This is a genomic window from Prauserella muralis, assembly GCF_003202285.1.
Lineage (GTDB): Bacteria > Actinomycetota > Actinomycetes > Mycobacteriales > Pseudonocardiaceae > Prauserella_B > Prauserella_B muralis.
The window spans coordinates 57,672-115,342 of the sequence record NZ_MASW01000014.1 but is presented as its reverse complement, the minus strand read 5'-3'; the positions used below and the strand labels follow the sequence as shown (position 1 = coordinate 115,342).

47 protein-coding genes and 8 pseudogenes (2 of these 55 cut by a window edge) are annotated in these 57,671 nt (G+C 67.8%); 41 read left to right on the top strand and 14 right to left on the bottom strand.

Annotation, left to right across the window (positions count from 1 at the left end):
* The 5 genes and pseudogenes from BAY60_RS35950 to BAY60_RS35935 all read left to right on the top strand — a co-directional run.
* Positions 1-279: pseudogene (locus tag BAY60_RS35950) on the top strand (acyclic terpene utilization AtuA family protein); its annotated part reaches 1,478 nt to the left of the window's first position; the annotation flags it as partial.
* Positions 280-337: 58 nt separating this feature from the next.
* Positions 338-817 carry an AMP-binding protein gene (locus BAY60_RS38245; protein WP_245992970.1) on the top strand — a complete coding sequence of 160 codons (480 nt, stop codon included), beginning with the start codon at positions 338-340 and terminating at the stop codon, positions 815-817.
* A gap of 101 nt (positions 818-918) precedes the next feature.
* On the top strand, positions 919-1,971 hold the full coding sequence (locus BAY60_RS38240; RefSeq protein WP_245992969.1) for a class I adenylate-forming enzyme family protein: 1,053 nt from the start codon (positions 919-921) through the stop codon (positions 1,969-1,971).
* A 41-nt stretch (positions 1,972-2,012) separates the two neighbouring features.
* Positions 2,013-2,741, top strand: a complete 729-nt coding sequence (locus BAY60_RS35940; protein ID WP_110341414.1) for a PaaI family thioesterase — start codon at positions 2,013-2,015, stop codon at positions 2,739-2,741.
* 51 nt (positions 2,742-2,792) lie between these two features.
* A complete protein-coding gene (locus BAY60_RS35935) occupies positions 2,793-3,560 on the top strand; it encodes an enoyl-CoA hydratase/isomerase family protein (protein ID WP_112285734.1) in 768 nt (255 codons plus the stop codon).
* 355 nt (positions 3,561-3,915) lie between these two features.
* On the opposite strand, the gene BAY60_RS35930 is transcribed toward BAY60_RS35935, so the two are convergent.
* The gene (locus tag BAY60_RS35930) at positions 3,916-4,563 is read right to left on the bottom strand and encodes a TetR/AcrR family transcriptional regulator (RefSeq protein ID WP_110341410.1); all 648 of its coding nucleotides are present in this window, start codon (positions 4,561-4,563) and stop codon (positions 3,916-3,918) included.
* A 121-nt stretch (positions 4,564-4,684) separates the two neighbouring features.
* Here BAY60_RS35930 and BAY60_RS35925 point away from each other — a divergent pair, with 121 nt between their 5' ends.
* A complete protein-coding gene (locus BAY60_RS35925) occupies positions 4,685-6,280 on the top strand; it encodes an MFS transporter (RefSeq protein WP_112285733.1) in 1,596 nt (531 codons plus the stop codon).
* The gene (locus tag BAY60_RS35920; protein WP_112285732.1) at positions 6,277-7,347 is read left to right on the top strand and encodes a BtrH N-terminal domain-containing protein; all 1,071 of its coding nucleotides are present in this window, start codon (positions 6,277-6,279) and stop codon (positions 7,345-7,347) included. Before BAY60_RS35925 ends, BAY60_RS35920 begins: the two co-directional genes overlap by 4 nt.
* Positions 7,348-7,753: 406 nt before the next feature.
* On the opposite strand, the gene BAY60_RS35915 is transcribed toward BAY60_RS35920, so the two are convergent.
* The 4 genes from BAY60_RS35915 to BAY60_RS35905 form a co-directional block, all read right to left on the bottom strand.
* On the bottom strand, positions 7,754-8,080 hold the full coding sequence (locus tag BAY60_RS35915; RefSeq protein WP_211330577.1) for a winged helix-turn-helix domain-containing protein: 327 nt from the start codon (positions 8,078-8,080) through the stop codon (positions 7,754-7,756).
* 12 nt (positions 8,081-8,092) lie between these two features.
* Positions 8,093-8,245: a helix-turn-helix domain-containing protein gene (locus BAY60_RS38705; protein WP_425466514.1), complete on the bottom strand. Its 153-nt coding sequence runs from the start codon at positions 8,243-8,245 to the stop codon at positions 8,093-8,095.
* A gap of 124 nt (positions 8,246-8,369) precedes the next feature.
* A complete protein-coding gene (locus BAY60_RS35910) occupies positions 8,370-9,488 on the bottom strand; it encodes a thiolase family protein (RefSeq protein WP_245992967.1) in 1,119 nt (372 codons plus the stop codon).
* A gap of 29 nt (positions 9,489-9,517) precedes the next feature.
* Positions 9,518-10,294, bottom strand: a complete 777-nt coding sequence (locus BAY60_RS35905; protein ID WP_112285730.1) for a FadR/GntR family transcriptional regulator — start codon at positions 10,292-10,294, stop codon at positions 9,518-9,520.
* A gap of 54 nt (positions 10,295-10,348) precedes the next feature.
* On the opposite strand from BAY60_RS35905, the gene BAY60_RS35900 reads away from it, so the two are divergent.
* The 4 genes from BAY60_RS35900 to BAY60_RS35885 are packed head-to-tail and all read left to right on the top strand — an operon-like array spanning position 10,349 to position 14,766.
* Entirely contained in the window at positions 10,349-11,518 is a 1,170-nt protein-coding gene (locus BAY60_RS35900; RefSeq protein ID WP_112285729.1) for an acyl-CoA dehydrogenase family protein, read from the top strand.
* Between the two features lie 36 nt (positions 11,519-11,554).
* On the top strand, positions 11,555-13,222 hold the full coding sequence (locus BAY60_RS35895; protein WP_112285728.1) for a long-chain-fatty-acid--CoA ligase: 1,668 nt from the start codon (positions 11,555-11,557) through the stop codon (positions 13,220-13,222).
* A 13-nt stretch (positions 13,223-13,235) separates the two neighbouring features.
* A complete protein-coding gene (locus BAY60_RS35890; RefSeq protein WP_170160668.1) occupies positions 13,236-13,994 on the top strand; it encodes an enoyl-CoA hydratase-related protein in 759 nt (252 codons plus the stop codon).
* 10 nt (positions 13,995-14,004) lie between these two features.
* Positions 14,005-14,766 (top strand): SDR family NAD(P)-dependent oxidoreductase, encoded by a 762-nt coding sequence (locus tag BAY60_RS35885; RefSeq protein WP_112285726.1) that lies wholly within the window; start codon positions 14,005-14,007, stop codon positions 14,764-14,766.
* A gap of 819 nt (positions 14,767-15,585) precedes the next feature.
* Here the strand turns inward: BAY60_RS35885 and BAY60_RS35880 are convergent.
* From BAY60_RS35880 to BAY60_RS35865, 4 genes are all read right to left on the bottom strand, one after another.
* The gene (locus BAY60_RS35880) at positions 15,586-16,620 is read right to left on the bottom strand and encodes an MBL fold metallo-hydrolase (RefSeq protein WP_112285745.1); all 1,035 of its coding nucleotides are present in this window, start codon (positions 16,618-16,620) and stop codon (positions 15,586-15,588) included.
* The gene (locus BAY60_RS35875) at positions 16,620-17,447 is read right to left on the bottom strand and encodes an SDR family NAD(P)-dependent oxidoreductase (protein ID WP_211330576.1); all 828 of its coding nucleotides are present in this window, start codon (positions 17,445-17,447) and stop codon (positions 16,620-16,622) included. Before BAY60_RS35875 ends, BAY60_RS35880 begins: the two co-directional genes overlap by 1 nt.
* Complete coding sequence (locus BAY60_RS35870; RefSeq protein WP_281272783.1) at positions 17,444-18,118, bottom strand: TetR/AcrR family transcriptional regulator; 675 nt, start codon at positions 18,116-18,118, stop codon at positions 17,444-17,446. Before BAY60_RS35870 ends, BAY60_RS35875 begins: the two co-directional genes overlap by 4 nt.
* A 149-nt stretch (positions 18,119-18,267) precedes the next feature.
* Complete coding sequence (locus BAY60_RS35865) at positions 18,268-19,029, bottom strand: SDR family NAD(P)-dependent oxidoreductase (RefSeq protein ID WP_112285723.1); 762 nt, start codon at positions 19,027-19,029, stop codon at positions 18,268-18,270.
* A 143-nt stretch (positions 19,030-19,172) separates the two neighbouring features.
* Here BAY60_RS35865 and BAY60_RS35860 point away from each other — a divergent pair, with 143 nt between their 5' ends.
* The 12 genes and pseudogenes from BAY60_RS35860 to BAY60_RS35805 all read left to right on the top strand — a co-directional run.
* Positions 19,173-20,846, top strand: a complete 1,674-nt coding sequence (locus BAY60_RS35860; protein ID WP_112285722.1) for a class I adenylate-forming enzyme family protein — start codon at positions 19,173-19,175, stop codon at positions 20,844-20,846.
* Between the two features lie 93 nt (positions 20,847-20,939).
* Positions 20,940-21,722, top strand: coding sequence for an enoyl-CoA hydratase/isomerase family protein (locus tag BAY60_RS35855; RefSeq protein WP_112285721.1), 783 nt, complete (start codon positions 20,940-20,942; stop codon positions 21,720-21,722).
* Between the two features lie 58 nt (positions 21,723-21,780).
* Positions 21,781-22,944 (top strand): acyl-CoA dehydrogenase family protein, encoded by a 1,164-nt coding sequence (locus BAY60_RS35850; RefSeq protein WP_112285720.1) that lies wholly within the window; start codon positions 21,781-21,783, stop codon positions 22,942-22,944.
* A 55-nt stretch (positions 22,945-22,999) separates the two neighbouring features.
* The gene (locus tag BAY60_RS35845; protein WP_211330575.1) at positions 23,000-25,318 is read left to right on the top strand and encodes a xanthine dehydrogenase family protein molybdopterin-binding subunit; all 2,319 of its coding nucleotides are present in this window, start codon (positions 23,000-23,002) and stop codon (positions 25,316-25,318) included.
* Between the two features lie 51 nt (positions 25,319-25,369).
* Positions 25,370-25,834 (top strand): (2Fe-2S)-binding protein, encoded by a 465-nt coding sequence (locus BAY60_RS35840; protein ID WP_112285719.1) that lies wholly within the window; start codon positions 25,370-25,372, stop codon positions 25,832-25,834.
* Positions 25,835-26,049: 215 nt separating this feature from the next.
* The gene (locus BAY60_RS35835; RefSeq protein ID WP_112285718.1) at positions 26,050-27,771 is read left to right on the top strand and encodes an AMP-binding protein; all 1,722 of its coding nucleotides are present in this window, start codon (positions 26,050-26,052) and stop codon (positions 27,769-27,771) included.
* Between the two features lie 132 nt (positions 27,772-27,903).
* A complete protein-coding gene (locus tag BAY60_RS35830) occupies positions 27,904-28,824 on the top strand; it encodes a CoA transferase subunit A (protein ID WP_170160666.1) in 921 nt (306 codons plus the stop codon).
* Positions 28,817-29,644, top strand: a complete 828-nt coding sequence (locus BAY60_RS35825) for a CoA-transferase subunit beta (RefSeq protein WP_170160665.1) — start codon at positions 28,817-28,819, stop codon at positions 29,642-29,644. The genes BAY60_RS35830 and BAY60_RS35825 overlap by 8 nt, the downstream gene beginning before the upstream one ends.
* Before the next feature lie 69 nt (positions 29,645-29,713).
* Positions 29,714-30,877: an acyl-CoA dehydrogenase family protein gene (locus BAY60_RS35820; RefSeq protein WP_112285715.1), complete on the top strand. Its 1,164-nt coding sequence runs from the start codon at positions 29,714-29,716 to the stop codon at positions 30,875-30,877.
* A complete protein-coding gene (locus BAY60_RS35815; RefSeq protein WP_112285714.1) occupies positions 30,877-31,302 on the top strand; it encodes a hotdog fold domain-containing protein in 426 nt (141 codons plus the stop codon). The genes BAY60_RS35820 and BAY60_RS35815 overlap by 1 nt, the downstream gene beginning before the upstream one ends.
* Entirely contained in the window at positions 31,299-31,718 is a 420-nt protein-coding gene (locus tag BAY60_RS35810; RefSeq protein ID WP_146771142.1) for a MaoC family dehydratase, read from the top strand. The genes BAY60_RS35815 and BAY60_RS35810 overlap by 4 nt, the downstream gene beginning before the upstream one ends.
* A gap of 290 nt (positions 31,719-32,008) precedes the next feature.
* Positions 32,009-32,246, top strand: a pseudogene (locus tag BAY60_RS35805) (helix-turn-helix domain-containing protein); the annotation flags it as partial.
* Positions 32,247-32,608: 362 nt separating this feature from the next.
* On the opposite strand, the gene BAY60_RS35800 reads toward BAY60_RS35805, so the two are convergent.
* Complete coding sequence (locus BAY60_RS35800) at positions 32,609-34,375, bottom strand: acetyl/propionyl/methylcrotonyl-CoA carboxylase subunit alpha (RefSeq protein WP_112285712.1); 1,767 nt, start codon at positions 34,373-34,375, stop codon at positions 32,609-32,611.
* A 419-nt stretch (positions 34,376-34,794) separates the two neighbouring features.
* Between BAY60_RS35800 and BAY60_RS35795 the strand changes: the two genes are divergently transcribed.
* From BAY60_RS35795 to BAY60_RS35750, 10 genes and pseudogenes are all read left to right on the top strand, one after another.
* On the top strand, positions 34,795-36,351 hold the full coding sequence (locus BAY60_RS35795) for an acyl-CoA carboxylase subunit beta (RefSeq protein WP_146771141.1): 1,557 nt from the start codon (positions 34,795-34,797) through the stop codon (positions 36,349-36,351).
* Positions 36,351-37,190, top strand: a complete 840-nt coding sequence (locus tag BAY60_RS35790; protein ID WP_170160664.1) for an enoyl-CoA hydratase/isomerase family protein — start codon at positions 36,351-36,353, stop codon at positions 37,188-37,190. Before BAY60_RS35795 ends, BAY60_RS35790 begins: the two co-directional genes overlap by 1 nt.
* A 24-nt stretch (positions 37,191-37,214) precedes the next feature.
* Positions 37,215-38,018 (top strand): ester cyclase, encoded by an 804-nt coding sequence (locus BAY60_RS35785; protein ID WP_146771139.1) that lies wholly within the window; start codon positions 37,215-37,217, stop codon positions 38,016-38,018.
* Positions 38,019-38,093: 75 nt separating this feature from the next.
* Positions 38,094-38,657: pseudogene (locus BAY60_RS38700) on the top strand (LLM class flavin-dependent oxidoreductase); the annotation flags it as partial.
* Between the two features lie 271 nt (positions 38,658-38,928).
* Entirely contained in the window at positions 38,929-40,209 is a 1,281-nt protein-coding gene (locus BAY60_RS35775; RefSeq protein ID WP_170160663.1) for a cytochrome P450, read from the top strand.
* Positions 40,206-40,403, top strand: coding sequence for a ferredoxin (locus tag BAY60_RS37470; RefSeq protein WP_170160662.1), 198 nt, complete (start codon positions 40,206-40,208; stop codon positions 40,401-40,403). The genes BAY60_RS35775 and BAY60_RS37470 overlap by 4 nt, the downstream gene beginning before the upstream one ends.
* Before the next feature lie 251 nt (positions 40,404-40,654).
* Positions 40,655-41,224, top strand: a pseudogene (locus BAY60_RS38455) (rubredoxin); the annotation flags it as partial.
* Positions 41,224-41,415 (top strand): ferredoxin, encoded by a 192-nt coding sequence (locus tag BAY60_RS35760; RefSeq protein WP_112285743.1) that lies wholly within the window; start codon positions 41,224-41,226, stop codon positions 41,413-41,415. The pseudogene BAY60_RS38455 and the gene BAY60_RS35760, both read left to right, overlap by 1 nt.
* A gap of 2 nt (positions 41,416-41,417) precedes the next feature.
* Entirely contained in the window at positions 41,418-42,632 is a 1,215-nt protein-coding gene (locus tag BAY60_RS35755) for an NAD(P)/FAD-dependent oxidoreductase (protein WP_112285705.1), read from the top strand.
* 1 nt (position 42,633) lies between these two features.
* A pseudogene (locus tag BAY60_RS35750) lies at positions 42,634-42,960 on the top strand (TetR/AcrR family transcriptional regulator); the annotation flags it as partial.
* Between the two features lie 131 nt (positions 42,961-43,091).
* Here the strand turns inward: BAY60_RS35750 and BAY60_RS38695 are convergent.
* Positions 43,092-44,804: pseudogene (locus tag BAY60_RS38695) on the bottom strand (IS1634 family transposase).
* Between the two features lie 137 nt (positions 44,805-44,941).
* Between BAY60_RS38695 and BAY60_RS37455 the strand changes: the two are divergent.
* The gene (locus tag BAY60_RS37455; protein WP_170160671.1) at positions 44,942-45,277 is read left to right on the top strand and encodes a hypothetical protein; all 336 of its coding nucleotides are present in this window, start codon (positions 44,942-44,944) and stop codon (positions 45,275-45,277) included.
* A gap of 233 nt (positions 45,278-45,510) precedes the next feature.
* Here the strand turns inward: BAY60_RS37455 and BAY60_RS35735 are convergent, their stop codons facing one another.
* The 3 genes from BAY60_RS35735 to BAY60_RS35725 are packed head-to-tail and all read right to left on the bottom strand — an operon-like array spanning position 45,511 to position 47,875.
* On the bottom strand, positions 45,511-46,656 hold the full coding sequence (locus BAY60_RS35735) for an acyl-CoA dehydrogenase family protein (protein WP_112285703.1): 1,146 nt from the start codon (positions 46,654-46,656) through the stop codon (positions 45,511-45,513).
* A gap of 54 nt (positions 46,657-46,710) precedes the next feature.
* Positions 46,711-47,196 (bottom strand): PaaI family thioesterase, encoded by a 486-nt coding sequence (locus BAY60_RS35730; RefSeq protein ID WP_110341484.1) that lies wholly within the window; start codon positions 47,194-47,196, stop codon positions 46,711-46,713.
* Positions 47,189-47,875 carry a TetR/AcrR family transcriptional regulator gene (locus tag BAY60_RS35725; RefSeq protein ID WP_110341482.1) on the bottom strand — a complete coding sequence of 229 codons (687 nt, stop codon included), beginning with the start codon at positions 47,873-47,875 and terminating at the stop codon, positions 47,189-47,191. The genes BAY60_RS35730 and BAY60_RS35725 overlap by 8 nt, the downstream gene beginning before the upstream one ends.
* A gap of 146 nt (positions 47,876-48,021) precedes the next feature.
* Here BAY60_RS35725 and BAY60_RS35720 point away from each other — a divergent pair, with 146 nt between their 5' ends.
* From BAY60_RS35720 to BAY60_RS35690, 7 genes and pseudogenes are all read left to right on the top strand, one after another.
* Positions 48,022-49,089, top strand: coding sequence for an LLM class flavin-dependent oxidoreductase (locus tag BAY60_RS35720; protein WP_158559807.1), 1,068 nt, complete (start codon positions 48,022-48,024; stop codon positions 49,087-49,089).
* A gap of 12 nt (positions 49,090-49,101) precedes the next feature.
* Positions 49,102-50,548 (top strand): annotated as a pseudogene (locus tag BAY60_RS38450) (cytochrome P450); the annotation flags it as partial.
* A 126-nt stretch (positions 50,549-50,674) separates the two neighbouring features.
* Positions 50,675-51,700 (top strand): annotated as a pseudogene (locus BAY60_RS35710) (IS256 family transposase); the annotation flags it as partial.
* A gap of 177 nt (positions 51,701-51,877) precedes the next feature.
* Positions 51,878-53,149, top strand: a complete 1,272-nt coding sequence (locus BAY60_RS35705; RefSeq protein WP_245992964.1) for a PucR family transcriptional regulator — start codon at positions 51,878-51,880, stop codon at positions 53,147-53,149.
* 165 nt (positions 53,150-53,314) lie between these two features.
* Complete coding sequence (locus BAY60_RS35700; protein ID WP_112285702.1) at positions 53,315-54,781, top strand: class I adenylate-forming enzyme family protein; 1,467 nt, start codon at positions 53,315-53,317, stop codon at positions 54,779-54,781.
* Between the two features lie 17 nt (positions 54,782-54,798).
* The gene (locus BAY60_RS35695) at positions 54,799-56,589 is read left to right on the top strand and encodes a DUF3556 domain-containing protein (protein ID WP_112285701.1); all 1,791 of its coding nucleotides are present in this window, start codon (positions 54,799-54,801) and stop codon (positions 56,587-56,589) included.
* Positions 56,586-57,671: the 5' portion of a phytoene desaturase family protein gene (locus tag BAY60_RS35690; RefSeq protein ID WP_110341472.1), read on the top strand. It continues 327 nt past the right edge of the window; 1,086 of the gene's 1,413 nt are visible here — the first part of the coding sequence; it begins with the start codon at positions 56,586-56,588; its stop codon lies off the right edge, out of view. Before BAY60_RS35695 ends, BAY60_RS35690 begins: the two co-directional genes overlap by 4 nt.

The window sequence follows — 57,671 nt, the reverse complement described above, 5'->3', positions numbered from 1 at the left end:
AAGGGCGGCAACGCCAACGTCGGCGTGTGGGTCCGCACCGACACGGCCTACGCCTGGCTGCGCGACCATCTCACCGTCGACAGGCTGCGGGCCCTGATCCCCGAGGCCTCGCCGCTGACCGTCCGGCGTCACGAGCTGCCGAACCTGCGGGCGCTGAACTTCGTGCTGGTCGGCCTGCTCGGCGAGGGCGTGGCCGCCTCGGTACGGCCCGACCCGCAGGCGAAGGGGCTCGGCGAGTACCTGCGCTCCCGCCACGTGCCGATCCCCGTCACCGTGCTCGAGGAGGACGCGCCGCCGTCCTGGCAGGAGGATGACCATGATGTCTGGTCCCATCGACGTGACCAGTCTTCGCGGCCGCCACGAAACCCAACGCTGGAACCGGGTCAGCGTCGGCGATCTGTGTGAGCGGCTGGTCTGGAGCCGCCCCGACAAGGCGGCGGTGGTGGGCCGCGACGGTGCCTACGCCTATCCCGAGCACCGCAGGCTGACCTACCGCGATGTCGACGAGCTGGCCAACCGGGTGGCGAACGCGCTCGCCGCGCAGGGCCTGTCCGAGGGCGAGCGGGTGTTGCTGTTATGCGAGAACTCGGTCGAGGCGCTGGTCACCAAGCTGGGCATCGCCAAGGCGGGGCTGGTGTGCGCGCCGGTCAACCCGTCGTTCGCGCCCGATGTCGGCAGCTACCTCATCGAGCACGTCGAGGCCCGGTTCGCCTTCGTCGATGCCGAGCTCTGGCCGGTCGCCGAGGGCCCCGTCACCGCCGCCGGGCTGACCCCGATCGTGTTGCGGTCGGCGGGGACGTGCCGGAGGGCGTGCTGAGCTGGACCTCTTTCGTCGACGGCGCGCCGGCCGACGAGCCCGATGTCGCGATCCACGGTGACGACATCTGGTAGATCCTGTTCACCTCGGGCACCACGTCCATGCCCAAGGGCGTGATGCTGTCGCACCACTACAGCTACTTCGGCGCGTACAGCTTCGCGTTGCCGTTCAGCCGCGGTCTGCGATTCGAGTCCGGTCTGGTACTGGGCACGTTCCTGCCGATCGTCTACCACATCGGCGACCAGCTGATGCTCTCGACGTTCCTGACCGGTGGGACAATGGTGCTCGGCCGGCGTCCCGACGCCCAGCAGATCGCCGAAGCGATCACCCGCGAGTCCGTCACCGCGTTGTGGGCTGGCTCGCCCGCGATGGTCGACGTGCTGTCGGCCAACCCGGTCCGCTACGACCCTCGATCGCTGCGCGTGCTGGTCTACGGCTGGGCCGCGCTGCCGCCGGGCACTGTGGCCCAGCTCAAGCGGCTGTGCGGCGAGGAACTGCAGCCCATGGAGATCCTGGGGCAGACGGAGGCGATCGCGTGTCACCGCTTCTGGGTGGACCAGTGGCGGGACACCTTCCTGAGGACCGCGCCCGAACAGAACTACGTCGGGCTCTCCAGCCCGGTGCTGGCCGCGAAGATCGTCGACGAACAGGGCCACGACCTGACGGACAAACCAGGCACGCCCGGCGAGGTTGTCTACCGCTCGCCCGTAGTGACCGCCGGCTACTACCGCAACGAGGCGGCGACCAAGGAAGCGTTCCGGGACGGCTGGTTCCACTCCAGGGACAGTTGCCGCGACGACGCCGACGGCCTGCGCGTCATGCTCGACCGGTACAAGGACATCGTCAAGACCGGCGGGGAGAACGTCTCCAGCCTGCGCGTCGAGTCGGTACTGCACCAACACCCCGCGGTGGCCAAGGCCGCGGTAGTCGGCTTGCCCCACGAGCGGTGGGGTGAGGCGGTGACCGCGTTCGTGGTGCCCACCGACGGCCAGACGGTCACCGAGGAGGAGGTCACCGAGTTCTGCCGCTCCCGTCTGGCCGGGTTCGAAACACCCAAACGAATCGTGGTCACCGACGCGTTGCCCGAAACCGTCGGCGGCAAGGTGCTCAAGTACAAGATCCGGGCCGAGCACCAGACCCTGTACCACGGATGACCTACCGGCGGGTACTAGTGAGTTGACATTAACCTAGAGGTATGGCACACATCATCGCGGCGCGCCGCGGCGCGTGGCAGAAGGGCGACTCCCGCCGGCGCAACGAGGTTGGCGAGCCAACGGCGTGTGATGTTGGCGATGCCGAGCCGGCGGGTTGTAAATGGCTGATAACGTCTTGCTTGTTCGGAGTCGAAACGGGCGTGCAGGGGAACGAGCGAATGACCGGTGAAAGGGAAGATGGGCAGCGTTCGGGATCGGGCATTCCCACGGGGCCGCTGAGTGGCTTTCCCGCGGTGGGCGGCGGTTCGGCGTCACTGTGCGCTGGTTGTCGGCAGGCGGGGCGCTGCCGACTGGGAATCGAGGCGGTCGAAACGCGGGACGACGGTAGCGTGGTCGGGCGGTTTCGGCTGGGCGCCGAGCATGAGGGTGCCGGTGGCGTCGCGCATGGCGGGTCGGTCATGGCGGCCTTCGACGAGGTGTGCGGTGTGGTGCCGTGGTCCGCCTCCGTGCTCGCGGTCACGGCGGACATGCAGGTGTCGTTTCGCCGCCCGGTCCCCATCGAGCACGACCTCGACATCCGAGCGTGGTCGGAGAACCGAGACGAGCGCGGATGGTGGACCATTGCCGCGGAGCTGCTCCTGCCTGGGCCGAACATGGTCCTCGCGACCGCGCGGGGTCGTTTCGTCGAGCGCGATCCGGAACGTCACTACGCCCGCTTCCACCAGTGGCTGAGTGAGCGGACAGGTCGGACCAGCGATGCCCACGCCTGAGCGCGTCCGGACCGTGACCGTCGGTTTCCCGGACTAGGAGGGTGAACGGAGATGACAACGCGGGCGCTCGCCTATGAGCTCGTCGACGAGGTGGCCTGGGTGACGATCAACCGGCCGGAGGCGCGCAACGCGCTCAATTCGAAGGTTCGGTCCGCGCTGTTCGAGGCGTTCGACGCCTTCAACGCCGATCGCGACGCGAAGGTGCTGGTGCTCACCGGCGCCGGTGACGCTGCTTTCTGCGCCGGGGGAGACCTCAAGGAGATGGCCGACACGGAGTTGACTGTGCCGCCAGCGGACTTCGTTCCGCACCTCGGCCGCAACGTCAAGGTCGACAAGCCCACCATCGCGGCGGTCAACGGGGTGGCCTACGCCGGTGGTTTCCTGCTTGCCCAGATGTGCGACCTGGTCGTGGCCGCCGAGCACGCCCGGTTCGCGGTCACGGAGGTCAAGGTGGGCCGGGGTGCTCCGTGGGCCGCGCCGCTGCCGTGGCTCATTCCGCCGCGCGTGGCACTGCAGATCCTGCTGACCGGGGAGCCCATCGATGCCGCGCGGGCCCACCAGATCGGTCTGGTCAACGAGGTGGTCCCGGCCGGGGAGCTCCGGGAGGCGACGCAGCGCCTGGCGAAACGCATCGCGGCGAACGCGCCGCTGTCCGTGCTCGCCGCGAAGGCGATGGTGTACGCGGCCGCCGACCGCGGGTGGCACGACGCGCTGGACGAGGCTGACCGGATATGGGAGCCCGTCTACCTGAGTGAGGACGCGCAAGAGGGACCGCGCGCCTTCCGCGAGAAGCGCAAGCCGGTGTGGCGCGGCAGGTAGCCGATTGCGCCCGCGCAGACCCGGCGACTGGCACCACGGGATCCGACCCACACCGGGTAGGTCGGACAGCGTGCGTCATCAACTAGCGGGGCGGGCGGCCCCACACCGGATTGCGGCCACGGCCTGTCCTTGTCTTCCCGCTGTGGGGCCACCCGGACGGTGTGCTCAAGCGCGCGGGCCACACCAGAGCCTTGATCGAAGCGTGCCCGGCTCGCCGGCCGCGCGCTCAGGCCGGTGCGATCCACGGCACGGGGGAGGGCGTGCTGAGGCTGTGGGGGCACTCCAACCGTTGTCGGTGTCAGAGCGAGGGCGGGGGTGCGCCTCAGCTGAGCCTGTGCTCAGTGGTGGCGGGTCGTCAGCGGTCGCCCGTGTGGGTTGGCGGCGTGTGGCTGGTGAGGAAGTTGTCGACAAGGTGTGCGCAGAACTGTTCGTCGTTGGGGGTGCCGGTGACGAGGCGGTTGAAGATGAGGGGGCCGATGAGTTGGGCGAGGGCGGTGGTGGTGTCGGTGCCGGGGCGGAGTGTGTTGTGGGCGGCGTCGCTGGTGAGGACGGCGTCGAAGGGTTGGCGGTATTGCTCGATGATGCGGCGGCGCAGGGTGTGCAGGTGTGGCCGGTCGCTCTGGGTGGGGGTCGAGGGTGTTGGTGCGATGCTCATGCCGAGCCAGGACAGCACGGTCAGTTGCAGGGGGGCGTGGTCAATGAGGTGGGCTTGGTTGGTCAGCAGCGTGAGCAGCCGTTCGCGTAGGGGGCCGTGGGCGGGTGCGGGTGCGACGGGGGGCAGCAGGCGTTCGAAGGCGGCGGCGAGCAGTTCGGTGCCGGTGCCGAAGTGGCGGTAGAGGGTGGCGCGGGCGATGCCGGCGGTGCGGGTGACCGCGTCGATGGTGACCGCGTCGATGCCGCCTTCGGCCAGTAGGTGGGTGGCGGCGTCGAGCAGCCGTGCGCGGGAGCGTGCCAGCCGCGGGTCTTCGTCCGGGGTGCTGGGTGTGGGGGCGGCGGTGGACATCGATCTCCTGCGTATCCGGAGGGCGGCGCGGGCGTGAACAAGCCTAACGACAGCCGGACTTGTGAAACCGTCAGTCTAGGTCCGATACTGTCGGTTCACAAATGTTCGAGTCTTGCGGGTGATGCGTGTGGCGGAGTCGGCCGGGGAAGCGGGCGGGGCGCGCCGTGGCTGGACGCTGGCGGTGTCGTGTCTGGCCGTGGCGTTGGTGATGGCCGGGGTGGCGTCGCTGACCACGGCGTTGCCGGAGCTGGCTGCGGATATCGGGGCGAGTCAGACGCAGGCGACGTGGATTGTGGATGCCTACACGTTGGTGTTGGCGGGCGTTCTGTTGCCGGCGGGCGCGGTGGGGGACCGTCTCGGGCGGCGCGGTGTGCTATTGGCTGGACTGGTCGTGTTCGCGGTGGGTTCGGCGCTGCCGCTGGTGATGGACACGCCGACAGGGGTGATTGTGTGCCGGGCGGTCGCGGGGTTGGGGGCGGCGCTGGTGATGCCGGCGACGTTGTCCCTGCTGACCGCGGAGTTCCCTGCCCGGCAGGCCGCGCGTGCGGTGGGAGTGTGGGCGGGTTTTGCCGGGGCGGGTGCGGTGCTGGGCATTCTCGGGGCCGGCGCGTTGTTGTCGGTCTGGTCGTGGCAGGCGGTGTTCGTGGCCACCGCGGTGTTGGCGCTGCTGCTGGTGGTGGGTGGCTGGTTCGTGCCGTCGTCGCGTGAGCCCGCGGCGCCCGGGCTGGATGTGCCGGGGGCGGTGCTGTCGGCGGCGGCGGTGGGGTTGGTGGTGTTCGGGGTGATCGAGGCTCCCGATCACGGCTGGGACAGTGCGCTGGTGGTCGCCTCGCTCGGTGGTGGGGTGCTGGCGGGGGCCGGGTTCGTGCTCGTCGAACGACGACGGGCGGCACCGTTGCTGCAGGTCGGGTTGTTCGGCGACCGCGGGTTCGGTGCTGGCGCGGTGTCGCTGGTGGTGCAGTTCCTGGCCGCGTTCGGGGTGTTCTTCCTGCTGATGCAGCATCTGCAGCTGGTGTGGGGCTACTCGCCGCTGCGGGCGGGGCTGGCGTTGGCGCCGGTGGCCGTTCCGCTGGTCGTGGCCGCGGTGCTCGCACCGTGGGTGAGCGAGCGGGTGGGGTTGCGGGTGATGACCGGCGCCGGCCTGGCGTTGGTGGCTGGTGCGCTGGTCGGGATCGGCGGGCTGGGGGTGGACGAGGACTATCCGCGGCTGGTGGTGTTCCTCGGTGTGTTCGGGCTCGGTCTGGGCATCTGCGCGACACCGGCCACCGCCGCCATCGTGCGCGGGGTTCCCCGCGCCAAACAGGGCGTGGCCTCCGCGGTCAACGACGTCACCCGGGAACTCGGTGCCGCGGTGGGGATCGCGCTGGCCGGCAGCCTGCTCGCCAGCAGCTACCGCACCCATCTCGCCCCGCAGATCACCCACCTCCCCGCCGCAACTCGCGCCCAGGCCAGTGATTCGCTGGCCGCCGCGCTGCGGCTGGCCGGCGACACGCCCGCCGGACCTGATCTTGCCGCCGCGGCGCGGCGCGCCTTCGTCGACGGGTTCCACGACACCCTCAGCGCCCTTGCCGTGATCACCGCGGTCACGGCCGTCGCGCTCACGGCGTGGGCTCCCGGACGCCACCGCGTGGACGGGCCGTCGCAGCCTGCGGAAACCTGCGGCAGTGACGCTACCGACTCTGCATTTGTCGCCGAACAGGACAGGAGTACTTCGTGACCGGACGACGCGTTATCAGCGACTACCCGCACCAGCTGGCCGGGCATTGCGGGTCAGGAGCGCTGCGCGACCTGATGCAGTGGGCCCGGCTGTCCTACGACGAGACGCCACTGGATGAAGGCACCGTGTTCGGGCTCGGCGGCGAACTCGGGTTCAGCTACCTGCGCCATCCCGCCATGAGCCCGCCGATCTACCTCGTGGGTCGGGGCCCCGACCTCACCGGTGGGTTCACCCGCCGTCTCGGGATCACCGCCACCCAGCATGCCACCGATGACCCCGACGAAGGCTGGGCCTGGGTCCGCGAGGAACTCGACCACGGGTATCCGGTGCTGTGCTGGGCCGACATCGCCCATCTCCCGTATCTGCGGGTGCGGCTGAGCATGAGCCGCCACGACATCGTGATCACCGGCTACGACGACCACACCCGTACCGCTACCGTCGTCGACAACGACCGCGCCGACCCCCAACCCGTCCCCTACGACGCGCTGGCCCGCGCCCGCAGCTCCACCGGATTCCCCGTACCCACCCGGCACACCACCTACCGGCTGCGCTACCCCACCCAGCTACCGCCCCTGGCCGACACCGCCGCCGACGCCTGCCACGCTGCCGCTCGAGCTCTGCGAAATGCCCAGTCACTGCTGCCTGCCGGTCAACTCGACGGGGTGGCCGACCTCGTGCATGGCGCCGGCCTGGACGGCATCAGCGTCTTCGTCGACGACCTGCGGCGCTGGCCCGACGTGTTCACCCCCACGCAACTGGATACCGTGCTCACCGCGCTGGCCGCGTTCATCGACAAGGCCGGCACCGGCGGCAGCCTGTTCCGCCGGCTGCAAGCCGACTACCTGCACTACCTCAACCAGCGCACCGGCCTGCCCATAGCAGGACAAGCCGCCGACCTCTACGCCCAGCTCACCCAGCTCTGGCACGGCCTCGCCCGCATCGCCACCGCCGACATCTCCACCACCACCCGCGTCACCGCGCTCGCCGACACCGCGGAACATCTCCCCGAACTCGAACAACAAGGCGCCGATCTGCTCGACCTCCTTGCCCGCGAACTCAGCTCTTGACGCCCCGGAGACGCCGTGACCACTCCCACACCCCTCACCTACCGCCGCGCGGGCCTCACCCTGGCTGGTGACCACTGGACCGCACCACCAGCCACCCCATCGCCGCGGCACCGCCGTCCTGCATTCAGGTACTGGTGGGCGGCATCGAGCAGGGCGGCGTAGTCGGTCTCGGCGAAGCTGCGGCGTTCGCCTTTGCGGGGGCGGTGGATCTTGACCCGGTACAGCAGGTGTGGGCGTTGGCCGGGGCGGACGCAGAACAGACCGGCCACCGGGATCCGGCCGGATCTCTTGCCCGACACCGGGATGACCGGGGTGTGTCCGCGTAGCGCCCACGTTCGTGCCTTCGGCGGCCGTAGCGTATGACCTGCCTCGTCTTCGAAGCAGATCCACGCCCCACGCTCGGCCGCTAGCTTTTTGCCTGCCGCCACACCTCCCGCCGCCACGTAGCGATCGCCTTCTCGTCGCGTTCGACCGGTCGATGCGCGGGCATCTGCGGGCTGAATCCCATGCGGTGCAGCAACATCGAGACTCCGCGCAGGGTGTACTGGACTCGGAAGAGCCCAGCGATCAGATCCGCAACCCGCGCCAGGGTCCACCGCTGATCCTCGGTGTAGCCGTGCGCAGCGGGGCCTTCTTGCAGCACAGCGGCCAGCCGGTCCAGCTGCTCGGGCGACAGCCGGCATTCGGTCCCCGAGGCCCCCTTGGACACCAGTCCCGCTTCACCGTCGGTCAACCATCGGCGCCGCTACACGTACACAGCGTTGTGCGATACCCGTAATCGCTTGGCGATCTCCGGCACCGCCACGTCCTGGGCGAACAACTCCGCCGCCTGCAACCGAACCGCCTCACGCCGGGCCCGGCCCTCAGCCGTCAGCCCACCACCATCGGGATAACGCACCCGGACCGGATACAGCACCCGACCAGCCAATGTCAGCCCGACACGCCGTGATCAAATCCTGACAGTTCAACCTCTGTAGCGGCGCGGTTTTCCAGGGCCGTGTGTGTGAGTGAGCTGGTTTGTCTTATGGGGCGGCGAGGATGGTGACTGCGCAGGCGGCGGGTCCGTTGCCGAGTGAGCCTCCGGCGTTTTCTGCTAGCCCGACGCGGGCGCCGGGGATTTGTCGCTCCCCGGCTCGGCCGCGGAGCTGGTCGGTGAGCTCGACAAGCTGGGCGGCGCCGGTGGCGCCGACGGGGTGACCGCGGGCGAGGAGACCTCCGGAGGGGTTGACGGGGATCCTCCCGCCAAGCGCAGTGTCACCGTCGCGGACGAGTTTCGCGCCGTCGCCAGGTGCGGCGATCGCGAGTTCTTCGGCGATGACGAGTTCGGCGGGTGCGGCGGCGTCATGTACCTCGCACAGGTCGAGGTCGTCGGGGCCGAGGGCGGCCTGTTCGTAGGCTGCGCGGGCGGTGCGGGGGACCACATCGCCCGCGTCGCCTTTCTGGGCTGCACCAACGGCCGAGGCCAGCACGCGAACACCGGGGGTATCGCGTCGACGTGCGATCTCGGGTCGGGTTAGGACGATGGCTGCGGCGCCGTCGCCGATCGAGGAGCACATGGGGCGGGTGAGGGGGGTGACGATGCTCCGCGCCCCCAGCACGTCATCGACGCTTACCTCGGTTCGGTTCTGCGCGATCGGGTTGAGACTCCCGTTGTGATGATTCTTGGCCGCGACGGCGGCGAGGTCGGCCTCGGTGGCGCCGGTCCGGCTCATGTACTCGCGGGCTTCGGCGGCGTAGATTTCCATGAACACCGGCCCGGCCGGTTCAGTGCTCTCGGCAAGTTCGACGTCGACGGCGGTGGCGAGTGCCCGCCCGGCACGGGAGCGGTCGGTGCTGGTCATCTTCTCCGCGCCGACGACGAGCACGGTCTCATAGCTTGCCGAGGCGAGTGCCATCGCGGCGAGGTGGAAGGCGCTGGAGGCAGACGCGCAGGCGTTCTCGACCGAGATCATGGGGCGGCCCGCGACGCAGGAGTCGGACAGGGCGGTGTGCGCGCGGATCATCTCCTGCCCGGTGAGCAGTCCGGCCGCGGCGTTGCCGAAGATCACCAGCCCAACGTCCTCGGCGGTGATTCCGGCATCGGCTAGCGCCTGGTCGGCGGCGGCCGAGGCCAGCTCCCGCAGTCGGGTGTCGACGAACATGCCGAACCGGGTGATGCCGGTTCCGACGATCACTGCGTCCATTCCATCTCGCTCCTTTCCTCTGCGGCGTCGTCGGCATCGAGGAGCTCGTCCACGTCGGGCCAGACGACGCGGGCGGCGAGTTGGTGGGGGTGGTGTTCATCGAGGTCTGCCAAGGCGACCCCGAACAGCGCGGTAGTCGCATCCTGGGCGGCTGCGGCGTCTCGGGCCCGGATCGCCGCAGCAATCCGGGCGTGCTCGGTGAGTAGTCGGGCGTCGGTGGCGCGGGAGTGATTGGCCTCGATGGCGGTGCAAATCCGGGTCAGCGCGGACACGAGCAAGGTGAGGACCTCGTTGCCCGCCGCGTGGGCGAGGTGCTGGTGAAAACGGTCGCGTTCCCGCTGGAACGACACGGTGCCTGCGGTCCGCTCGAGTCGCTGCAGGCACGAGGTGAGGGCGGCGAGGTCCTGATCTTTGTGGTGGGCGGCGGCGAGAGCGGCCACGGGTGGTTCGATGGCGGCCCGGGCCTCGAGCACGGTGCGCAGGGTGGCGTTGCGGAACTGCAGGGCCATCGCCAACGCGCTGCCGATCACACCCGGGCGGGGCATGGCGATCCGGGCGCCGCCAGAGGGACCGGAACGGACCTCGATGGCCCCGAGGAAGGACAGCACCCGCAGCGTCTCGCGTAGCGAGGCGCGAGAGACATCGAAGTAGCTCATCAACGTGGGTTCGGCAGCCAGGCGGTCTCCCGGCAGCAACTCCCGCCGAAGCGCCTCGCGCATCATCCGCCGCGCCGTCTGTCGCGGCACCGTCGTCCGCTCGGGCACGGACACCTCCTCGGGACCTCGACAAGCTCCGGGGCAATTTGGCACACTAAATATGTGCAATCCAATCTACCAGATACGGGCCCGTTCGTCTTCTCCCCGCAACACCAGACCTTCGAGGAGACCGTGGCGAAGCTGGCGCAGCGCGAGTTCCAGGACGGCTACCTGCGGCGCGCCACCTCGGAGGAGATGTGCTGGACCGAGCTCAAAGCGCTCGGTCGGCACGGACTGCTGGGGCTCACGCTGCCTGCTCAGCTCGGCGGGCAGGACGCCGACCCGGTGACCCTGGGCATCGCCTGCGAGCAGGTGGCCAAGGCTGATTTCAACCTCTCCTATCTGGTGTTCGGTTCCGAACTGGCGGCAGCCGTGCACGCCGGCCTGGCCAGCGAGGTCGCTGACCCGATCGTGCGTGCGGTCACCGCCGGTGAGCAGGTGCTGGCCTTGGCTTTGACCGAGCCTCGCGGCGGCTCCGATGCCTCCGGCACCACCGTGCGGGCCCGCCCGGTCGAAGGCGGGTACCACCTGACCGGGGAGAAGACGTCGGTCACCCTGGGGATGCACGCCTCGCATGCGATCGTCGTCGCCACCCTCGATCCGGCGCTGCGTTCGGGTGGCACGCGTCGGCTGCTGGTAGCGCTGGACGATCCGAGCGTGGGCAGGCAGCGCTTCGCCGATCCGGGGTTTCGCCCGCTCAGCCGTGCCGCAGTGAACTTCGAGGACACCTTCGTGCCCAGCGAGTACGAGCTGACCGGCGACGGCAGCGGTCTCGGCGCACAGTTGGCGGATTTCGACCTCACCCGCGCCTTGCTCGGGTTGATGGTGATCGGGGCGGCGCGCCGGGCCATGGAGACCACCGTTGACTGGGCTCGCCAGCGGGAGGCCTTCGGCAAAGTTATTGCCGGTTACCAGGGGGTCTCCTTCCCTCTCGCCGAGCACGACACCTACCTCGAGGCCGCCCGGTGGCTATGCTACCGCGCCCTGGGCCTGCGCGCGGCGGGCCTGCCGCATAGTCGGGAGGCGGCGATGTGCAAGTGGTGGATCCCGCGGGTGGCCTGCCAGGCGATCAACGACTGCATCGTGCTGCACGGGCACGTCGGCTGGTCGACCGAGATGCCCCTACAACAGCTCCTGGCCGATGTCAGCGGACTGCAGATCGGCGACGGCACGCCGCAGATCCAGAAACTCGTCATCGCCCGCGACCTCATCGGTCGCGACTACGTCGGCTGAGAAGTTGGTTGACACACACTACGAGAGGAGCCCCTCATGAGGCGCGTCACCGGGCATCCCGCCACCTCGATGGACGATTACCAGCTGAACACTACGACCTTCATCCGGCACGCCGCCCGCACCTACCCGGAACAGGAGATCGTCTACTACACCCCCGCCGGGCTGGGTCGCTACACCTACGCCCAGGCCCACCGCCGCATGATGCGCCTGGCCAACGCACTGGAGTCCCTGGGCGTGGCCCCCGGTGACCGTGTCGGCGTGCTGGACTGGAACTCCCACCGACACTTCGAGCTCTACTTCGCCATTCCCGGCACCGGGGCGGTGCTGCTGCAGATGAACCTGCGGATCTCCACCGACGACCTGAGCTACGTCGGCCAGCACAGCGAGGTCTCCTACATCTGCGTCGACGAGTCCCTCCTGCCGATCGCCGAGGCCATCGCCGGAAACCTACCCCAGGTCAAGGGCTTCATCGTCATGTCCGACCGCCCGGTCTCCGAGATCGCCACGACCCTGTCCCCGGTGTACGGCTACGAGGAACTCCTCGCCGACGCGCCCGAGGAGTATAACTGGCCGATGGTCGACGAGACCAGCGCCTACTCCGCCTGCTACACCTCCGGCACCACCGGCCGGCCCAAGGGGGTGTACTACTCCCACCGCAACATCCACCTGCACTCGCTGACCATGGCCGCCTACCTGGGAATCAACAGCGACGACTGCGCCCTGGTGATCGTGCCGATGTTCCACGGCCAATCGTGGGGGCTGTTCTACTCGTGCGTGATGATGGGCGCCAAGCTCATCTTTCCCGGCCGCTACACCGCCGAGGAGATCACCCCACTGGTCGACCTGATGATCGCCGAGCAGGTGACCATCGCCCACGGGGCCCCGGCGATCTTTCAGCCGATGCTGCACTACATCCGCACCCTGGACGACAAGCCCGACTTCAGCCGCGCCCGGTTCCTCTCCGGGGCCACCGAACCGCCGCTGTCGATGATGCGCGGGTTCCAGGAACTCACCGGTGCGGAGATCATCCACGCCTACGGCGCCACCGAGACCACCCCGCTGGTCGCGGTCAACTACCGGCTCAAACCCTCCGTGCGCGACAGGCTGACCCCCGATGAGCAGTGGGATCTCAAACGCAAACAGGGACTGCCCGTGACCGGCGTCGACGTCCGCGTCCTCGACGAGGATGGCCAGGACGTGAACCATGACGGCACGACCGTCGGCGAGATATGCATGGCCGGACCCTGGATCGCCGGCCGCTATCACGACGCCCCGGCCAGCGAGGAGGCCTTCCGCGACGGGTACTGGCACAGCGGCGACGCCGGCACCATCGACCCCGACGGCTACCTCAAGGTCGTCGACCGGATCAAGGACGTCATCAAAAGCGGCGGCGAGTGGATCTCCTCCATCGACATGGAAAACGCGATCGCCGGGCACCCGAACGTCCTCGATGCCGCCGTCGTCGGCCTACCACACGACAAATGGCAAGAACGCCCCCTCGCGCTGGTGGTAACCAAAGAAGACGCCCAGGTCACCGAGGACGATCTCCGCGAGCTGCTGCTGGAACGTTTCGCTCGCTGGCAGCTGCCCGATGAGATCCGGTTCGTCGCCGAGATCCCGAAGACCAGCGTGGGCAAAACCAACAAGAAGACGATCGTCGCCGAGTACCACGGCCTCTACACCCAGGGCACGCTCAATGAGTGAAAAGGACGTGCCGGTGCGGACCGAACGCCACGGGCGTGTCCTGCTCATCACCCTCCACCGCCCACACGCCCGCAACGCGGTGAACCCAGCCCTGGCGGCGAGCCTCGAATCCGCCGTTGACGACCTCGAGCACGACGAGGACCTCTGGGCAGGCGTGCTCACCGGGGAGGGCCCGGTGTTCTGCGCCGGCGCCGACCTCAACACCGTCGCAGGCGGGAACTTCCCCGAACTGCTCACCCACCGAGGCGGCTTCGCCGGGTTCGTCCGCCGCGAACGCAGCAAACCCATCGTGGCCGCCCTGGACGGTGACGCGCTGGCCGGTGGCATGGAACTCGCCATCGCCTGCGACCTGATCATCGCCGCCGAAGGCGTCCGCCTGGGCATCCCCGAGACCGCCCGCTCGCTGCTGGCGATCGGTGGCGGGCTGGCCAACCTCCCGCGACTCATCGGCGAGAAAGCCGCCCTGGAACTCGCGCTCACCGCGGCCCCGTGGCCCGCCGAACGGCTTGCCACGCTGGGACTGATCTCCCGCACGGTTCCCGCCGGCACCGCACGGGACGCAGCCCTCGACCTGGCCACCGAGATCTGCGGCAACGCTCCCCTGGCCGTGCGAGGGGCCCGCCGGGCGATCCTCGCGGGCCGAGACCACACAGAGGACGAACGTTGGGCCTTGGCCGAACGCGAACTCGCCGCGCTCGAAGGCACCCAGGACTACCACGAAGGCTCCCGCTCCTTTGTGGCGAAACGCGCGCCACGCTGGACGGGCCGGTGAAGGAGAGACCATGGACCTGAAAGACCGAGTCGCCGTCGTCACCGGCGCCGCTTCCGGCCTCGGGCTCGCCACCACCCGCGCCCTGGCAGGCCGGGGTGCCCGGGTCGCCGTCCTCGACCGGGACAGCGACGCAGCCCGACGTCTCGCGGCGGAGAACAGGGACAACCTTCTGCCGGTACCCGTCGACGTGGCCGACGAGGAATCCGTCACAGCGGCCATGACGACAATCGAGGAGAACCTCGGCGCGGTGCACCTCTGCGTCAACGCCGCCGGCGTCGCCACGCCCGGCAAGGTGCTACACCACGGCCAGCCGCTGCCACTTGCCGACTTCCGCGCGGTCGTCACGACCAACCTGCTCGGCGCCTTCGACGTCATGCGGCACTGCACCGCGCTCATGGCCCGCAACGACCCCGGAGAAGACGGCGAACGCGGGATCGTCATCAACATCTCCTCCGGAGCCGCCTGGCAGGGTCAGAAAGGACAAGCCGCCTACGCCGCGAGCAAGGCCGGCCTCATCGGCCTCATGCTCCCGGCTGCCCGAGACCTGGCCGACCATGGAATCCGGGTCGTCACCATCGCTCCCGGCCTCTTCGATACCGGTATCACAGCCGGCATGCCCGATAAGGTCCGCTCGGGTTTGACCAGCATGGTCCTCAACCCGCCCAGAATGGGCCACCCCGACGAGCTCGCCGCCCTCGTCAGCCACATCGCCGAGAACCGCTACCTCAACGCAGCCACCCTGTCCATCGACGCTGGCGCGCGAATGGTCTGACCCCCTCCCACCAACGCTAACCACGAACGGCCATACCCGGCCCTGTCGTCACCATCTGCAGGTTGGTGTGCATCTCGGCGAGCTTGTGCCCGACAACCTGGTGGCGGGCCAGCCAGCCGCCTAACGTAACGTGGTGCGCTCGGCGGTGTAGTCCAGGGCCAGCGCGAGTGCCTTGATCGCGGCGGCGAGTGCGCCCAGCGCGATCGCCAGTCGTTCTCTCGTGAGAGGAGTCGTCCTCATTACCGAGAAGGCGCCCCTCAGCCCCAAGGACGTTGCTTCTGGACATCGCGCAGCCGTCGACGTACAGTTCTGCCGTATCCTGGGCCTTCTTGCCGACCTTACCCAGTGTTGGACCCCGCGGGAAGCCGGGCGTGTCCGCCTCGACCACCACCATCAGGCTCAGGCCCCTGCCGTCCCTGCTCGCCGGTGCGCGCTAGGACGATCACCAGGTCGGCCTGGGAAACTGTTAGTGATGAACGTCTTCGCCCCGTCCAGCACGATGTGGTCACCGTCGTATTGCCCAGTGGGGCGGATGAGGGCGAGGTCGGAGCCGGATGAGCGCATGATCGCCGCCTCCGCCGCCCACTGGGCGCATGACCCCCCACATCGGCTGACGGGATCAACGCCGGTTTCCCCGGTGGTCTCGCCCGGTGCGCGGCAGTGTCTGGCCAAGGCAACGCACGGCGCCGTTTCGTCGCTGTGTCATGCGCGGGCAGACCGGGGAAGGTGGAGCGAGTGCGGTCCGCAGGTGGCGTGGGACACGATCACGCGTTAATTCGGCGTTGCCGCCGAGCGTCTCGGCTATGCCGAGCGTCGCGACTAGGGTGCCCGGTAGTGCGTGATACCGTCGATGTCCTCGGTGATCAACTGTTCCTGGAGCACCAGCAGGTCGAGGTGCGCCTTGGTTTCCAGGACGGCCAGCATCTGGTTGAAGGGGTCCAGCTCGATCAGACGGCGCTCACGCCGGGTCCAGGTCAGCCCGTCGGCTACGGCGTAGGCGGTATTTCGTCCGCGGGCGACCAGTCGGCTGGCTGCGGTGAGCCGGGTGTCGTGGTGGACGAGTAGTTCGTCGACCCGGGCGTGCACGCTGGTGGTCACGGGCCCGTGCGCGGCAAGTAGCCGGGCGTCCGGCATGGCGCGTACCAGGCGCAATGATCCGAGATAGTCGCGCAGGGGGAAGGGTGCCAGGGCGGCTTCGAAGCCGATCGAGGGGGTGATGTGTGGCAGCACGTGGTCTCCGGCGAAGAGTATCCCGGCTGTCTGCTCGTGGAAGACGAGATGCCCCCGCGTGTGCCCCGGTGTGGCGACGGCGTCGAGTGTGCGCGCCCCGACGGGAACGGTGGTGCCGCCGGTCAACCAGTCGTTGGGGGCTTCCCAGATGTCGCGGGGGATGCCGTCGCGGGGGTCGATCCCGCGCAGGCGCCGCAGCAGTGCCGTGGCGCCGCACCGGGTGAGTAATTCGGCCTGGGGCGTGAGCTGGTGAGCCGGGCTGCCGGCGATCCGCAGCGAGGGCTCCTCGCCTGCGCCCAGGGTGATGGCGGTACCGAACTCGCGGCGCAGCGCCACCGCCTGGGTGTAGTGGTCGCGGTGCAGGTGGGTGACGAGGAAGCGGCGCACGTCGGCGAGGCCGCAGCCGAGCGCGTTGAGGGCCGCGGCCAGCAGGTCGCGGGAGGTGGCCAGGGCTTGGCCGGAGTCGATCAAGGCCAGCGTGGTGCCGTCGTCGACGGCATACACGTTGACTGCGGTGAGTGCGTCGCCGGGGAGGGGTAGCGGGATGCGGTGCACCCCGGGGGCGACTCGGTACACCCCGGGGGCCGCCCAATTCCCAGTCGGGTCGTCGGCCCTCACCTGCATCATCGGGTTGTCTCCTCGGTCGGCGCGGTGACAAGACCGAGCTCGGGCCCGCCGCCGTCGACGACGAGGCGTTGACCGGTGACATAACCGGCGTCGGGGGACAGGAGAAAGGTCACAACGCCCGCCACGTCGTCGGGGCGGCAGACCCGCCCGAACGGATAGTGCGCATCCAGCGCCGCCAGCGTGCGGCCGGGGACGGTGGCGCGGACCAGCCGCTCGCCCATCTCCGTGGCGACCAGCCCGGGCGCGACAATATTGACCCGGATCCCGAAGGGTCGCTCCTCGCGGGCCAGGGTGCGTGCCGCCGCCTCGATCGCGGCCTTGGCCATCGTGTAGGGCGCGCCGCCCGCCGGGGTGGCCTCGACGATGGCGCTGGAGATGATCACCACGTCGGCGCGCTGGCGCTCCCGCATGCCCGGCAACAATTGCCGGATCAGCTGCAACGGGCCGAGCGCGTGCACCTGCAGCAGCCGTCGGTACTCCTCCTCCGGGGTGTCCGCGATGCGCGTGCTCCGACTGGCCATTCCGGCGTTGCTGACCACGATATCGACCTCTCCGAGATCGCTTCGAACAGCGCCGAGCATGCCCTGGACGGCCTCGGGGTCGTCCACCGCCGCTTGGTAGGCGCGGGCGACACCGCCGCGCGCGGTGATAGTCTCAACCACCTCGGATGCGGCACGGGCATCGCGGCGGTAGTTGACGGCGATCGCGGCGCCGTCGACGGCGAGTCGGCAGGCGATCGCGCGGCCAACTCCGCGTGAGCCTCCTGTCACCACGGCGACCCTGCCGGCCAGCTGTCCCGTTCGCGGCGTCCACCCGTTCGTCACGACGCACTCCCGTCTGAGTTCGATGTGCCGGCGTCTGCGTCGCGAGGCCGCGGTCCTGTCTCTATCGCCGCTCGGCGCCTGGCGCCTACCCCCCGCGGGTGGGGGCATTGCTCCCGGGCAGTCACCGCCTCGGTGGTCGCGATCGCCCGCACGTTCATGTCGGCAAGCTGCCTGCCGATCTGCTGCGGCGAATACCGCCCCCCCGGGCGATACCAGCGGTAGACCCAGTTGGTGGAGCCCAGGATGGACAGCGCGGCCAGCCGCGCATCCAGCTCCGCCCGGACAACGCCTTCGCGTTGGCCTTCGGCGATCAGGTCTCGGAACACACTCTGGTAGGCGTGCTCGCTTCCGAGTACCTCCTGGCGGCGTTCCGCGGGCAGCGCGGCCAGCTCGTGGAGGAACACGGTGGTCGCCACCAGGGTGCGACACGTGTGCTCGACATGCCCGATAATGACGTTCTCCAGCCGCTGCAACCCATCGCCGTTGATGGCCGCGCACACCTGGATATTGGCCAGCCCGTCCCGGTGCACCGTGCTGATCACGTCGAAGAGCAGGTCCTCCTTGGACTGAATGTAGTAGTACAGGCTGCCCTTGAGCATGCCAACGCGATCGGCGATGTCCTGCAGTGAGGCGGCCTCGTAGCCCTTTTCGTAAAACACCTGGGTAGCCACCTCGACGAGCTGCGTCCAGCGCTGCTCGCGTGGCTTGCGCTCCGCCCCGCGACGCGCACGCCGTCCTGCTGGTTGCAATGATCGTCCTCTCGTGGCCGTGCTGATTTCCCCACCTAGGAACTCTACCGTTTGTTAGACCTCTTCCGCGCTCAGAGTCGGGCTGCCGCGTCCAGGCGCACCACCTCGCCGTTGAGCAGGGTGTTTTCCATGAAGCTCGCCACCAGCAGAGCGAAATCGCGCGGGGTCCCCAACCGTTTGGGAAAGACGTGCAGGTCCAGCAGTCCTGCTCGCCGTTTCTCGTCCGCGTCGGCCAACATGCCGGTGTCCATCACTCCTGGACAGACTGTCATGACCCGGATCCCCAATGGTGCGAGGTCGCGCGCCAGCGGCAGCGTCAACGCCACGATCCCGCCCTTCGACGCCGCGTAGGCGGCCTGCCCGGCCTGACCCTCGAGTGCTGCCGCGGAGGACACGTTCACGATCAACCCACGCTCACCTTCATCCGACGGCGAGTTGTGTGCCATCGCTTGCACCGCGCGGCGCAACACATCGAACGTACCCATGAGGTTGATCTCCACTGTGCGGCGGAAGACGTCCAACGGATGCAGTTCCCCCCGGCGGGACAGCACTCGGGCCGCCGGGCTGATCCCTGCGGCGTTCACACACGCATCGATTCGGCCAAACGCCGCCACCGCCTCGGCAACGGCCCGCTCGACCTCATCGGTCCGGGAGACGTCGCAGGGGAAGAACCGGGTGGCCGGCCCTAACTCGGCCACCAGTTGCTGTCCGGCCGAGCCGGGTAGGTCGAGCACCGCAACCCGAGCGCCTCGCTCCACGAGCAACCGCACAGTTCCCGCGCCGAGCCCGGAAGCCCCACCGGTCACCAGCCCCACCGCGTCCTTGATTCGCATTGCGCACCCCGTTTCGCTCGCAGCCACCGCCACACGCCAGTCGGAAGGTACCAAATGTTTGTTAGTCGCGGGCGAAGGCCAGTGTCCCGCTCGCTAGCGTGATGGACCTAGACAACCCACCGACCGGATGGTAGAAACGCGTAATGGTGGGAAGCTACGGATGGCACGAGGTCTATAGCCTGGGAGATTTGCTGGCGCGTGCGGCCGAACGGGAGCCGGACGGTCTGGCCGTGGTGTTGCCACAGGAGCGGGTCACCTACCGCGAGCTCGAAGACGGCAGCATGCGTCTCGCTCGCTCGCTTGCGTCGCTGGGAGTGGTCAAGGGGTCCCACGTGGGGATCCTGATGTCGAACTGTGTGGCCTACCTCGAGACGTTTTTCGGGGTCGCGATGCTCGGTGCCGTGGTCGTCCCGATCAACAATCGCCTTCACCCGCGCGAACTGGGCCACGTCCTGGCAGACTCCGACGTGGAGGTCCTTGTCACTGGCCGGGTCGACGACCGCGACACGGACTACGCGGCGAGGTTGCACGAGGCGTTGCCCGGCCTGGCCACCGCGACGAGACCGGCGTCGCTGGCGCTGTCGGAGTTTCCCCGGTTGCGGGCGGTGGTGACGGTCACTGGCGCCGCGGCACCCGGCCTGCTCGATGGCGCCGCGTGCGCCGCGCTCGCTGAGCGCACGCCCCCCGCGGAGATCATGACCCGCCGGATGCGGGTCGCGGTGCGTGATGTGGCGTTGATGATGTACACCTCGGGTACAACGCGTGCGCCGGTGGGCTGCCCGCTGACCCATGAGGCGGTCGTGCGCACGTCTGTGGTAGCGGGTCGGACACGGTTCCGCTTCCAACCCGCGGATCGGATGTGGGATCCCTTGCCAATGTTTCACATGAGTGCGATCCTGCCGCTGATCGGCGTGATTGACGCGGGGGCCGCGTTCCTGTCGATGACCCACTTCGAGCCTGGTCAAGCCCTCGAGATGATGGACACCGAGGGCGCTACGCTGTCGTTTGCCACCTTCCCGGCGTTCACCCAGGCGCTGCTCAACCACCCCGACTATGATCCCGATCGGTGGCAGCACATCCGGTTGATCAACAACGTCGCCCCGCCTGATGTGCTCGGGGACATGCAGGCGCGCATGCCCCATACGGTGCAGATCAGTGCCTATGGCTGTAGCGAGTGCTCGGGGGTGACCGCGTTCAACGAGCCCGGCGACACCCTGCAGCAGCGCTGCACGACCAGCGGCAGACCCTTCGACGGCATCGAGGTAGGTATCCGCGATCTGGAGAGCCGGCAACCCCTCGGCACCGGCCAGCGCGGTGAGATCGTCGTCCGTGGCTACTGCCTGTTCGAGGGCTACTACAAGAATCCGGAGAAGACTGCCGCGCAGATGGACGGCGACGGCTGGTTCTACACCGGCGATGTCGGAGAGCTCGACGACGAGGGGCGCATCAGCTATCTCGGCCGCACCAAGGACATGCTCAAGGTGGGTGGGGAAAATGTCGCGGCCATCGAAATCGAATCCTATCTGGGCAGACACCCTGCTGTGGCGGTGAGCGCTGTGGTCGGGGTGCCGGATCCGAAATATGGCGAGGTTCCCGCCGCGTTCGTCGAGCTGCGGCCGGGGCATTCGGTAACCGAAGACGAGCTCGTCGAGCACTGCCGCGGCGGATTGGCCCGTTTCAAGGTGCCACGCCAGATACGGTTCGTAACCGAATGGCCGATGTCGGCTACTAAGATCCAGAAGTTTCGGTTGCAAGAACAGCTAACCCGGGAACTGGCACAAACCGAGGATACGGCCTCGGTCGGGTCAGGGGGGTAACTGTTGGGTGTGTGGCCACGATCCGGCCCCCCGGGGACGCCGCGAACCGAGGCAACGGCTTCCGGTTCTGTGGCGACGGCAGGAGGTGTCTGCATGGCGAGGGATGGCGACGACAAGCGCACGATCCGCACCGAGCGCGATGGAGAGTTGCTGTGGCTAGTGTTAGACCGTCCTGAACGGCTCAACGCGCTGTGCGGGCCGATGCGCGAAGAGATCACCGAGGTACTCGACCAGGCGGCCCGGGGCCCGTGGCGCTGTTTGCTGATCAGGGGTGAGGGCCGCGCGTTTTGCGCCGGCGCCGACCTGGCGCAGTTCGTTGATGAGATTGACCTCGCCGATGCCGAAGCCGTGCGGACATACCTCGCGCAAGGGTGGCAGGAGGTCGCCGCCCGGCTGCGGGAACTGCCCTTACCGGTGGTGTCCGCGGTGCACGGCGCCGCCTATGGAGGGGGCGCTAACCTCGCGTTAGCAGCGGATCTGGTGGTCGCAGCCGAATCGGCCACTTTCTGCGAGCCCTACGTCACGCACGGAATCAGCCCGGACTGTGGCGCGACCTGGCTCTTGCCGCGGCTGGTCGGCTCGCAGCACACCAGGCGCCTGCTCCTGCTTGGCGAGCCGATTGCGGCGCATGAGGCGGCCCGAATCGGACTGGTGGCCGAGGTTGTCCCCGATGGCGCACTCCTCGCACGGGCGCGCCAGCTCGGTACCGCGCTCGCGGCCAAGGACCCCAAGGCCCTGCAGGCCACCCGCGAACTGCTCGAACTCAATCAGCACGCCGACTTGCGGAAAGCGCTTGCCCGCGAAGCAGAAACAGTGGCTGCACTGCTCGGCGGGCCCGCCTTCCGCCATGCCACTGCCCGGTTTCGGAAGCATTGACGAGCCGACCGACGGTGATACCGCATCGCCGAAAAACTAGCACAGAAGGGACAGCATCATGGACTTCGTTCTCGACGAGGAGAATGAGGCCTTCCGCAACGTCGTCCGGGACTGGGTGGAGAAGAACTACCCGAAGGACGCCGCCCGGGACCTCGAGATGCAGGAGTTCGACTATCCCTTCGAGCTCTGGGACAAGATGAGCGCCGCCGGGTTCCACGCGGTCGGGATCGACGAGCAGTACGGGGGCGCGGGCGGTACCGTACTGACGCAGGTCGTGCTTGCCCGCGAACTCGCCCGGTCGCTGGCGGGGTTGACGTGGACCTGGGGAATCTCGTCATTCGCCGGGGCCAAGTCGGTCGGCCTATATGGCAGCGAGGAACAGAAACAACGATTCCTCCCGGAACTCGCCAAGGGCAACCTGCGCTTTTCCATCGCGGTTACCGAGCCGTCCGGCGGCACCGATCTGTTGGGAGCGATGAAAACCACGGCCACCAGAGTCGATGGAGGATGGCGGATCAACGGCCAGAAAATATGGTCTACCGCTTCGCACGTCGCCGACTACCTCCTTCTCCTTGCACGATCGGACCCGAAGCCCGAGAAGAAGACCCAAGGTAAGACCCTGTTCCTGGTTCCCAGAACCACAGACGGCGTCGAGACGCGGCAGATTCCCAAACTAGGCATGCGAGCTGTTGGATCGTGCGAGGTCTATCTCGAAGATGTGTTCGTTCCGGACGACCTCGTGCTGGGCGAGCCGGGCGCGGCCTGGTACATGATGCTCGGAACGCTGAACAACGAACGAATCATCCTGTCCGCACTGTGCACCGGAATTATCGACGGGGTGCTGGAAGACGCCGTCGAATACATGAACACCCGGAGCGCCTTCGGCAAGAAGATCGGCGAATTCCAGGCGCTGCAACACTACGTCGCCGACATGGTCATGTGGCAAAAGCAAGCCGAACTGATGACCTACCACGCTGCCTGGCTGCAGTCGACGGGTGCACCGTGCGGCACCGAGTCGAACATGGCCAAGGTCATCACCTCCGAATACGCCAACCGCGCGGCAGACCTCGGCATCCAGATCTTGGGTGGAATGGGCTACGCCGCGGAGACCAACGCCCAGCGCTACTGGCGCGACAGCCGACTCTTCCGCATCGGCCCGATCACCAGCGAAATGGCCCGTAACGCCATCGCTGAGTCCATGGGCCTGCCCCGTTCGTTCTAAATGCAGAACATTCGTTGGCGCCAGAAAGCTGGCTCGCGTGAGGCAAGGAGGGATCGTGCTTTCCAAGGATGCAAAAGACGACGATGAAGACCACCGGGGCGTTGTCTCTGTCGCCGTGGGGCGGCGCCGGTTTCTGACCTATCTGGTGGCCGCTCCCACCTTGACGGTCGCGGCCCGGATCGGTCTAGACAGCGGTGCGGCTGCGCCCGCCCACGCGGCGATCCCCTCGCCACCGCAGCTTCTGGGGGAGACCATCGATCTCCAGGACCTGCTGGTCATCGCTGGCCTGCCCACTGCGGGCTTGTTGTTCCAGATCCAGGTCAATGAGGACAACACGGTCAGCGTGCCGTTGCCGCGCGCGGAAGTGGGCCAGGGCCTGACCACCGCAGTGCCGATGCTCATCGCCGAGGAAATGGACATCCCGCTGTCGAGTGTTCGAATGACGCTGGCTGATGCGCGTCCGGAACTGGTAATGGGCCAGATCAGCGGTGGCTCGTCGGGAATCTGCACGCTATATGATCCGGCGCGGGCGGCGGCCGCGGCGGCGCGGGCGCGGCTGGTGGCGACCGCAGCGCAGCAGTGGGGGATCCCGAGCGAGCGGCTTACCGTCACCGACGGAACCATCCACGCACCCGGTGGGCGGACGGCGACCTATGGTTCGCTGGCCGTTGCAGCGGCCAAGGCGGATTTGTCGAAACTCGTCGTGGAACCGAAACCAGAGTCCAAAGCGAAACTAGTTGGCACCCGCGCTACCCGGTTAGACGCCCGCGACATCGTCACCGGCAAGCATACCTACACCCACGACCTGAACGTCGCGGGCGCGAAACCGTGCCTGATGCGCAGGCCGCCAACCATCAAGGGCACGGTCCAGGCGGTGAATAACGCCGATACGGTCAGGCGAATGCCCGGTGTACTCGCGGTGGCAACCATTCCGACCGGGGTGGCCGTGCTGGCCGAGACGTTCGCACAGGCCCTGGACGGGGTAAACGCCCTCGATGTGGCCTGGGGGCCCGGCCCTGTCGACAACGAGAGCGACGACACCGTCCGACAGAAACTGCGCAGGGCGGTAGGACCAGTCGGGGACCCGCCCGTGACGCTCCCCTTGGGCGCTGGATCCTTGGAGGCCGAGTTCGACTTCGCTTTCCTCAGCCATGCCCCCTTGGAGACGAACGCCGCCGTCGCCGACGTGCGAAGCGACCGTGCCGAGATCTGGTCGGCGCTGCAAACCCCGATCATCACGCAAGAGACGATCGCCAAGGAGTTGCGCCTGCCCCTGCACAAGGTCACGGTGCACGTGATGCCCAGCGGAGGCTCGTTCGGCCGTCGACTGTTTTTCGACGCGGCGTTGGAAGCCGCGCAGATATCCCAGGCCATGGGCCGGCCGGTCAAGCTGATCTGGCACCGCACGGACGACATCCGGCACGGTCGGGTACATCCAGCCAAGTATCACAAGGTGCGCGTCAACTACGTCCGCGGCAACGTGCTGTCCTACCAGCACTGGAGCGCCTCGGTGCTGACCTCGCTAGAACACGGATTTGGAGAGGCGCTCACCACGGCGGTAGCCAAGATACCCGGCATCGGGAATGAAAGCCTCAACCAGGTCGCGTTCCACGCGATGGTGCATTGCCCGTACAACTTCGGGGTGGTTGGTCAGCACCTCCACGAGGTCAACATGCCGATCGACACCGGTAGTTGGCGTTCGGTGTGGTCGGTCAACACCCGAGGTGTCGAAGAGATCATCGTCGATGAACTCGCCAGGCGCTTCAAGAAGGACCCGGTCCAGTTCCGGCGGGAATTCCTCAAGGACGACCGGCAACGAGCGGTGCTGGACAAGGTGGCCTCGGAGGGCAACTGGGGCCGATCTCTGCCTGCGGGCGTCGCTCAGGGGCTTGCGTTCCACGACGAGATGAAAGGGGTGACGGCCTGCCTGGTCGAGCTGGACGCTCGCGATCAGAAGCATCCCCGGGTGACCAAAGCCGTGGTGGCGGTGGACGTGGGCCGGCCGATCAACGTGAGCGGAATCGAGGCACAGGTGCTCGGTGGGCTCACCGACGGCATCTCGGTCGCCTTGTCCGGCGGGCTACACCTGCGTAACGGCTATTTCCTGGAAGGGAGCTACCACAATTTCCACTACGCTCGCCAGAAAGATACCCCGCCACAGGTGCAGATCTTCGTGATGCCAGCCAACGGCCGCCCCGGGGGGATGGGTGAGTTCGCAGTACCTGTGTCATTCGGCGCGGTCGTCAATGCCTACCGTCGGGCGACGGGAATCCTACCGACCAGTTTTCCGATCAACTCCGATATCGACTGGGAACCGTACCCGCCCGGACCTGTCCCCAATCCCCCGATGCGCCCCCTCCCGCCGAAGCGGTAGCACTCGACACACGGCGCGCGACATTTACCAGACGGTGCAGAGGAGTACCCGATGCCCAGCTACACTTTCGACCTGAACGGCAAGCCAGTCAGCGTTGACGCACCCGCAGATCATCCGCTGCTGTGGACGTTGCGGGATCAACTCGGCGTAACTGGCCCGAAAATGGGCTGCAACCTCGATGTGTGTAAGGCGTGCACATGCCTTATCGATGGTGAAGCCTACACCACGTGCGTCACACGAATCGCGGACGTCGCTGGCAGGGAGGTGACGACCATCGAGGGACTCGCCGATGGCGACAAACTGCACCCGGTCCAGGAAGCCTGGTTGGCACACGACGTCCCCCAGTGCGGTTTCTGTCAGCCCGGCCAGATCATGCGGACGGTTGCGCTGCTGAAGAAGACCACGAACCCCACCGATGCCGAGATCGACGAGATCGAGAACGTATGCCGGTGCGGCACCTATTTCCGCATCCGCGAGGCCATCAAGTCAGCCGCCGAGCACATGCCGAGCACGTAGGCACACAAGAAACACCGGACCACATCGCGGTGGGTGAGTCGGGTGAGATAGGGACATAGATCAATCTACCAGGCGATAGGTAGACTCTGGGTGGCGGTTGTCGGCACCGTCTCCAGAGGCTCTGTGGCCTTGCAGGGCGCTCAGCGGTAGGACGAGGAAGGCGCGCCGAGTGGGTGGTGAGGCCGTGTAGACGCACGCAAGGTTGGGAGAAGGGCATGACACGCACTGTTTCCTCGAGTGGTACACGTTCCAGCTGGCGTCCGTGGATCGAGGCAACGACATTGGGAGATTTGCTGGATCGGCAGGCGGCCGAGCGGCCTGGTCAGGAGGCGGTCGTTGTCGCGGACGAGCGCGTGACCTACCGCGATCTCGCGATTCGAGCCGAGTCTTTCGCGCGCGGGCTGGTCGGGCTCGGTGTGGATGCTGGAGACCACGTCGGGCTCTTGCTGCCTCCGAGCGTGTCCTATATCGCCGCTTTGCTGGGAGCAGCGAAGATCGGGGCTGTTCCGGTTCCGGTCAGCGACCGGTTCAAGGCGGTCGAGCTCCGGCAGGTGATCTCTCATTCGGACATGAAGGTGCTGTTCACGGCCTTGCCGGGGGACAGCCCGATCGACCTGTCGGCGTTGCTGGCCGAGACCTTCCCGGATTTGTCGTCCCAGCAGGCGTCGTCGCTGGAGCTGGCTGAGGCTCCGGAGTTGCACACCGTGGTACTCGTGGGCGAGGGGGAGCGGTCCGGGTTCCTCGGATACGAGGATTTCACTGCGGCGGCACAGCGCGTCAGCGGGGAGGAGGTGAGCCGCCGTCAGGAACGGGTTCGTGTGCGCGATACCGCGATTGTGCTGTACACGTCCGGCACGGAGGCCACCCCGAAGGGGGCACTGCTGAGCCACGAGGCGTTCGTGCGCACCGGCCACGCGATGGCGCAGACCCGTTTCCACCTTGTCCCGGAGGATCGAGTGTGGGCGGCGTTCCCGCTGTTCCATATTGGCGGGATCGCCCACGCCATCATGTGTCTGACCGCGGGTTGCACGTACTGTCATACTGGGTTTTTCCAGCCCGATCGGGCACTTGATGTGCTGGAGTCGGAGCGCTGCACGGTGGCTGTGCCTGCGTTCGAGACGATCTGGCTGCCGGTCCTCGACCACCCGCGGTTCACCGAAGCCGACCTGAGTGCGCTGCGTATCATCATGAACGTGGGTGTGGCCGAACGGCTGCGCGGAATGCAGGACCGTGTGCCGCACGCCGTGCAGATCTCCTCGTTCGGGGCCACGGAGTCGTGTTCACACCTCGCGTTGAACCATCTGGACGATCCACTGGAGAAGCGGGTGACCACGGGCGGGCATCCACTTCCCGGCATGGAATGCCGCGTGGTTGACCCGGTCACCGGCCTCGATGTTCCGCCGAACACCCCCGGCGAGCTGCTGTATCGCGGTCCCGATCGCTTTGACGGTTACTACAAGGACCCAGAGCTGAGCGCCCGGGTAATCGACAAGGACGGGTTCTTCCATTCCGGCGACGTGGCTACTTTGGACGAGGACGGGCGGGTGACCTTTGTCAGCCGGCTCAAGGACATGCTCAAAGTCGGCGGCGAGAACGTGGCCGCCGCGGAGGTCGAAAGTTACCTGCTGCGTCACCCGGCGATCAACATCGTGCAGGTCGTGGCCGCGCCGGATGCTCGCTATGTCGAGGTGCCCGCAGCGTTCGTCCAGCTCAAGGAAGGCGCGTCCGCGACAGAGGAGGAGGTCATCGAGTTCTGCCGAGGTAAGATCGCTACCTTCAAAGTCCCCCGCTACGTGCGGTTCCTCGACGAGTGGCCGATGTCCGGAACGAAGATCAAGAAGTACGTGCTTCGCGAGTGGATCCGCAGTGAGTTGGAGGAAAAGGGCATTACCGAGGCGCCGCGGATGTCGTCGCACTCGAGTGTGAGGCGATCATGACCGGCCGACCGGGGCTGACCCCGGCATGGCATGACGGCAGGGCCCTTCGGCGCTGTCGGACGCGACCGGGTGGCGTCTGGCTCGGCGCCTCACGGGTGTTGGTCGCGGCGGCTGGGACACCGGGAGGTTGTGATGCTGAACGAGGCGCACCATGTGCCTAGCGTGGGCTCCGACAAGGTCTGTTCGCTCGCCGAGGCGATTGGCCTCGTCCGGGATGGCGATATGGTGGCGCTCGCTGGCATGGCCACGCAGTCCGCCCCGATGGCGGTGGTGCGTGAGTTCATCCGCCAGGGGCGTCGCCAGCTAGGGCTGGTGTGCTTGGTCGGCGGGATCGGGGTGGACTGGCTGGCGGCTGCCGGGGTCATCGACCGAGTGGTCTGCTGTGCGGTCTCGATGGAGCAGTTCGGGACCTGTCGGCAGTTCGCCAGGGCGGCCGAGTCCGGCAGGGTCCGCGTGCAGGAACTGTCCGAGTGGGCGTTGCTCGCGCGATTAGCGGCCGCAGCGCAGGCGTTACCCTACTTGCCCATTCGCGGCCTGGTGGGGACCGACCTGATTGCGGCCGACTCGGACAATCTCCGGGTACTCGATGACCCATTTGGCGGTCCCCCAGTGGTTGCGTGCCGCCGCCTGATTCCGGATGTTGCGGTGCTTCACGCCCATCGCGCCGACCGGGCGGGCAACGTGCAGTGCGAGCCTGGGGCCCGGTGGGCGGATGCGTCGGTGATGCCCAAGGCGGCCCGGCGCGTGTTGGTCACGGTGGAGGAGATCGTCGACTCGGCGGTGCTCAGGCGCCACCCCGACCGTACCGTTCTACCCGGCTTCCTCGTCGACGCGGTGGTCGAGGTGCCGCATGGGGCGCACCCGACCTCGCTGCCGGACCGCTATGACTACGACACCCGCCTGCATCGTGAGTGGGTCGCCGCCGCGCGGCACAACACATCCTCCAGTGCCTTTCTCGACCGTTATCTGCACACGCCACCGGACGAGCAGTCGTACCTCGTCGCTGCCGGCCTGGGCACTCGGAATAAGGAACAGGCCGGGCAGGATGGGTGATCATCCGTGGCAGGACAACGCGCCGGCCGAGGACTACACGGTCGACGAGCTGATGGTGACGGTGCTGGCCAGCTGGTTCGACAACTCCGACGAGGTGGTCAATGGTATGGCCTCGGCTATGCCAGTGTGCGCCTTCGCGCTTGCCCGGCTCACGCACGCTCCCCAGTTGACCTGGGTAGCTGCCGGAATTGGCTTGGACCCACGCGAGTTTCATCTTCCGCGGTCCACATTGGAAGCGCCACTGTGGCAGGATGCGGTGGCCTACCTTGACCACTATCGCGATTTTTGGCACTTGGTTCAGGGCGAGCGGCACTTTCGCAAGTTCTGCGTCGGCGCCGCACAGGTGGATCGGTACGGCAACGCCAACAACTCGATACTGGGTGATGACGTCCACGCGCCCCGGCGGCGGCTGCCCGGCACCGCAGGGCTTGGCGACATGGGCTCGCTCGGCAAGCAGCTCTACTTTTGGCAACCCCGGCACAGCCCGCGCACCCTCGTGGAGCGCGTCGACTTCATCTCCTGCGCCGGTTACCTGCGTGGGGGTGACGAGCGAGAACGGCTGGGTCTCGCCGGCGGCCCACAATGCATGGTGACCAACCTTGCAGTGCTCGATTTCGAGCCCGTTACGCGGCGGATGCGACTGCTGTCGGTCCATCCCGGTGTCGGCGTCGAGCAGGTGCAGAACGCGACCGGCTTCGAGCTGGCGCTACCGGACAACGGCGTGACCCGAACGCCGGCCCCGACGAGGGAACAGGTGCGCCTGCTGCGGGACGTGATCGACCCCGAAGGCCTGCGACGCTACGGGTTCGACCATGCTTGACCCGACTACCTACCGGTCGTACGGTAGTCAGTCGAGTGGTGGTCAAGTGTCGTGACAAGGGAGGCGAGTGTGGACTTCAGCTACAGGCAGGAGGAGGAGGACTTCCGCCGGGTCGTGCGTGAATGGGTGGACCAGGAGGTACCGAAAAGTTGGGCTCGCGAGCTCGAGCGCAACGAGCACCACTATCCGTTCGACCTGTGGGACAAGTTCACCGAGGCAGGCTTTCACGGCATTGGGATCGACGAAGCCTACGGCGGCTCCGGCGGAGACGTCGTCGTTCAGATGATTGTGGCTAGGGAGCTGGCACGGTCCTTGGCGGGACTGACCTGGATCTGGGGTATCACCTCATTCGCGGGAGGGAAGTCGATCGGGCTGTATGGCTCGGAGGAGCAGAAGCGGCGGTTTCTGCCGGAGATTGTGGCGGGTAAGGCCCGATTCTCGATCGGTTTCACCGAACCCGGTGGAGGCACGGATCTCCTCGGCGCCATGCGCACGAGCGCACGCAAGGTAGATGGGGGCTGGGTCGTTAACGGTCACAAGACCTGGTGCTCGGCCTCGCACGTCGCCGACTACATCTTGCTGCTGGCTCGGACTGACTCCGCAGTAGAGAAGCGTCACCAGGGCCTGTCGCTGTTCGTGCTGCCGGCCAAGTCGCAGGGAGTAACCATTCGGGAGATTCCCAAGCTCGGGATGCGAGCCATGGGCTCGTGCGATGTCTTCCTGGATGACGCCTTCATCCCGGACGAGCTGCTGCTCGGTGAGCCCGGCGAGGCATGGTACATGCTACTACCCACGCTGAACAACGAGCGGATCATGCTGTCCTCGTTCTGTCTGGGCATTTTGGACGGAGTGCTGGAGGACGCCCTGGAGTACATGACTCATCGCGAGGCCTTCGGCCACACAATCGGCCAGTTCCAGGCACTGCAACACTACATCGCCAATATCGCGATGAGCCGCAAGCAAGCGGAGCTATGCGTCATGGAGGCCGCCACGTTGCAGGCCCACGGCAAACCGGCAGGAATCGAGGCCACCATGGCGAAGGTCATCGCCTCAGAGGCCGCCGTCAACGCCGCCGACCTTGGCATTCAGATCCTGGGCGGAATGGGCTATGCGGCGGAGACCGACATGCAGCGGTACTGGCGCGACGCCCGGCTGTTCCGCATCGGCCCAGTGACCAATGAGATGGCCCGCAACATCATCGCCGAAAACCTCGGACTACCCCGGTCGTTCTGATGAAGCTCAAACAGTTGCCCGAAACCGCGATCCCAGGCGGACACTACCGGATCGAACCCTACGAGAACTGGCTGCTGCACGACGCGGTGGGCGCCGAGCCGCACGACGAGCCACATCCCATCTACGGCTTCATCGTTGCGCAGAGCGGCCTCGGCATCAGCGTCGCCGAGCTCCTGGAGTTGTTCGGATCGCATGCCGAAGACGGACCGATGCTCGGTGAGTGCACGATCGACTACCACCGGCCGCTGGTCACCGGAGCGGAATACTCGGTTCGTGGAGCCGTGACCAGTGCTGAGCGGAAAACCGGGCGTACGCTGGGCACCTTCGACGTCGTCACCCTGCAGCAGCACGTCTCGTCGGACGCGGGGCAGCCCGTGGTGACCACGACCAGTACCTTCCTCCTGCCGCGAAAGGAGACCCGGTGAACGACCAACTGCTGCCCGGTTGGGAACTTCAGGGAGTGGACGAGCGACGAATGAAGATGCTCGCCCTGGTGCTGCGAGACCCCAACCCGATCCACTACGACGCCGAGGCGGTTCGTGCACTGGGCCTCGGTGAGCGGCCCGTCAATCAGGGCCCCGCGAACCTCGCCTACATCCTCACCATGCTGCGGCAGGCCTTCCCCGAGCACACCCTGGACCGAATCCACGCCCGATTCCTCGGCAGCGTCTACGCCGGCGACCACGTCATCGCGGGCGGCCGGGTGCGCACCACCTCTGGAACCGCGTCAGGTGAAACCGTGACCTGCGAGGTGTGGCTGGAACGGCGAGGACACGGCCGCGTTGTCCAGGGAACCGCTACCCTGCGCTGCCCGGTTCTCTGTGCACCTGACCTGAGGTGAAGTGACCATCGATCGTCGGGCAAGGTGGGCGTGGTCGGCGTTTTCTGCCCGTTCACCCAGGATGGTCAAGATACCGCGGATCGTCCACCAACAGCCGACCGGTGACCGCCGCACGCACCGCCGCCAGTCCTGCGTTGGGCGTGTCACGCGAGGTTTGTAAGCCACGGGTGGACCAAGATCGGTTCTCGTGATGTCCGACGACGATCACCGGCGTGTCGCCAACCTGACATGGCGAGGCCCTTGGTAGCAGAGCTTCGATCAAGATCGTTCCGCAGGACCAGGGGCTTTGCGTGCTGTTCTACCGTGCCGCGCTGCCGTTGTCACATCAGACCCGCACCTTCGTGTCCGGCCTGCCTCATTCGTACCCACCGCAAGCAGCCGGGTTCGGCATGGCGCAAGCTCAACCTAGGACAGCAGGCCCTGGCGGTGCTGGTGTACCTGCGCAAAGGCGAACCCTTCGCCGAGATCGGCGCCGGATTAGACATCTCCGCCACGAACTGCTGGCGCTACGTCAACGAGACCGCGGAACCCGGGTGCTAGTTCGGTGCGAGCTCAGGTGTTTAGCGCCGTGGCGATGCGGGGCTGACGCTGCCTAGCTGTGATGTCCAGGCAGGTTGTTCAGTCGGCCTCCGGTTGCGCTGTGGGCTCGGTGGTGATTGTAGAAGTGGAGCCAGCCGGGCAGGGCTTGGTACGTCCAACCGTCTTCGACGACAAGCCGGGCCAGACGCAGACGAGCGCGCGGGGTCAGCAGGGCATTAGCGTGGGACACGAAGGCCTCCGGTTCGTGAAGCGGTTCCTCGACAGCTCCACTTCACAACCAGAGGCCTTCACCTGTCTCAACGACAGGCCGACATCAACTCAACCCGGAACAACGTCCCTGGACATCACACCTAGCCGTCCAGCGTGACCAGCACCGCCCCGGCGGATACGGATTCTCCCGAGCTGACGAGCACCTGGCGCACCGTGCCAGGATGCGATGCGGTGATCTCGATTTCCATCTTCATCGCCTCGAGTACCACAAGGACATCTCGCGCGGCGACCTGGGCGCCTTCGGTGACCAGGACCTTGGCCACCGATGCGTCCATCGGCGCCCGGGACTCTCCAGTAGATTCCGCCGATTCCGTGTACGGCGTGCCACGGGGCCCGACTGGGCTGGGTGCGGGGGGTGTAACGGGGTCGTGGTCGCCGCATCCGTACACCAGCACGTGGACCGGGCCGTGGTCGGTGTGCAGGCTGACCTCCCGGGTCGAAACCGGGTCCGGCGCTCGCACCGGTTTCGTCCGGACATCCGTGGGCAGCGGTTGTGCTGCCGGGTCCGGCTGCCAGTCGCGTTCGACCGAACCGGTGTCGTGCCGTGCGGCGAGGAAGTCCGGCCGTTCTAGGATGGTGCGCAGGTAGTCGCCGGTGTGCGGGATGCCGGACACCCGGAGCTCGTCGAGCGCGGTGGCCAGCCGGCGTCGGGCGGTGTCGCGATTCGGCCCCCACGCGAGCAGCTTGCCGAACAGCGAGTCGTACTCGGCCGGCACCCGGTCGCCAGCGTCGATCCCGAAGTCCAGCCGCAGCCACGGTCCGGTCGGCAGGTGCAGGTCGTGCACGGTTCCCGGTGCCGGGCGGAAACCAGCGTAAGGATCTTCGGCGACGAGCCGGGCCTGAATTGCGTGTCCGCGGGGCCGGACCGCATCCTGGTCGACGTCGAGCGGCTCGCCGGAGGCGACCAGGATTTGTTCCTGCACCAGGTCAATTCCCGACGTCAACTCGGTGACGCCGTGTTCGACCTGTAGGCGGGTGTTCATCTCCAGAAAGTAGAACTCCGCCGTGGCCGGGTCGACGAGGAACTCGATCGTGCCCACTCCGACATAGCGCGTCTCGCGGGCCAGGCGCACTGCGGCCTGGGTGAGACGGGAACGCAGTTCCTCCGGCAAGCCGGGAGCGGGTGCTTCCTCGACGAGTTTCTGATGCCGACGCTGCACCGAGCAGTCTCGGTCGCCGAGGTGCACCACGGTTCCGTGCGCGTCCGCGAGCAGTTGCACCTCGACGTGTCGCGGTCTCGGAAGGTAGCGCTCCAGGAAGAGCTCGGCCCGGCCGAAGGCGGCCGCAGCTTCCTTGCCCGCGTCCCGCACGGCGTCGGCCAACTCGTTCGGCTGACGCACCACCCGCATACCTCGCCCGCCGCCCCCGAAGGACGACTTGACCAGGAGTGGGTACCCGATGTCCGCTCCGGCGTCGGTAGCCTGCTCCGCGTCGTGCAGCGCCTGAGTTCCCGGCAGCACGGGCACCTCCGCCCGCTCTGCCGCGGCCCTGGCGGCCACCTTGTCACCCATCTCGGCGATGGTCTCGGGTGCGGGGCCGATGAATGCCACACCGTGATCCACGACAGCCTGCGCGAACGCGGCGTTCTCGGCCAGCAGGCCATAGCCGGGATGCACAGCCTCCGCGTGGTGCTTCCTGGCCGCTGCCAGGATGGCCCGCGCGTTCAGATAGGACTCCCGTGCCGGCGCAGGGCCGATACACACAGCCTTGTCGGCCAGCCGAACGTGTAACCCGGCGGCGTCGGCGTCGGAATACACCGCGATGCCGCGGATACCCAACGCTCGGCAAGCCCGGAGGACACGCACCGCGATCTCTCCACGATTGGCGATGAGAACCGATTTGAACACATCAACTCCTGGTTCGCGGACACTGCTGGCGCGCAGCGACTCTCTGATCGAGGATAACGCTGAAACCACTGTCTACCATTCGTCCGGTAGGTACTATACCGCCTCCGACGCTCGCGGCGCCGGCGCGGCAAGTCGGAAACCGATCGACAGTGTTGACCAGCACCGCCACTCGGCGGTGTGTGCGTGTACGGGCGCCTAGTCTCCGGCAGCGGCGAGCTGGTCGAGAGTGGCGGCCACGATCATCGCCGTCGGCCGTCGGCCGGCGCCGTGCCGGCTGGCCGCGCGCCGGCAATCCACAACGCTGCTTGTGTGCGCGGGGGCCGTCGCTGACGGTGACCTTGGCTATATCGGGACCCTACCTACCAGGCGTATGGTAGTTTGACGTGTGATACCACTTTGCTGGCCGTAGGGGAGGATCCGTGGCAGAGCGCGTGACGTCGACGATGGGCGAGAAGGTGGAGCACCTGCGTACGCGCCGGGCCCAGTCGCTGGCGATGGGTGGCGATGAGGGGCTGCGCAAGCATCGCGAGTCGGGCCGGCTGCCGGTGCGGGAGCGCATCGATCTCCTGCTTGAGCCGGAGTCCTGGTTTGAGCTGGGGGCCTTGGCCCTGCCGGAACACCGGACGGACAGGGACATCCCGGGGGACGCGGTGGTGACCGGCTACGGCCTGCTGGACGGTCGGCGGATCGCGGTCATCGGCATCGACGCCAGCGTGGTCGCTGGCACCACGGCGCCGGTGAGCATGCGCAAGCAGGGACGGTTGATCGAGCAGGCGCAGCGGTTCGGGGTGCCGTTGGTGTTGCTGTGCGACGCGGACGGCGGGCGAATGCCCGATGTGTCCGGATGGCGGTTCTCCGGCTTGCCGCTGGATTTCACCCGCTTCCTCAAGTCTCCGCCGGGCCTTCCGCCGGTGCCGCGTGCCGCGGCGGTGCTGGGCCCGTCGTACGGCGACTCGGCGTTGCACGCTTCGACCGCGCATTTCGTGGTGATGGTGCGCACCGGCTCGGTCGCGCTGTCCGGACCCTCGGTCGTGGAGTCCGCAATCGGTGAGCGGCTCACCGACGCGGAGCTGGGTGGGCCCCAGCCTGCGGCGGAAACAGGCAATGTGCACATGGTCGTGGACACCGAGCGTGAGGCGTTGGACGCGGTCGCTGCCTTCCTGTCGTATCTGCCATCCAGCGCCGAGCGGCCCGCACCGGTCGGGCCGCCACGGGAACCGGGTCGCCCGCCGGAGCAGTTGGCTGAGCTGGTGCCGCTTGGGGCAAGGGCCGGGTACGACATGCGCCAGGTGCTCGATGCCATCGCCGACGACGCCAGCATCCTGCCGTGGGGGGATGGCTGGGGCCCGAGTCTGCTGACCGCGTTGGCGCGGATCCGGGGGCGCCCGGTCGGTCTGGTGGCGAACCAGCCGGTCGTGCGGGCCGGTGCGCTCGATCCGGCCGCGCTGGCGAAGGAGCGCGCGTTCGTCGACCTGTGCGACACGTTCGGCGTGCCGTTGGTTTTCCTGCACGACGTGCCCGGTCTGATGATCGGGACCCAGGCCGAGCGTGGCGGCATCCTGCGGTGTTACGAGCAGGTCGTCTCGCGGATCGCGGAAGCGAGAGTGCCCAAGGTGGGCGTGGTGTTGCGGAAGGCCTATGGCGGTGGGCATTTCGCTATGGGAGGCCGGCCGACCCGGCCGGACTTCCTCTACGCCTGGCCGTCCGCCGAACTCGGGTTCATGGCCCCGGACACCGGGGTGCGCACCGTGCACCGGCGCCTGCTGGAACGGGCGCTCGCCGAGCAGGGCAGCGGCGCGCGTGATCAGCTGGTCGAGGAGCTCACCCGCGAGTGGCGAAGCGAGGCGGAGCCGTGGGAAGCGGCCGCGCACCTCTCGCTCGACGACATCATCGAGCCGGCTGCCACGCGCGATGTGGTCGCAACCAGCATCGAGATCGCGTGGGGCGAGCGCCCGCGCAGCGGGAGGTGGGAGTAGTGAGTGATCCGGTGGTAGACGAGGCGCCCCATGCCGGTTTGCATGCGGTCGCGCGCGGCCAGCGACGGTGGTCCAACTTGAGCCTCGCGCACCGCGACGGCGGGGTGGGGATCGTGCGGATCGATGCTCCCGGCAAGCGCAACGCCATGGGGCGGCAGTTTTGGCCCGAGCTGCGCTCCGTGCTGGATGAGCTGGAGTCCGACGGGAAGACTCGGGTCGTGGTGGTAACGGGCGCCGGGGACGAGGCCTTCTCCGCGGGCGGTGACATCGCCAGCTTCGCCGAACTGACCGATCTCGCCGCGAAGCGCGCATTCCAGCGGGACTGCATGCGTACCTTCGCCGCGGTCGAAGAGTCGCCACTACCGATCCTGGCAGCGGTCAACGGCTGGGCACTTGGCGGTGGCTGCGAGCTAGCCATGGCGTGTGACGTCGTATTCGCCTCGGAGCGAGCAGTCTTCGGGATGCCCGAGGCGGCGGTGGGTCTCGTACCCGGCTTCGGCGTGCTACGCGGGCCCTCGGTCGTCGGGCGACAGTGGACCAAGTTGATGGTGTTCGCGGCCGAACGGGTAGACGCGCAAACGGCCCTGCGGATCGGCCTGGTGCAGAAGGTTGTGCCGCATGCGGACCTGTTGCCGGCGACGCTGAGGGTCGCCCAGCAGATAGCCGAGAACGCGCCGCTGGCGGTGGCAACCGGCAAGGAGCTGGTCAACCGCGGGGTGGACCGCGGCGAGTTCGACCACTCCACCGACGCGCTCACCGTGCTGCAGTCCACGCAGGATACGGCGGAGGGCATTCGCGCGTTCCTCGACAAACGGCCGCCGCGGTTTCAGGGACGGTGACTCGTGCAGCCATTTGTGTCGCTGATGCGACGCTACGTCGTGGACTACACCAACCGGCATGACACAACGGTGTGCCGAGAAATCATGGAACCGGACTACGTGCTGCACATGGGCCGGTTCGACCTCGCGGGCCGGGATGACGCGTACATACCGGCGGTGCGGAAGCAGTTCGAACAGTTCCCGGGGCTCACCCTGACCGTGCACCAACTGGTGGCCTCCGGTGATCGCCTCGCGATGCGGTTCTCCGAGCATGGCGCGTCCGTTCGCCATTCTGGACACCGGGCGGCATGGGCCGGCATCGCGCTGTACCGGTGGAACGGCAGCAAGCTGACCGAGAACTTCGTCGAGCAGGACTACTTCGCACGTCGGCGCCAGTTGGGCGACGGGGTGTGCGACCCGCTAGAGGCTCCGGCACCCGCCCCGTGGGACACCACCGCGGAACCCGCCAACCCCGCTGCGGAACGACTGGTGCGTGACTGGCTGACCGCCGAGTGGACCGACGGCGTGGACGCCAGAGGCGTCGCCTACGACGACGAGTGGACCGGGCGTGACCCGGCCCCATTGATCGCGGCCGACACCACGGACATACACGAGCTGTTCTCCGCCGCAAACACGGTGGCCTTCCGCGGCGTCCAGCACGGCACCTACCTCGGCGGGCTCGGAGCGGACGTGTCGAACCGGCTCGACTGCCCGGCGAACGTGCATCTTGCCGGCCTGCTCACGGTGACCGAGGGACACCGGTTGTCCGGTCGGATCGTCCGCGACCGGCTCGGCCTCTATCGCGCGCTCAGGCATGCCGCCACTGGCCGGGTGGAGCCCTCGACATGATCCGTATCGGCCGGTACGACCACCTGCACAGCCACGGGTGCTGTCTAGCCGGGGGACCGAGCCCCCACGAGCACACTCGACTGCATCGTCGAGGCAGAACGTGCTGGGCTGCAAGCGGTATGGCTGAGCGAGCACCGCGGCATCGCGGGCGGTCACCCGCCGGCCCCGCAGACCTTCGTCGCCACGATCGCCGCGCGCACCACGAGGGTGTGCATCGGTACGGCGGTGGTGCTGGCACCGCTGGAGCATCCGATGCTCCTCGCCAAGCACGCTGCGGTGCTCGACATTCTCAGCGAAGTCCGGCTGGAGCTCGGTCGCGGAGCGCGCTGGCCAGAGGCGAAGTACACCGCGCTGGCCCTCGCCCTCCGCGGCCACTGCCAGGCGCTGGAACGCGTCCTGCTGGCGCCCCCCGAGACCTATTCTCGGACACCGGGTGGGCCACCCCTGCTGCGAGGCAGCAACCGCCGCCGACCTGGGGCGGAGCGCGCCGGCCGCGCGGAGTTGGAATCGGCGGTCGCGCCGGGGCCAGCCTGCTCTGGATCGACCGCGCGCTGCTCGGGCCAAACCTCGACGCCCTGCGCGAGGGCCGGCACGAGCCCACGACCGTCCGGATGGGCGGCGTGGTCACCGTCGTCCTGACCCACGATCGGGACGCCGTGTCCGCTCGCATCCGCTTCGCAGCCGCGCGCCATCACCAGAAACGATCGCGGGGCCGAACCCGCAGGACAGCGGGGGTGCTGAAACATGGGGTGCCTAGCTCCCAGCGCGCCGTCATGTTTTGTTCCGGCGATCTTGGCGGCCTCCATGCCGAAAGCGGCGACCGACACGACCAGCCGGTGACCGCGACCGTGCCACGGCCACTGCGCGCGTCTCCCGCACCGCATCAATGACGAGAGGAGTGAGGCATTTCATGGCGTCGAACGACACGACACTTGACGACCTACTCACCCCCGCGGCCAGTGAAAACCCGCACTCGGTCTTCGCCGCGCTGCGCGAGCACGATCCTGTGCATTGGAGCGAGCCACACCGCGCCTGGCTGCTCACCCGCTACGACGACGTGTCGGCCGCCTTCCAGAGCAAGGCACTGTCCTCGGACCGGATACGGCCACTGCGGGCGGCGCGCGCGGGCCGCGCCGCGCCGGCCTCAGACCGGATCTTGGCCATGATGACCGAGTTCATGGTGGTCAACGACCCGCCCATCCACACCCGGCTGCGACGGTTGGCTGCCGGAGCGTTCAAGCAGCAGCGAATCTCGGCGATGGGCGAGCGGGTCGAGCAGCTGGTCGACTCGCTGCTGGACGATTTCATCGTCGGCGGACACCGCGACCTCATCGGCCATTTCGCCTACGTGCTGCCGGCCACGGTGATCGCCGCCATGCTCGGCGCCCCAATCTCCGATCGGGAACGGTTCCGGCACTGGTCAGACGAACTCGCGCTGGTCGCCTTCGGTGCCGGCGGAGAGACCAGGGCGGAGCGGCATGAGCGGGCCCTCGCTGGGCTCCAGGATATGTTCGGCTACTTTCGTGAGTTGGTCGACTATCGCCGCCGTGAGCCGGGAGAGGACATGCTTAGCGCGATGATGGTCGGTGACGAGCGCGGCGACGCCCTGACCGAGGACGAGCTGGTCGCGATGTGCGCGTTGCTGTTGTTCGCCGGGAACGAGACCACCACGAACTCGATCGCCAACGGCGTGGTCACCCTGCTGGAACACCCCGACGAGTTCGCGAAACTGAAGGCCGACCCGAGGTTGATCGCCACCGCCGTCGAGGAGCTGCTGCGCTTCGACGGGCCGATCAAGGTGCTCAACCGATGGGTGGTAGCCGATTTCGAGCTGCGCGGACGTACCATCCGTGCCGGGGATCGGGTGCACCTGATCCTCGCCGCGGCCAATCGCGACCCGTGCCAATTCGTCGAACCCGACCGACTCGACCTCGAACGCACCCCCAACCCGCACATCGCGTTCGGCAAGGGCATCCACGCCTGCATCGGGGCGCAGTTGGCCCGGCTCGAGACACGCATCGCGCTGCAGCGCCTCGTCACCCGGCTACCCCGCCTCCGGCTGACCGGTGAGCCGCTGCGCTGGAACGAAAGCCTGGCGTCGCGGTCCCTGGCCGAACTGCCCGTCGCCCACGACGCGACACCATCGTCCGCAGCACCGGGCCCCAGCACCGGGGAGGGAAGGCAGCAGTGAAGATCAGCGTCGAGAAGGACCGCTGCGAGGGACACGGACAATGCCATATCGTCGATCCCGACCTCTTCCCCCTCGACGAGGACGGCTACAGCAACGTCGGCCAGGGGCGGAAAGTACCAGTCGGCGAGGAAAACCAAGCCAGCATCGGCGTGTCCGCATGCCCTGTTGCGGCGCTGTCGATCGACGTCGACTGAGTGCGAGAAGGGGACGCCCCGAGCAATCCGTTGGATTGCCTCGCGCCCATTCCCGCCGTTGTCGGAATCCGCAACGCCGTGGCGGCTGCCCCGCGTCGTCGCCGTCAACGCCGATCGTGTCCCGCGTGCCGATTACGGACCCTGGCACACAGCTCGGGCGGCAGCCCGGGGTGCCCGCTCGTCTCGGCCGGTTGCCCCTCGGCCGCTTCCGGCGTCGCCGAGCTCCATGCCGGTCGCTGCGCGCGGCACGTCCTCGACACCGCCAGTACCCTCGAAGCGGACCCGATCACCGCCGCGGGGCCTGGGGAGCTTACATCGGCACTCGTCACGTTTTGCTCTACCACCTGCAGCGGCACAGCGATCACCACGCCAACCCCACCCGCCGTTACCAGACGTTGCGTGATTTCGTCGAGTCACCGGTGTTGCCCACCGGCTACGCCGGGATGATCGTGCTCGCGCTCATCCCACCACTGTGGCGCCGGGTGATGGATCCGCGCGTGGTCGCGCACTTCGATGGCGACATCAGCCGGGCCAATATCCAGCCGGGCAAGCGGGCGAAGGTCCTGGCCCGGGACGGCGCCAGCAACGTGACAGGCGTCGGCAACTTGCCGGAAGTCGTTACCGCGGACACGCTGGGTGATGCGACGGACGGCGGGATGTGCCCTGGCTGCGGTTACGTCTACGGCGAGAAGCTCGGCGACCCCCGCGAGGGGTTGCCGGCGGGCACGCCGTGGTCGGCCATCCCGGACAGCTGGTGCTGCCCCGACTGTGGCGTCCGGGAGAAGATCGACCTCGTGGCCCCGGGGCGGGTGGGCGCGTGATGCGGATCGAAACCGACCGGACCACGTGCGAGGGTCTCGGCATGTGCGAGGCGATGGCACCGGACTTCTTCGAGGTGGGGGCGGACGGCACGGTTGTCGTGCTTGAGGAGCACCCCGGCGAGGAACATCGGCAGGATCTTACCGCCGCGGTCGACGCCTCCCCAGTGCTCGCGCTGAGGCTGAAGGGCTGACCATGACGCTCGTGGTGGTCGGCGGGTCACTGGCGGGGTTGCGCGCGGTGGAATCCGCGCGCCGCGCCGGCTACGACGGTCGAATCGTGCTGATCGGCGCGGAGGAACACCTGCCCTACGACCGTCCGCCGCTGTCGAAGGCGTTCCTCGACCCGGACGGCCCCGCCCGCGTCCAGCCTTTCCGTAGCGAGGCCGAGCTGCGCGAGGACCTCGGCGTGGAGCTGATGCTGGGCACGCCCGCCGACGGCCTCGACCCTCGTGATCGGGTTGTGTCGGTATCCGGCACGATGGTGTGCTACGACGCGTTGGTGATCGCGACCGGCGCCACGGCACGCCGCTTTTCCGGCACCGACGGGCTAAGAGGCGTTCACACTTTGCGTACGGCGCAGGACGCGGCCGCGGTCCGCGCCAGCTTGGATCGTGGCGCCCGCACCGTTGTGATCGGTGCGGGCTTCATCGGCTCGGAGGTTGCCTCCGCGGCGCGCAAGCGCGGTCTGCCGGTGACGGTGGTCGAAACACAGGATCTGCCGCTCCTCGGTTCGGTCGGGCGGCAGGCGGGCGCGGTGTGCGCGGACCTGCACCGCGCGGCGGGCACCGACCTGCGGTTGTCCGTGCAGGTCATCGGGCTGGAGTCGGTGGCAGGCGCGGTGTCCGGAGTGCGGCTGTCGACCGGGGAGGTCCTGCCTGCGGACCTGGTCGTGGCCGGCATCGGGGCCGCCCCGGCCACCGGCTGGCTGGAGCGCAGCGGCGTGCCGCTGCATGAGCGCGACCGCGGGGTGATCTGTGACGCCACTTTGGCGACCGGCCTGCCCGGTGTGTATGCGGCAGGCGATGTGGCGCATGTGGTGAACCCGCTGTTCGACGAGGAGTCGGCGCGCGTCGAACACTGGACGAACGCAGCCGAACAAGGCGCGGCCGCCGCCCGCCACGCCCTCGACCCAGCGGCCGCACGCCCGCTGGTACCGGTGCCGTACTTCTGGTCCGACTGGTACGGCCACCGCATCCAGTTCGTCGGCACCCCACGCGCTGAGGAGGTCGTGGTCGCCGTGCCCGCTGAGGCGGGGTTCACCGCGCTGTACCGGCGCCGTGACCGGATCGTCGGCGCGTTCACCGTGGACCGGCCACGCGAGATCATGAAGTACCGGCGACGCGTCGCGGCCCGGGGCTCGTGGGCGGAAGCGGTCGCGTTCGCGGCCACCACGACCACAGCCGCCTAACATGGCGGCCATCGGCAGAACCCTCTCCACCGAACCGACGGTCGGCGGCCAGTACCGCCAGCCGATCATCGCTGCGGCGATCGAGCTGACGGCTCGCAGAGGCTGGTCAGTGGTTACCATGGCGCGGCTGGCCGACCACGTCGGTGTCAGCCGCCAGACCGTCTACAACGAGATCGGCTCCAAGGCCGCGCTGGCCGACGCCATGGTGGACCACCACCTCGACCAGTTCCTCGCCGTTGTCCGGGACGCCTTCGACCGCCACACCACCGACCTCGTCGAAGCGATCCACGACGCAGTGCGCGACGTGCTGGACCTCGCCGCCGACAACCCCGGGTTCCGCAGTTGGTGGACAGATGAGCTGGCCGGATTCGCGGTCTGACCTGGGAGAACGCGCGGAACTGCGCTGGGGGCGCGTGTGCCTACGCCCTTCGCGCGGTGTTGTGGGGGTGTTTTGCCTGCTCAGGTGGGGTCTAGTGCGGTCACGGTGGCGGGTGTGGGGACCTGACAATCGCGCAGAATCCCCGCCTGGGTGGTGTTCAGTGGCGTCGTGTGGACGGCGGTGCCGGCGGTGCCGGTCAGGGTGACGGCGTGGACGCGGCCGAGCTCGGTGGCGATGCGGCGCCAGGTCATGCCAGCGCGGCGTTCGGCAGACCCGGACGAGGAGCAGGGCGAGCCAGCAGAGCAGCATGTGGGCGCGGATGCGGTGTTCGAGCCGATGAAAAACGGGTCTGAGCAGCAGTGATGATTTCAGTTCGCGAAATCCGCGCTCGGCTTCCAGCAGGTTCTTGTAGCCGAGCGCGGTGTCTTCGGCGCTGATGTGCGGGTCGGAGGTGACGATGAGGTACTTGCCGTCCAGCCGTTCCTCCTGCTTGATCTTGCCGCGGTTGATCGACAACCGCCCGGTGGGTGACTGCCGCAGCCACCGGCCGAGGGTGGGGTGATCGCGCAGCGCGCATTCGGCCTTGGTGTGCACGACCTCCGCCTTGGCCTTGGTGGTCTTGCTGGTCTTGCGCCTGCGGTCGCGTTCGCGGGCCTGCTTGATCCGCGCGACAGCTCCAGCTCGGCCTCCAGCCGCGCGATCGCGTCCTCCCGCTGAGTCCGGTCGCGCTCGGCTTGTTCGTGGTTGTGGCAGATGACGTAGCGCACGTCGGCCTCGTCGAGGCGGACCTCCTTGACCCGCAGGTTCTCCTTGACCTGCTGGTAGCGGCCCTGCCGCGCCAGCACCCGCTCCACCAGCGGGTTGCCGTCGCGCATGCGCATCCCGGCGATAAAGTGCCCACCGGCCCGGCGCAGGTAGGCCAGGTTGTCCGCGGAGGAGAAGCCCCGGTCGACCACGGTGATGACCTGCCCGAGGCGCCAGCCGCGCATGTCGTCGGTGACCTCGGGCAGGATGGCCTGATCGTTGGTGTAGCCGGGCCAGCACCACACTCGTACCGGGATGCCCTCCTTCGTCACCGCGAGCCCGATGACGATCTGCGGCAGGTCGTCGCGGTGGTCCTTGGAGTGGCCGTAGCGACGGAACGCGTCCTCGCCGGTCTCGGCGGTGTCGCGTTCGAAGTAGGTGGAGGTCGTGTCGAACAGCAGGATGTCCACGGACAGGTTGAGCAGGTTGGCCACGGCGAAGAACACCGCCTCCTGCACCTCCGCCTAGACGTCGGCCTCCACCAGCAGGTCCATCGCCCGGTAGGCCTGATCCTCGTCCATCGACTCCAGCCCGTCAATCGCCACATCGCACGTGGCCCACTCCGCTGCCGACAGCTTCGACATCGGCTCGATCGCGCGGTTGGCGACCAGCGCGAACAGCACCCGCTCCACGTTGGTGGTGAACCGACGCGGCCCGAGCACCTTACGCAGCGCGGTGTCGATCTCCAACGCCCGCCACAACCCGTCCAACAAGTGCACCGCCCCCACCGGGCGAGAGCCGGCGACCCTCAGCCCGTCCCCGGCCAACTGGGCAGCGCCCGCCGACGGGGCAGCGTCGGCGATGCCGAGGTAGCGGTTGATCGAGGCGACCAGCCGCATCAGCCCGTCGCGGTCGAGCTGGTCCTCCCGGCCCAGGTTCAGCAGCACCTGGGCTTGCGTGACCCCATCCACCCGACGGTTGTGCGCCAGTTGCACGTACCGCACGAGGCTGCCGTCGCGGTTCCTCCGCTGCGTCGTCCGCAGGTACATGCCCACCAGCCGACCACCAACCAGCAGTGTGATCAAGCCCGACACGGCAAGTCGTGTGCCCACGCATTCTCGCGACCCGCGACCACCCGCAACGCCGCTACTAGCACAAACGCGAATCAGACAGCCCGCATGCGCCCATCAACTGCGGAACTCGGGACAACCTCCTGCTCCGTGCGATCGCCTCCGCCACCCACGGCGCGGACACCGAACTGCTCCCGCTGCTCACCACCCAGGCGAACACCTTGATCACCCGGACCACAGCGATGCTCACGCAGCGTGTGACGACCTACCAGCCCGACCTCACACACGAGCAGGTCTGCGTGGTGATCGATGTGATCGTCCGGACAGTCCTCAGCCACGTCATGCAACCCGCACAGTCCCCGGCCCATACTGCCGACGGCCTCGCCTGGCTGGCCGCCCGAGTGCTCGGCGGCCAACCCTCCCGGACCCGCACACCCCTGCGCTACCGCTGACGACGGACCAGAGCCGGGGGCCAGACGCCGCGGTTAACCCGGCCAGTCGGGTTGTGTGCCATCGCACCAGCCGGTCACGGAGCATTCGGAGCTCGGGTGCGCTGTCGCGCTGAGCCGAAACGGGTTGGCGAGCGTGCGGGCGGGTCGCTCATGTGTCCGCAGGACGCCGACCACTGGCCGCCGGAGCCCCGGCGGCTGCGGCTTCAGCGCACCTGGTCCCGGGGAACGTCGAGTTACAGCGTGCGGGCGATGATCTCCTTCATGATCTCGTTGGTGCCGCCGTAGATCTTCTGGACTCGCTGGTCGGTCCAGGCGCGGGCGATGCGGTACTCGCTCATGTACCCGTAGCCGCCGTGGAGTTGGAGACAGTTGTCGATCACCCGCATCGCTCGGTCGCTGCACCACCACTTGAGCATGGCTGCGGTGGCCACGTCCAGGCCGCCGTCGAGGTGCCGGCTGATGCAGTCGTCGAGGAACACCCGGCACACTCGGGCCTCGGTTGCGGCCTCGGCAAGGGTGAACTTGGTGTTCTGGAAGGAGAAGATCTGCCGGCCGAAGGCCTGCCGGGTTTTGGTGTAAGACAGTGTGTCTTCCAGCGCGGCTTCCAGGGCGGCGACCGAGGTGATGCCGATGAGCAGCCGTTCCTGCGGGAGTTGCTGCATCAGCTGGAGGAAGCCCTGACCCTCGGTGGTGCCGAGGAGGTTGGTGGCCGGGACGCGGACGTCGTCGAAGAACAACTCCGCGGTGTCCTGGCCGTGCAGGCCGACCTTGTCCAGTACCCGTCCGCGCCGGAATCCCGCGCGGTCGGTTTCCACCACGACCAGCGAAATGCCCTCCGCACCCAGGGTTGGATCGGTCTTGGCGACCACGATCACCACGTCGGCCTGGCCGCCGTTGGTGATGAAGGTCTTGGCGCCGTTGACCACATAGTCATCGCCGTCACGGATCGCTTTCGTCGCCACGTTTTGCAGGTCGGAGCCGGTTCCCGGTTCGGTCATGGCGATGGCGCCCACCCATTCGCCGGTGGCGAGTTTGGGCAGCCACGCCTGCTTCTGGTCCTCGGTGCCGTAGGCGAGCAGGTAGTGCGCCACGATCGCGTTGTGCAGCCCCACACCCCAGCAACTGTCGCCGCTGGCGGCCTGCTCTTCCAGCAGCACGGCCTCGTGCGCGAACGAACCGCCACCTCCGCCGTACTCCTCGGGGATGGACAGGCACAGCAGCCCTATCTCTCCAGCCTTGGTCCACAGCTCCCGGTCGACGCTTTTCTGCTCGGCCCAGCGCTGCTGGTTCGGGGCCAGTTCTTTCCGGCAGAACTGACGGGCCAGATCACGGAACTCGTCAAGATCAGCGGTCGTCCACCGGCTGCGGTACTCGCTCATGGCATGCTCCTTCGCTGTTGCTCATTCCCCAACGGGTGCGGGCACGTGTGCTTGTCAGCGGTGTTCGGGCGGTCGGTTGAACATGGCCAGAACATCGGCGTCGGCGCCGTGTGGCGTGAAGTGTTCGCGGTCGACGACGAGAAACAGGGCTTCGGCGGTGAACCGGGTCACGTCGTCGTGGCCGGTACCGGTGGCTTCCAGGTGGAGCCGTCGGCCCTGGCGGCGCTGCAGGCGTGCGGTGATGCGGTGTGGCTGACCTAGCGGCACCGGTGCCAGATAGTTGACCGTCAACGTGCGGGTGACGGCGATCTCCTGCACAAGATAGAGCACGAAGCCGAACAGGTCGTCGCAGGCCGCGGAGATCGCGCCACCGTGTGCCAGGCCAGGGGCACCCCGGTGCCGGGCGTCGAAGGCCACGTCGGTGGCCACGGTGTCCCCGTCACGGTAGACCTTCAGATGCAGGCCGGCCGGGTTGTCCGGACCGCATCCCAGGCACTGGGAGTGGTGCGGCGGCAGCGAGATGAGGGAGGGGTCAGCCATCGCGTGTCGGTCCTTCGGAACTAGAGGCCAGCAAGGCAGTCGTGTGAGGGGTTGAGGTTGGGTTTCGCCGGGTGGCGGCGGCGAACTGGGTGGCGGCGACCTCGATGATGTCTTGGCGACTGACCGGCAACTCCCCGGCCAGCCAGGCCATGAGCAGTTCGGCGAGGCCACCGGTGAGCAAGAGGCCGGCGATCTGGTCATGGGGTGCCGAGAGCGCGTCGGCGCCGTGCAGGGCGTGGGCCTGCCTGGCGATCAGCTGGGCGAACTCCCGCAGCAGTTCGTGCCGCCGGGTGCGCAACGGGTCGGCGGCGGCGGATTCCAGCATGGCCACGCGGCCGATACGCGGATCACTTGTGAGCAGGTCGACGAACGCGCTGATCGCCGCTGTGGCTTTTCTGTGGGGATCACCATCGGTGGTAGCCAAAGCGTGCAGCGCGACGTCACGGATCTGAGACGCGATCCGATCCAGTACCGCCAGCAACAGCGCGTCACGGTCGGAGAAGCTCTCGTAGAAGTAGCGCTCGGTCAGACCCGCCCGCGAACAGACGGCCGTCATCGTGGTCTGCCGCCACCCCTGGGTGCCCAGCAGATCCAACCCGGCCTCCAACAACTGCTGGCGTCGATCGTCACGGCGCTGCTGGGCGCTGATCCCTCGATAGCTTCGCTTCGGCACCGACATAGCTGTCATCTTGACATAGCCTCCAGTCAGAATCATTCTGACTGTGACCTATGTCAGAAGTTCGAGCGGCGGCGGAGGCGATGCCGGTGCGACAGTCGAAGGATGGCCAGCTGGCCGCGGATGGCTCTGGTCACGTCGTGCGGTCCATGGCAGCTGACCGCTCGTCCGTGGCTGGGCCTGCGGACATCCCGGGGTTCGGCAAGGGACTATCCCTGGTGTGCACCGGCCGAGATGTGCACGAAGTGGCGGCGATGGCCGCGGACGCCGAACGAGCGGGGTTCGAGTCGGCGTGGGCGGCGGAGTTCTACGACCGCTCGGCCGTGGTCGCGGTGGCGGCGATGGCCGCGGTGACCGAGTCGATCACCCTGGGTACCGGGATCGCCTACGCGTTCGGGCGCAGCCCGCTGGTGCTGGCCACCGAGGCGCGGGATCTGGACGCGCTCTGCGGCGGCCGGCTGATCCTCGGACTGGGCACGGGCACGCGTCGCATGCAGCAGGACTGGCACAGCTTGTCCGGGGAACATTCCGCACCCCGGATTGAGGAGCTGGTGCCGTTGCTGCGCAGGTTGTCGCGGCTGGACGAGGGCCCGGTGCGGCACGAGGGCCGGTTCTACCGCTCACACGTGATCCCCACCGCGCCCGTGGCAACCCCCACGCGGCCGACGATGCCGGTGTATGTGGCCGGGGTGAACACGCGCATGGTGCGCGCCGCCGGGGCAGTGGCCGACGGACTGGTGGGCCATCCGCTGTTCACCCCGGAATACCTGCGCTACATCGTGCGGCCCGCGCTGCAGGCGGGCGTCGATCGCGCCGGACGCGCCGGGCCAGTGCCTGTGGCCGGGTATGTGATCTGCGCGGTGCATCCCGACGAACACCACGCCCGGCGGATGGCCGCCGCGCAGATCGCATTCTACGCCTCGGTGAAAACCTACGACCCCATCCTCACCCTGCACGGCTTCACCGACGAGGCGCGCGCCATCCGGGCGGCGCGTCGCGCCGGTGACCTGGAGGCGATGGTGGACGCGGTGTCGGACGGGATGATCGACACGATCGCCGTGTCCGGCACACCTGAGCAGGTCCGCAGCCAATTCACCGCGCGATGGGCGGGACTGTACGAACGGACGCTGCTGTATCCGCCTTCCTTCGCCGGCCCGTCGGCCACCACCGCCGTGCTCGACGCCTTCGCCCCACTCGCCAGCACACCTACCAGATAAGGGAGAGCCGTCATGGTCCCCGTCATTGAACGTACCACCCAGGCGGCGCGGCAGCGCCTGTCCTCGGTACTGCTGGCACCCGCACCCCAGCCGTCGACCAGGCGTGGCGTCGGTTCAGCCGCCGCTGGCCCACCACTGACCTGGCCACCCCGCCCGCGGGCAGCGGACTGCGGCCGGTCCGCGGTGACTACGGCACCCCGGTGGTCGGGCATCTGCTCGACTACATCCGCTTCGGCACCGAGTTCGGCCGTGAACGCTACGACCGCTACGGCCCGGTCACCTGGATGGGCGCGTTCGGCACCCGCATCGCCGTGATCGCCGGTCCCGAGGCCACCCAGCGCGTGTTCACCAACGCCGACAAGGCCTTCTCCCAAGCCGGCTGGCGATTCCTCATCGACCGGTTCTTCCACCGCGGGCTGATGCTGCTCGACATCGACGAGCACAAGATGCACCGCCGCATCATGCAGCACGCCTTTACTCGCGACCGCCTCGCCGGCTGACACTCACCAGGTCAGCCCCTGCGTGCGCGCCACCATCCCCACCTGGCCGACCCAACGGCCGGTGCGGCTGTACTGGCTGCTCAAGCGCCTCACGCTGGACATCGCAACCCAGGTGTTCATGGGCGGCCGCGGCGGCACCACCGACACCGAACGGATCAACCAGGCGTTCGTCGCCACGGTCCGCGCCGCCAGCGCGCTGGTGCGCGCCCCGCTGCCCGGCACCCGCTGGCGCGCCGGCGTACGCGGCCGCAGGGTTCTCGAAGCCTACTTCGCCCAGCAGCTGCCCGCCGCCCGTGCCAGCAGCGGGGAGGACCTCCTCGCCGCGCTGTGCCAGGCCACCACCCCCGAAGGAGAGCACTTCAGCGATGACGACGTCATCAACCACATGATCTTTCTGATGATGGCGGCCCACGACACCGCCACCATCACCACCACCGCCTACTACCTCGCCACCCACCCCGACTGGCAAGACCGAGCCCGGCAGGAATCCCTCGCCCTCGGCGACGCCCCCCTCGACATCGACGCCCTGGACACCCTCGACACCCTCGACCGGATCATCAACGAATCCCTCCGCTACTGGCTCCCGTGCCCCTCGTGATGCGCAAAACGGTCACCGACACCGACATCCTCGGCCACTACCTGCCCGCCGACACCCTCGTCGCCCTCGCCCCCGCCTCAACCACTTCGTGCCGGAATGCTGGACCGACCCGGACACCTTCGACCCCGATCGCTTCGCCCCCCACCGCCGCGAAAACCACAGTCATCGCTTCGCCTGGGTCCCCTTCGGCGGCGGCGTGCACAAATGCATCGGCATGCACTTCGGCACCCTCGAAGTCAAAACCATCCTGCACGAGATGCTCCGCACCACCCGCTGGACCATCTCCCACGGCTACCAGGCCCGCTGGGATAACACCTCACTTCCCGTACCCGCCGACGGGCTCCCCGTCCGCCTGCACCCCGTTGACCTGCCCGGGAAACACCAAGCCGACCCGGCCAAAGGCCTCGCCGCGGGCGTGTCCTACCGGCTGTGTAAGTGACGTGGCTCGACTCTGAACTGCGGAAGCGGTTCGGGAAGGGACCACGTGATGACGAATTCCGATTCAGCGCCGGCGGGCAGGGCTGCTCGACCGGCTGCGGAAGAGTCGCTGATCGACGGTGCGCTGGCTGATCAGCTGCTGGCGAAGGCCGAAGCCGAAGGGGTCGAATTGCTCGGCCCGGACGGCCTGCTGTCCCAGGTGACCAAGGCCGTGCTGGAGCGGGCCCTGGGCGAGGAGCTCACCGAGCACCTGGGCTACGAGAAGCACGACCCGGCCGGTCGCGGGTCTGGCAACTCCCGCAACGGCGCCACGGGGAAGAGGCTGCTGACCGAGGCCGGCGCGGTCGACCTGCAGGTGCCGCGAGACCGGCGGGGCAGCTTCGAACCGAAGATCGTGCGCAAGGGCCAGACCCGCCTGGACGGGTTCAACGACCTGGCCATCGGGATCGACTGCGAGGGCGCCAAGCAGGTGCTGGGCATGTGGGTGGGTGCCTCCACCGGTGAGTCGGCGAAGTTCTGGATGTCGGTGCTCGCGGAGTTGCGTAACCGCGGGGTGCGGGACGTGTGCATCCTGTGCTGCGACGGGCTATCCGGGCTGCCGGAAGCGGCGACCACCGTGTGGCCCCAGGTGACCGTGCAGTTGTGCGTGGTGCACCTGATCCGCGCCTCGCTGCGCTACGCGTCTCGCAAGTACTGGCCGGCGTTGGCCAAGGACCTCAAGGCGATCTACACCGCCAGCGACGAGGCCGCGGCCGCCGCCGCGCTGGAGGCCTTCGCCGAGCAGTGGGAGACCCGCTACCCGGCGATCGTGCGGCTCTGGCGAACCCACTGGCAGGAGTTCACGCCATTCCTGGCGTTCCCGCCCGAGGTCAGGCGGGCGATCTATACGACGAATCTGATCGAGTCGCTCAATGCCCGACTGCGGAAGGTCACCCGCAACCGTGGCCAGTTCCCGTCCGAGCAGGCCGCGCTGAAGGTGCTCTACCTCGCCGTCCGCAACCTCGAGGACTACCGCACGCCGAACATCGGCATCCGAACATCGGGCTGGAAACAAGTACTGCAAGCGTTCACCATCTATTCGAAGGGCGGATCCCCGCCCCATGACCGCCACGATCACTTACACAGGCGGCCGGACGCTCCCCGCCGAACCCAGGGCTCGAGGGTGTCGCGTGTACTTCCACCCACCGCAGCACTCCCGAGCCCTGTGGGGATGAGGTTTACGCTCGGCGGGTGAATTACATTACTTAAGGAGGTGGACATCACGACCGGCGACGCGAATCTGGTCACGGAGCGGGTCGCCGCGGTGGGTGCGGCACTCAACCGCCGGCTGAGCTCGCTTACGCTCGAGATCCGCAGCAGGCTGGCCAGCGACATCGAACCGCTGCGCGGAGACGAGCGTCTCGTGCAGCTACTCGGCGCCAGTGTCGAGGGCAACGTCGACAGTGCCCTGCACGTGCTGCAGCACGGCATCGACCTCGATCTGGTCGAGGCGCCGCCTGCGGCGACGGAGTATGCTCGGCGGCTTGCCCAGCACGGAGTAGCGGTGAACGCCTTGGCGCGTGCCTACCGTCTAGGTCACGACACATTCCTCCGGCATGGCCTGCAGGAACTCGACCGGCAGGGCGGCGAAGCGTCGCTACTCAGCGCGGCCGCGCGGCATCTTGTGGCGCTCACTTTCGGGTATATCGACCGGGTGACCGAGCAGGTGCTCGCGGTCTATGAGGACGAGCGCGAGCGCTGGCTGCAGGATCGCAACACTGTGCGGGCGGCGCGCATCCGGGAGCTGCTCGACGGGGAGCGCGTGGACATCGCCGCCGCCGAGGCGGCGCTCGGCTACCGGCTGGTGGGCTCGCGCCACCTCGCCGTCGTCGTGTGGGCGACCGGGTCGGTGCCGCCTGACGGCGCCATGTCGACTTTCGAGCGGTTCGCCCGGGAGCTGGCCGAGTGCCTCGGTTGCCGGGCGCTGCCGTTGTTCCTGCCGCACGATCAAGTCACCGCATGGGCGTGGCTGCAACTCGGTCGGGAGGCTCCGGACGTGGATACCATCCGCTCGACCATGTGCCCGAGCCATCCGGGGATCTCGGTCGCCGTTGGCGAACCCGGCACCGACGTGTGGGGCTTTCGCCGCACACACCTGCAGGCGCGCCAGGCACAGGCGGTTGCCGTGGCGGCGGGGGAGAGTGCACCGGTCGTCACGGCCTTCCGCGAGGTCGGCCCGATCGCGCTGATGTGCGCGGACCTACGCGCGACAAGGCACTGGGTCCAGGACACGCTCGGCAGGCTGGCCTTCGACGACGACCAGCACGCGCGGCTGCGCGAGACCCTGCGCGTCTTCCTCGCCACTGGGGGCAGTTACCAGTCTGCGGCAGCCATGCTGGCCCTGCATCGGAACTCGGTGTACTACCGGGTGCGCAAGGCCGAGGAGGAGCTCGGCAGGTCGATCGACGCCGACCAGCTGGACATCGAGATCGCCCTGAAGGCCTGCCACTGGCTCGGCACGAGCGTGCTCACCGAACAGGCTTGACAAGCCGCCACTCGTCCGGTGGCCGCCGGGCGGCCCGCCTCGTCGCGTTCGTGCGGTCCGCACGAACGTCCTGGGAAGATTCGTATGCCGTGCCCATGTGCGGCCAGGGGAAACGCTTCTACGGTTGCCCTCTACAGGATCACAACGTTGTGACTGAGGAGCGAAATGCATCTTGCGGTGCTGCCCGACTCGCGCGCAGCGCGGTCGCCCGAGGCCCTGTGTGTGTCCGACGATGACCTCTCGCTGAACAATTCGCAGTTCCTGGCGCACGTGCGGGCAGCCGCCGCGCTCCTGCGCGGGCGTGGCGTCGGTGCCGGTGACGTCGTTGCCGCCATGCTCCCGAACCGGGTCGAGTTCGTCATCGCATTGTTTTCCGCATGGCGGCTCGGAGCCACCGTGACGCCGATCAATCCGAACCTGACGCTCACCGAGGCGGAGTACCAGCTCGCTGACTCTGGAGCGAAGTTGCTGATCAGTGACATCCCGGGGATGCGAGTCGACACGATCGGCGCACCCGAGCTGTGTGCCGCCGCGGAACCCCGGGACGAGCCACCCGTGAGGCAGGAGAGCGAGGCGCTCGCGCTGCTGATCTACACGAGCGGAACTACCGGTAAGCCGAAAGGTGTCATGCTCGACCACGCCAATCTACAGGCGATGTGCGACATGGCGATCAAGGCCGTCGAGCTTTCGGAGGACGACCACAGCCTACTGATCCTACCGCTGTTCCACGTTAACGGGATCGTCGTGAGCATTCTGTCCCCGTTGCTGGTAGACGGCCGGTCGACCATCGCGGGGCGGTTCGACCCGGAGACCTTCTTCAGCCGGGTGGAACGGGTCCGGCCGACGTACTTCTCTGCGGTCCCGGCGATCTACGCGATGCTGTTGGCACGGCCGGAGGAGGAGCGACCAGACCTGTCTTCGATGCGGCTGGCGGTGTGCGGTGCCGCGCCGATGCCCGCGGCGCTCATCGAGCGGTTCGAGAACCGATTCGGCATCCCAGTCGTCGAGGGTTACGGCCTGTCCGAGGGCACATGTGCATCGACCATCAACCCGGTCGGCGGTATCCGCAAGCCTGGAACCGTTGGACTTCCTATTGAGGGCCAGGATGTCGCGATCATGGACCGCTCCGGGAACGTCCTCCCCAAGGGGGAGACGGGCGAGGTCGTGGTTCGCGGACCCAACGTCATGCGTGGCTACCTCAACCGACCGGATGACACCTCGAAGGCTATTGTGGACGGCTGGCTGCACACCGGGGACGTGGGCCGCTTCGACGAGGACGGGTACCTCGTGCTCGTCGACCGCATCAAGGACATGATCATCCGCGGTGGCGAGAACATCTACCCCAAAGAGATCGAGTCCGTCCTCTACGGGCACACCCAGGTCCTGGAGGCCGCCGTCGTGGGAACTCCACACCCGGTGCTCGGCGAGGTGCCGACAGCTTTCGTCGCTACCCGTCCGAACGCGACGGTCGACGTAGCCGAGCTGCACGAACACTGCCGTGCCGGGCTGTCCAAGTACAAGCTGCCCACCGAGATTCATCTGATCGACGCCTTGCCCAAGAACCCGGTCGGCAAGATCGACAAACCGCAACTGCGCGAGCGGCTCGCTGCCATGGCCAGCCGGCCCGCCTGACCGCGAGGAGGACCGACATGGGATTCATCAATCCAGTCCTGCCTGACGTCGACTACGGCGAGTGGCGCACGAAGACCCGCGCCGAGCGGATTAAGCCGATGGTGCAGCATTGGGGGGTCGCGGGGTTCGGTGCACCAGACGGCGTGTATCTGCTGTATATCGCGAAGATAATCGGCTACATCGCGGGCGGGTTGTTCTTCGCCTCGCTCACTCCGGGCATTGGGGCCTTTTGGGACTTCCCGGACTGGTGGGACGAGCCCGTGGTGTTCCAGAAGGTCGTCGTGTGGACACTCCTGTTCGAAGTGCTCGGCTTCGGCTGCGGGTTCGGGCCGCTGACCTTGCGATTCCTGCCACCGCTCGGCGCGTTTCTGCACTGGTTGCGACCGGGCACGATCCGGATGCCGCCGTGGCCGGGCAAGGTCCCGTTCACCAGCGGGTCCCGGCGTTCGGTTGTCGACGTGTTGCTCTATGCCGTAGTGCTGGCCGCCACGCTCTGGATCCTGTTGGCCCCGGCGAATCGCTCCGCGGGCGGGCTCGATGCGCAGGTCGGAATGATCGAGCCGAGCCGGTTTGTGCCGCTGCTGGTGCTGCTGCCGCTGCTCGGGTTGCGGGACAAGATGATCTTCCTCGCGGCGCGGTCCGAGGTTTACTTGTCCGCCGTCGTCGTGTTCCTGCTGCCTGGGATCGACATGATCGTGGCCGCGAAGCTCGTGCTGGTCGCGATCTGGTGGGGTGCGGCGACGTCCAAGCTCAACCGGCACTTCCCAAACGTCGTCGCTGTGATGCTGAGCAACACGCCGTTGGTGCGCAGTAAGGCGATCAAGCGCAGGCTGCACCGGGGATACCCGGAAGACCTCCGACCCGGTGCCGTCAGCCGATTCCTCGCGCACTTCGGTACCGCAGTCGAGTACCTGGTGCCGCTCGTCCTGTTCGTCTCCGACGGCGGTACGGTCACGCTGGTTGCAGCCGCGATCATGGTCGCGTTCCACCTGCTTATCCTCACCAGCATTCCGATGGGTGTGCCACTCGAGTGGAACGTATACATGATGTTCGGAATCGCGTTCCTGTTCGTGGACAAGGCGCAATACGGGCTCGCCGACATCAGCAACCCACTTCCGGTGGCGCTGGTGATCTGCGCGCTGGCGGCCGGGGTCGTCCTCGGTAACCTTTTTCCGAACAAGATCTCCTTCCTGATCGGAATGCGCTACTACGCGGGCAACTGGGACACCTCGATGTGGTTGCTCAAGCCGAGCGCGGTGGCGAAGCTGGACACGCACGTCAAGAAGGCCGCGACGCTCCCGCGGAGGCAACTCGTAAAGCTCTACGGCGAGCGAGTGGCCGACCTGCTCGCACACAAGGGCTATACGTTCCGTGCCATGCACACGCACGGCAGGGCTCTGTTTGGGTTGATCCCGCGGGCGGCAGGACCTGAGCACGAGACGGGCTACGTTGTGATCGACGGGGAGTTCATCGCGGGGCCGATCCTGGGCTGGAACTTCGGCGATGGGCATCTGCACAACGAGCAGCTGGTCGTCGCGCTGCAGGAGCGATGCCACTTCGAGGAGGGCGAGGTGCGCGTCGTTGTCCTGGACGCGCAGCCGATCCAGCGGCAGCGGCAGCGCTACCGACTTGTCGACGCGGCTATCGGTGAGTTCGAGCGCGGCTATGTCGCCGTCTCCGATATGCTGGCCCGCCAGCCCTGGGACTGTGACATCCCAGCGCACATCACATGGTCGCGCGCGGCCGCGAATGCGGGATCGAACCCGCCCGCAAGCCAGGCGGCACGCCAAGATCCGAGGGCGGTATGACCGAGGCGATCGTGGTGGGGGCCGGCCCGAACGGTCTGGCCGCCGCGCTCGCCCTGGCTGGTGAGGGCATCGACGTGACCGTGCTGGAGGCCGCGGACCGGATTGGCGGCGGCACTCGCACGAGCGAGCTGACGGTGCCCGGCGTGCTGCACGACCACTGCTCCGCATTCCATCCCATGGGGCTGGGGTCGCCGTTTCTGCGCGGACTCAGCCTCGACCGGTACGGCGTCGCTTGGAGGTGGCCGGAGATCGAGGTAGCGCACCCACTGGATGGTGGCCGTGCCGGAGTGTTGCTGCGGTCGTTGGACGACACGGCGGCGCGCCTCGGCACCGACGGCGGGGCGTGGCGGCGGCTGTTCGGCCCGCTGGCCGAAGGGTTCGACGAGCTGGTCGAGGACGTCATGCGCCCGGTTGTCCATGTGCCCCGGCACCCGATTCGGCTCGCCCGGTTCGGGACGCGCGCACTGCTGCCCGCGGCTTGGACCGCTGGCCGCTGGGACGGTGCCGAGGCCAGGGCGCTGTTCGGCGGGGTCGCGGCACACGGTTTCCACCCGCTCGGCAGGCCGACTACGTCGGCGATCGGGTTGATGCTGATCGCGGCAGGGCACCGGTTCGGCTGGCCGGTCGCCGAGGGCGGCTCACGAGTGATTACCGATGCCATGGCGATGCTGCTAACGGACCTCGGTGGCAAGATCGAGACTGGGGTGCGCGTGGCCTCCCTGGCCGAGTTGCCGCGAGCGGATGCCGTTCTCCTCGACCTGGCGCCGAGGGGCGTCGTCGAGGTCGCGGGCGACCAGCTGCCCGCACGAGTGCGGCGGGCCTACGAGCGGTACCGCCACGGGCCCGGGGCGTTCAAGATCGATCTTGCGGTCGAGGGGGGGATCCCATGGGCGAACCCGGACTGCCGCCGGGCTGGGACCGTCCACGTCGGAGGGTCTTTCGAGGAGATGGCCGACGCCGAGAGCGACGTCGGCCGCGGGCGGATGCCGGTCCGCCCGTTCGTGCTCGTGGGGCAGCAATACCTCGCCGATCCAACCAGATCGGCCGGGGACGTGCATCCGGTCTGGGCGTACGCGCACGTA

What these genes read in the sequence shown, in the direction of transcription:
- BAY60_RS38240 (WP_245992969.1), top strand. Translation starts at nt 919, where the DNA reads ATGCCCAAGGGCGTGATGCTGTCGCACCACTACAGCTACTTCGGCGCG.
- BAY60_RS35940 (WP_110341414.1), top strand. Translation starts at nt 2,013, where the DNA reads ATGGCACACATCATCGCGGCGCGCCGCGGCGCGTGGCAGAAGGGCGAC.
- BAY60_RS35935 (WP_112285734.1), top strand. Translation starts at nt 2,793, where the DNA reads ATGACAACGCGGGCGCTCGCCTATGAGCTCGTCGACGAGGTGGCCTGG.
- BAY60_RS35930 (WP_110341410.1), bottom strand. Translation starts at nt 4,563, where the DNA reads ATGTCCACCGCCGCCCCCACACCCAGCACCCCGGACGAAGACCCGCGG.
- BAY60_RS35925 (WP_112285733.1), top strand. Translation starts at nt 4,685, where the DNA reads ATGCGTGTGGCGGAGTCGGCCGGGGAAGCGGGCGGGGCGCGCCGTGGC.
- BAY60_RS35910 (WP_245992967.1), bottom strand. Translation starts at nt 9,488, where the DNA reads ATGTTCGTCGACACCCGACTGCGGGAGCTGGCCTCGGCCGCCGCCGAC.
- BAY60_RS35895 (WP_112285728.1), top strand. Translation starts at nt 11,555, where the DNA reads ATGAGGCGCGTCACCGGGCATCCCGCCACCTCGATGGACGATTACCAG.
- BAY60_RS35885 (WP_112285726.1), top strand. Translation starts at nt 14,005, where the DNA reads ATGGACCTGAAAGACCGAGTCGCCGTCGTCACCGGCGCCGCTTCCGGC.
- BAY60_RS35880 (WP_112285745.1), bottom strand. Translation starts at nt 16,620, where the DNA reads ATGCAGGTGAGGGCCGACGACCCGACTGGGAATTGGGCGGCCCCCGGG.
- BAY60_RS35865 (WP_112285723.1), bottom strand. Translation starts at nt 19,029, where the DNA reads ATGCGAATCAAGGACGCGGTGGGGCTGGTGACCGGTGGGGCTTCCGGG.
- BAY60_RS35860 (WP_112285722.1), top strand. Translation starts at nt 19,173, where the DNA reads ATGGTGGGAAGCTACGGATGGCACGAGGTCTATAGCCTGGGAGATTTG.
- BAY60_RS35855 (WP_112285721.1), top strand. Translation starts at nt 20,940, where the DNA reads ATGGCGAGGGATGGCGACGACAAGCGCACGATCCGCACCGAGCGCGAT.
- BAY60_RS35850 (WP_112285720.1), top strand. Translation starts at nt 21,781, where the DNA reads ATGGACTTCGTTCTCGACGAGGAGAATGAGGCCTTCCGCAACGTCGTC.
- BAY60_RS35840 (WP_112285719.1), top strand. Translation starts at nt 25,370, where the DNA reads ATGCCCAGCTACACTTTCGACCTGAACGGCAAGCCAGTCAGCGTTGAC.
- BAY60_RS35835 (WP_112285718.1), top strand. Translation starts at nt 26,050, where the DNA reads ATGACACGCACTGTTTCCTCGAGTGGTACACGTTCCAGCTGGCGTCCG.
- BAY60_RS35830 (WP_170160666.1), top strand. Translation starts at nt 27,904, where the DNA reads ATGCTGAACGAGGCGCACCATGTGCCTAGCGTGGGCTCCGACAAGGTC.
- BAY60_RS35825 (WP_170160665.1), top strand. Translation starts at nt 28,817, where the DNA reads ATGGGTGATCATCCGTGGCAGGACAACGCGCCGGCCGAGGACTACACG.
- BAY60_RS35815 (WP_112285714.1), top strand. Translation starts at nt 30,877, where the DNA reads ATGAAGCTCAAACAGTTGCCCGAAACCGCGATCCCAGGCGGACACTAC.
- BAY60_RS35785 (WP_146771139.1), top strand. Translation starts at nt 37,215, where the DNA reads ATGCGACGCTACGTCGTGGACTACACCAACCGGCATGACACAACGGTG.
- BAY60_RS35775 (WP_170160663.1), top strand. Translation starts at nt 38,929, where the DNA reads ATGGCGTCGAACGACACGACACTTGACGACCTACTCACCCCCGCGGCC.
- BAY60_RS35760 (WP_112285743.1), top strand. Translation starts at nt 41,224, where the DNA reads ATGCGGATCGAAACCGACCGGACCACGTGCGAGGGTCTCGGCATGTGC.
- BAY60_RS35755 (WP_112285705.1), top strand. Translation starts at nt 41,418, where the DNA reads ATGACGCTCGTGGTGGTCGGCGGGTCACTGGCGGGGTTGCGCGCGGTG.
- BAY60_RS35735 (WP_112285703.1), bottom strand. Translation starts at nt 46,656, where the DNA reads ATGAGCGAGTACCGCAGCCGGTGGACGACCGCTGATCTTGACGAGTTC.
- BAY60_RS35730 (WP_110341484.1), bottom strand. Translation starts at nt 47,196, where the DNA reads ATGGCTGACCCCTCCCTCATCTCGCTGCCGCCGCACCACTCCCAGTGC.
- BAY60_RS35725 (WP_110341482.1), bottom strand. Translation starts at nt 47,875, where the DNA reads ATGTCGGTGCCGAAGCGAAGCTATCGAGGGATCAGCGCCCAGCAGCGC.
- BAY60_RS35720 (WP_158559807.1), top strand. Translation starts at nt 48,022, where the DNA reads ATGGCAGCTGACCGCTCGTCCGTGGCTGGGCCTGCGGACATCCCGGGG.
- BAY60_RS35700 (WP_112285702.1), top strand. Translation starts at nt 53,315, where the DNA reads ATGCATCTTGCGGTGCTGCCCGACTCGCGCGCAGCGCGGTCGCCCGAG.
- BAY60_RS35695 (WP_112285701.1), top strand. Translation starts at nt 54,799, where the DNA reads ATGGGATTCATCAATCCAGTCCTGCCTGACGTCGACTACGGCGAGTGG.